The sequence below is a fragment of the Neisseria zalophi genome, from assembly GCF_008807015.1.
In the GTDB taxonomy this organism is placed as follows: Bacteria; Pseudomonadota; Gammaproteobacteria; order Burkholderiales; family Neisseriaceae; genus Neisseria; species Neisseria zalophi.
In genome coordinates, this window is record NZ_CP031700.1 from 1,787,031 (window position 1) to 1,844,701 (window position 57,671).

A 57,671-nucleotide genomic window follows, 5' to 3' on the forward strand; every position below is an offset into this window, starting at 1 on the left:
GTGTCAAGCCGATTTCAGTCCTTGCAACAGATTAAAAAATTAAGGCATTGAATTTCATTTAAATTCATTTTTAGATTTTCAAATGTCAAAATTGAATACAAATAGAATCAGCATCGCCTTCTATCTAATCGTATTTATTTTTTATACTCTTGCTATTTAATTTTTCAGACGGCCTGAAACGTTTTTCTATATACCATTTGCCTACAAAAAAACCGTGCATTCCGCACGGTTTTTTAAATCATAGAATAATAATGATTACATACGCTCAATCATGGCTTTACCGAAGGCAGAGCATGATACTTCGTTAGCGCCTTCCATCAGACGGGCAAAGTCATAAGTGACTTGTTTGTCACCAATGGCTTTTTCCATAGACTTAATCACCAAATCAGCAGCTTCTTTCCAGCCTAAGTGACGCAACATCATTTCGGCAGACAAAATCAATGAGCCAGGGTTCACTTTATCTTGGCCGGCATATTTCGGCGCAGTACCGTGGGTAGCTTCGAAAATAGCATATTGATCAGAAATATTGGCACCCGGAGCAATACCGATACCGCCCACTTGAGCTGCCAATGCATCAGAAATATAGTCACCGTTCAAGTTCAAGGTAGCGATAACGTCGTATTCGGCCGGACGCAATACAATTTGCTGCAAGAAGGCATCGGCAATCGCATCTTTCACAATGATTTCTTTGCCGGTTTTCGGGTTTTTAAATTTGCACCAAGGGCCGCCGTCAATCAATTCGGCGCCGAATTCTTTTTGTGCCAACTCATAACCCCAATCGCGGAAACCACCTTCGGTAAACTTCATAATGTTACCTTTGTGTACCAAGGTTACGCTGTCGCGGTCATTGTCAATCGCATATTGGATAGCGGCGCGTACCAAGCGGGTGGTACCTTCTTTAGAAACGGGTTTGATGCCGATGCCCGAAGTGCCCGGGAAGCGGATTTTTTTCACGCCCATTTCATTTTGTAGGAAATCGATAATTTTTTTAGCGCTGTCGCTTTCAGCTTCCCACTCGATACCGGCATAAATATCTTCGGTATTTTCACGGAAAATCACCATATTGGTTTTGCTCGGATCTTTCAAAGGCGAAGGTACACCTTCAAAATAACGAACCGGACGTACACATTGGTATAAATCAAGCTCTTGGCGCAATGCCACGTTCAAGGAACGGATACCACCACCCACAGGAGTAGTCATCGGGCCTTTGATAGATACAGAATATTCTTTTAAAGCTTCCAAAGTGTCTTCAGGCAGCCATACATTGTCACCGTAAACACGGGTTGCTTTTTCACCGGCATAAACTTCCATCCAATGAATTTTTTTCTCTCCTCCGTAAGCCTTTTCAACAGCGGCATCAATCACTGCTTTCATCACGGGTGTGATATCTACACCGATACCGTCACCTTCAATGAAAGGAATAATAGGATTATTGGGAATAGCCTGACCCGGAACAATTTTTTGACCTTCTGCCGGTACTTTAATATGACTCATGGTGTCTCCTGTTTAATAAACTTTTTTCTTGACGGATAACTTCAGAATAGATTGCCAAGGTATCAATGTGCAACTTCAAAAAAGATAAGTACAACATAGGTTAAACAAACTATTCTTCATTTATTTACAAATGCATCGATACAGCCGGATACGTTTATCATCCCACTATAAAGACGTACATCGTATCTATCGATTATGCTTGATTTTTGCCTCTTACGCCAGCATTAAACATGTGTAAATTTATTTGAACAATATAAATAATAAAAATAAAAAACCTTCTGCTTCAAAATAAATTTCTGAAGCAAAAGGCTTTTCAACAACATAATCAATGAATGATCCAATTCAATTGTTAAATTTCAAAAATTAGAATTTCATTTCTAATGATAAGGCCACGTTTCTACCCGGCGCAGCATAACGCGCATAGCTGCCGACATCTGTTTGCCGGTTAACCGCACCGATAGCAGATTGGCGCACAGACTCCCATTGGCTATAACGGCGGTTTGCTAAATTGTAAATACCGGCGCGTAGTGTAAACTTATCTTTCAAGGTCACATAGCCGCTCAGATCAAAAGTGTACCAAGATTTGGTTGCCTTATCGGTCGCACTTTCATCATAAGTACGGTAGCCTAAAATATAAAAACCTTTCAACTCATTGGGATTTTTGGCTTTTGAGTAGGTCATGGTTGAATTAACCCCCCATTTTCCGCTCGGATGATCATATCCCAAACCCAATATATAACGTGACGGCTGAATTGCATCTAACAATGGACTGTAAATCGTTCTGAAATAGTCATGGGTCAATTCTGCTTTTTTCAGTTTGATACGATTATAAGCTACTGTACTGTAAAATCCCTCCGGAACCTTGTCATACACACCATTCCAGTCGATTTTACCGATAATATTAATACCATCCAAACTAATATTATGAATATTACGATATCCTATTCCGCGTTCACGGCGGGCAAATCCGGGGGCATGAATACTGATGGTGCTTTGACCAATTAAATTTTTATAACGGTTTCTGAAGTAGCTGGCTTCCAGAGTGCCCCAGTCGCCTCTTAAATGAACACCCCATTCGTTATTCAATGCTTTTTCAGGTTCAAATTTACCGACATAATGCGCATCATCATCTCTACCTTTTTGAAAACCATCTACACGGATACCAAATAGCTCTTGAAAACTCGGTACACGGAAACCGTTTGAAATACGGTGTGAAAAACTTAAAGAACGGGTTGGCTTAAATACCAGGCCACTATTCCATGAAAAGTTTTTAAAGGTTCCTTGTGCCGTCCAAGAGTCATCCGTCGTCATTTTATGATAGTCATAGCGTGCGCCTAAGCCCCAATCGAAGTATTGACCCAAAGACATATTGTCACGCAATGAAACATAGTAGTTGTGACCTTTAATCTCACGGGGATCACATCCGATCACACCTACCGCTATACCGTCATACCGACACAATTGACTCCGATAAATTTTAACAGGAGGAAGCCGATAACGATAAGGATTCGTCCTGGTTCCATTACCATCAATAAATTCAGGAATGCTCTGAGCATTCTCGATAAAAAAGTCTTTACGCTGTAAAGTCGATTTAAACCTATCGAAACCCAATCCCAATTGCACATCATGTTGTGTATTGGAGAAATCGAATTTCTTCGCCGCACTTAATTGGAACACATTATGTTTTTCGTCATAAACACTGCGTTCAGACTCATACAGCGACCAAGGCTTATCAAGGCTGGCACGGCAATTTGGATCAACTGTCGGATAAACCGAACAATGACGACGTTGGCGATGGCTATCCAGTGAAATATCCTGACGGTCAAAGCTTAAACGAAGTCTGTCTACTACCCCGTCTCTATCGGGATTCTGATAACGATATTCTAACCCTTTACGTGTTCTACGGTGCCGCTCATCAAAATAACGTAACCGCGAATATTGCATACCGGATGCGAGAAACTCACCTTCCGGCACGGCAAAAGCGCTAAATATACTATCACCTTGAAGATAAACACCTTTAGTAAACCGAGACGGGCTAATATTTTTATTTTCCTTGAAATAAGAAGCAGGCCAGTATTTTTCCAACGTCATATCACGAATATCATAACGTTGCTTACTGGTTTCAAACACACCGCCTATATAATGACGGTCAGATAAATTATATCCGCCTTTTAATAACCAAGAACGGCTCTTATAGTCCATCGGATCATGTAATACCCGCTGGTTACCTGTATATTCATCCGCCGAAACCGTTTCTTTCACTGTATCTGCTAAATTGCTGCTTGCCAAAGGGCGGACAGCACTACAATTAGCCGGATCCGGACACTCTCCCTCCAATACAAACCATGAATGATTGCCGGGAGTAACATTGCCGCTTTGGCGTTCTATTTCGGTATTATGATTAATCGCATCCCGATGTACTTTGGTTTCAGAGCCATCTCGGTGGGTAAAGATAGCTAGCCCCTCCCAACCGTTCAGACGGCCTGCTGCTGCAATAGAATGAAGCCACTGACGGTTTTTACTACTATATGTATTTTTAGTATCCAACCCCCAGTTTTGCCCTTCTTTAATCACATCATTAGGCTCTTTAGTTCTGAAGCTCACCGAACCACCCAAAGAACCGTTACCCTGCTCGGCAGAGTTCGCACCCTTATTAATTTCAATCGACTGAATATTTTCATATTCGATTTCGTTTCTCGCACCACTACTTGCGGAGGTACGGTCAACGGTATAAGACTGTATCTGAGGCAAACCATCCACATTTAAGCCGACACGGTTTTTATCCACACCACGGATAGAATAGCCGCTACTCGCACCACGTCCTTGTTCTACCACGGCAATACCCGGATCATAACGGGTCAGGTCACGGATATTTAATACCTGCTCTTTATCTAAAGTATCGCTGTTTTTAACAACTTTACCGAGCCCGGTAACTTCATTGTCTCTACGCCCTGCTCTTTTTTTGGCCTTAACTACAACATCTTCCAGCTGCGCCTGAGTATTATCGACATTTGCCCCATCAGCTTGGTCTGCCGCCAATACAGGGGCAGATAACAACATACCGGATAACACTGCCACACAAACGGCTTTAGGCTTAAAAGGAAATACATTTTTACATTGATTTGTCATTTACGATCATCCAATAATTAGGTAATAGATTTATTTTTAAATATTAGGAACTTGTTTTTTTGCACCGAAACTTCCGACAACACCATCTTCCCCGGGCTTGTTGCTATGAATAATACCGCCGAGTTCAGAAGCGTTCGGTCCATAAAAACCACCTCTTACCTCTGCATTACTAATATTGGCACGTACCTCATTTGCTGAACTTTGCGGGTCGAAAATAAATCCATTCGGTTCTGTTTTTGCTATACCGGCAAACCCATTACCATTAATTTGACCGTTGATAGTAAAAGTAGGCGAAACACGGTTATCTGCTGTTAATGTGCCATTAATTGCTTTTTTAGCGAAATCAACATCAAATACGGCTCTACTCCCACCTGATTGATTACTGGGTGATTCGCTCCAAATATAACCGGTCTTACTGATAATCCGTGCCTGCCATGTACCTTGATAACGGACATTACCGTCAACCGGCATCTGAGCTAACGGCGTTCTGTCGCCTTGCAAGAAAAACATCAGAGAATCTTTGGCATCATCCGTGCCAACTTGATAAGAACCGAATTTGAGATAATCCAAATTACTGCAACATGCCAAGATTGATAATGTTTTACCGTCAGCCAAATTGTATTTTAACGACTCGGTAAATGGCCTATCTTGCGACGGCACGGTAGCGGCAGGCAGTAATGAGAAAACTTGCCCGTTCACAACCAATTGGCGCGCATCACCAAAATTATCTGCTTTTGATAATGTCAAATCTTTAGTATTCATTACAAAAGCATCCAAGATGGTTTCTGTTTCCTCCTTATCTTTCTTTTCACGTTGTGCACCAAACACACCGAACAAAGAATTGTCTTTGGCTAAAAACTTACCCGCGAGCTCTTCCGCATTTGGGCCGAAAAAACCACCTTCCAAATCAGCATCTTTACCAAAATACAAATCAGAGTGATTTTCTGCCAATGCCTCACCACGGAAACGATTGCCGGCAAGATTGGCTTTAATGCTATATCGCTTGGTCTGCTCCTGCTCTTCGTCTCTTTTTAAACGGTGGTTTTTATATAAAGAACCGGAAAGGGTTTTATTAGCGAAGTCCACTTCAAACTCACTGGAGTGGCCTACTTTAACGGGCTTGCCGGCATGAAGCTGCCCCTCAGCCAAGTCATTATTAATCGGATCATCTGCAGAAGTTGCACCAAAATAATCGCCCGGACCTGAGTTATTATCTACAGTAAAATCACCACGTTCCCGACCTTTTTTCGCATTGGTCACAAAATCCCATGTACCTTTATAAGTTGCTTTGCCGCTAACCGGAAAAGCTTGCGAAGGCTGGATACCTTTATAAAAAACATATCCGTAGGGGCCTGTGATAAATTTCAGCGGGCCTTTGCTGGCATCAAAATTCCTATCCGTAATACTCAATACCATCGCATATCCGGTACGGATATATTTTAGGTGATCACGTTTATGCGACTCACCAAAGTTATTATGAGATTCAGATAAAAAACTGTAATTATCAGCAGCAAGTTTCTTAAGTTCCTGTTCATGAGGAATACTTAAATCCCCACCAATAGCAATGATTTTCCCTTCATCCAACAAAACTTCATCTTGCAAATTTTTAGGGTGTCTGTTTCGCCGAGGAATCGCAACTTCAGCACCCAAGCCCGGCTGCATAAAAGCAGAAAGCTCCTCCGCCGAACGAGGCGGTGTGGCTTCGTCTTTCAATTCCGGCTTAGGTGCTTCATGTTGGCGCTTTTCAATATCATTAAAACCAAAATCTCCCTTATTGGTTGCACATGCTGCCAAAGTTGCAGGAATAAAAATCATCATAATGCTTTTTTTAAGAATAGACATTTAATACCCAATATTAATAGTTAATAATAATTATTATATTTTATCAAAAGCAAGGTGTTTGTAAATACAACGCTGTTGAATAAATTTAATTATCTATCTTATATTGATTGATTTTGCTAAAAAAACGGCAATAGAAAAATATAATTTCATAAACCAGGCAATTATTATTTTTATTGCAAAAAAATTTAAACCCTTACATCGGAAATTATAAAGTTACTTTAATTACAATAAATTAATACTGTATTAGCTGCTATACTAAATAGATTTGGAATAATTTATATTTAAAAAAAGTCTAAATATTTTTTAAATACCCCATAGTAAAATGACAATGTTTTATTTCAAATAATCAAATAATTTATCAAAAAGCCAATATAAATGAAGGTGAAAAAATGAACTTAAAAGATAACAACACCGCTTTAATACTCATTGATATCCAAAAAGGATTTGATAACGAAGCATTTTGGGGTGGTAACAGAAACAACCGTCATGCAGAAGAAAATTGCGCCCGTATATTGGCAAAATGGCGAGAGCTCAAATTGCCTGTTTTTCATATTACCCACAGCTCACAAAACCCGGATTCTTTACTACACAAATCACATCCCGGTTTTGAAATTAAAGATTTAGTCAAACCATTGTCAGGCGAACCGGTTATTACCAAAGAAGTGAATAGTGCTTTTATCGGCACAGACCTCAAAGCTCAATTAGATAAACAAGGGATTACTCATCTTGTTATCGTCGGGCTTACCACCAACCATTGCGTATCTACCACCACAAGAATGGCCGGCAATTATGGCTATCACACTTATTTAATATCAGATGCGACGGCAACCTTCGACATTACCGGCATCAATGGCGAACATTTTGATGCCGAAACCGTTCACCAAGTAACATTGGCAAACCTGAATAAAGAATTTGCGACCATTATCGACACGGAAAAACTCTTGGAAATGGTATAATCCATACCAAATTAGCAGATAAATATTGAGGCCGTCTGAAAACGTTTCAGACGGCCTCAATATTTATCTGCTTTTATCATACACTCAAAAGTTAATCGCTCTTTTTATTCAATAGCGGTATGTTACAATTTTAAAAAATTTCTCTCCTCTCTATATTAGAATTGCATAAAATCAGTTATTTCCCGAACAAAATGTAATTCTTAACATCCTAGTCAACCAAAGGTATTCTTTATGGCAAATATTGCACCGGATATTTTTAAAGCTTATGACATTAGAGGTATCGTCGGCAAAACCCTCACTAATGAAGCGGCTTATCTTATTGGTAAAGCCATTGCTGCCAAAGCTGTTCAACAAGGCATTACTAAAATCGCAGTCGGCAGAGACGGTCGTTTAAGCGGGCCTGAATTAATGGCTGAGCTTTGCCGTGGTTTAACCGAAAGCGGTATCAATGTATTGAATATCGGCATGGTAGCCACACCGATGCTTTATTTTGCTGCGGTACAAGAATGTGACGGTAGCGGTGTGATGATTACCGGCAGCCACAATCCGCCTGACTATAACGGCTTTAAAATGATGCTTGGCGGCAGCACGTTGGCAGGAGAAGCCATTCAGGAATTATTGGCCATTATCCAACAAGACCAGTTTGTTTCAGACGGCCAGAAAGGCGCGGTTACCGAACAAAATATTGCCGAACAATATCAAAATTATATTACCGGCCATATCAAACTGAAACGCCCGATGAATATCGTTATTGATGCGGGCAACGGTGTGGCCGGAGCTTTTGCCGGCAATCTCTACCGCGCACTCGGTTGCAGCGTAACCGAACTATTCTGCGACGTAGACGGTCACTTCCCCAATCATCACCCCGATCCGGCCAAGCCTGAAAATCTACAAGATGTCATTCGTGAATTAAAAAACAGCGATGCCGAAATCGGCCTTGCTTTCGATGGCGATGGCGACCGTTTGGGCGTAGTCACCAAAGAAGGCAATATTATCTACCCCGACCGCCAATTAATGCTGTTTGCTCAAGATGTTCTCAGCCGTAATGCCGGTGCCAAAGTAATTTTCGATGTGAAATCTACCCGCCTGCTGGCGCCTTGGATTAAGCAACACGGCGGCCAGCCGATTATGGAAAAAACCGGCCACAGCTTTATCAAATCTTCGATGAAAAAAAATCAGGCTTTGCTGGCCGGAGAAATGAGCGGTCATACATTCTTTAAAGAGCGTTGGTTAGGTTTCGACGACGGCCTTTATGCCGGCTGCCGACTATTGGAAATCTTATCCGCTAGCGACAATCCTTCCGCCATACTTAATGCACTGCCACAAAACATTTCCACTCCCGAAATCAATATCAAACTGCCCGAAGGCAGCAATGGTCATCAGATTATTGAATCGCTATCCCAAACGGCACAATTCGAAGGCGTTTCCGAAATCATCACTATCGACGGCATGCGGGTAGAGTTTTCAGATGGCTTCGGGCTAATGCGTGCTTCCAATACCACGCCGGTTTTGGTGTTGCGTTTCGAAGCAGACAGCGAAGAAGCCATTAAACGGATTCAAAACCAATTCAAAACCGTGATTGAAAGCCATCCTGCCCTACATTGGCCGTTGTAATCCGATATATTTATTACACTATTCGCAGGTAAGACAAAAGGCCGTCTGAAAACATTTTTCAGACGGCCTTTTTTATAAAGAACAATCATTGGATAAATGTGCTTATTTATTTCTTCATTTTCCAAAGTAAATAAGCTGCACCGGCCAATAAACGGTTTTTCCAACCCAGCGGCAACAACAGGCTTTTTCTTAAAAGGTGATGGGTCGGAATAATATCAGTTAGTCCTAAAATAGTATCCAAGCTACTGTGCTGTTCGTTGGCTTTTTTCATTTTTAAATGTTGTGCGGTAATTTTCAAACGCATTAAGTCGGCTTCTAATTCCAACAATTGACGTTGTTCGGATTTATTCGCCATCTTTTTCTCCTATTTGTTGCTGTATTTTTTGCTCTTTTGTTTTGCCGGATAAATAAGCCAAATCTTCCTGAATATCGCGTAATGTGGCGACAACTTGGGCATTTCTCTTTTTCCATGATGAAACAGCCCAAAAAACCATACAGATAATCATCAGTAAACATGCTGCGGCAATACCGAAAAACGTCCAAATTTTAACCTGATCGTCTAATACATAATTCAGGCCAAGCAATAGGCTGATCATGCTTAAAACAAATAATGCACCCATTAACACGACTGCCGCAAAAATTTTAACGATGCTGGCGGCCTGTTCGCTTAAATCAATTTGCAGCATTCGCAAGCGTAAAACCAATAAATCGGCGCCTTGGTTAAGTAGTATTTGCATGTGGCTGAATTTTTGTTTCAAGCTCATGATTATCCTTTGTTTAAGGTATAAAGGCCGTCTGAAAATAACGGCGGCTATACGGCATAGTTATATATGCCTAAAAATTATAATCTATTTTTACCGGCGTGACTTCAATTCGGATATGGGCATGACCAAATATAGCATGACATTTATGCCGGCATAGATATCAAATTATCTTAAATAGGTATTGATTGCTTGTAGGGTACAAGACAATATTTAAAGGCCGTCTGAAAGGCTTTTTCAGACGGCCTTTATTGCTAAGATTAACGGCGGTTCAACAATACACCGACAACCAAGCCGGCTAATGCGGCAAAACCCATTGCATAATAAGGTTTGTCTTGAATCAATTCATCAGCTTGTTTGGCTGTATGTTTTACTTTTCTTGCAGCTTGATCTTCAAAATCAGATAATTTTGATTTAGCAGAGCTTAATTTGTCTTGTAATTTGGCTTTCAATGCTTTGGCTTCTTCAGTACCGTTATCTACGCCACTTTTATAAAGCTCTTCAACATCATTTAATACTGAACGAACTTCTTTCATCAATGCATCTTTTTGGCTTTCAAAATCTTGTTTCATAGTTACTCCTAAGTGAACTGAATGGTATGGAGGTGGGATTGCAGCACTACTGCTTTTATTATTATAGGTCCAAAATGATAATACTCAATATGATTCAATTGTTTAAATAAGATAAATTATGTTAAAGGTTTCGTTTCTTATCTATCAAAGCTAAAACCCTTCGAATATAGCTTCGAAGGGTTTATTTATAAGTTTATATTATTTAATCATTATTTAACTCTCATATCACCGGTTTCTACGAAGCGTTGGTGCCATGAAAGCGCTTCGTTGAGCATATGCGGCGTATGCAGGCCGCCGGCTTTTTCGGCGCGGTCGAGATAGTCTCTCAACATATCGCGATAGTCCGGATGTGCACAGTTTTCAATAATCAGTTTGGCACGTTGGCGCGGTGCTTTACCGCGTAAGTCGGCCATACCCTGCTCGGTTACGATAAACATAACATCGTGTTCGGTGTGGTCGTGGTGGGAAACCATCGGTACGATACATGAAATCTTACCGTCTTTGGCTACAGACGGACTCACGAAGAACGACCAGAACGCATTACGGGTAAAGTCGCCGGAGCCGCCGATACCGTTCATCATGCGCGTACCCATCACATGGGTAGAGTTTACGTTACCGAAAATATCGGCTTCGATCATGGCGTTCATGCCGATCACGCCCAAGCGGCGGATTAATTCGGGATGGTTGGTGACTTCTTGCGGACGCAGAATGATTTTGCTGCGTAAGCTTTCGATATTGTCATTAAAACGTTGCAGAGCTTCCGGGCTGAATGACAATGCGGTTGCCGAAGCGGAAACCATTTTGCCGTTCAAAATCAAATCAAGCATACCGTCTTGCAATACTTCGGTATAGCCGTAAAGGTTTTCAAACGGGCTGTCTTGCAGGCCGGCCAATACGGCGTTGGCGACGTTACCGACACCTGATTGCAGCGGCAACAGGTTGGCAGGCAGGCGGCCTGCTTTTACTTCGTGCGAGAAGAAGTCGATAATTTGCGAAGCAATGCGTTTGGAGTTTTCGTCGGGATCGGCAAATTTGCTGTTACGATCGGGCAAATCGGTAACCACAACGGCCACAACTTTGCTTAAATCGATATCAAAATAAGGGCTACCGATACGGCCGTCGGGTTTTTCCAACGGAATCGGCTTACGGTTTGGCGGGGTGCCGATATCAGGGTGGATATCGTGCATGCCTTCCAGCAGAATGTGTTGGCGGCTGTTTACTTCGAGAATGATTTTATCGGCGGCTTTCATCCATTCGTTGTTGGTGCCGACACCCATAGAAGGAATAATGCGGCCATCGGGCAGAATACCGGTGATTTCAATCAGGGCAACATCCATTTTGCCGTAAAAACCAAAGCGAACTTGTTGTTCTACATGCGATAAATGCATATCGACATAATTTACTTCGCCGGCATTAATGCTGTTGCGCAAGGTGGGATCTGATTGGAAAGGGGTACGGAAATGAACGCCTTTGGCTTGTGCCAAAACGCCGTCGCAATCGGCTGCGGTAGAGGCACCGGTTAACATACCGATGGTAAATTGTTCGCCACGCTCGTGGGCTTCTTCCATTTGTTTGGCTAAAGCGGCCGGAACGGCTTTCGGGTAGCCGGCACCGGTAAAGCCACTGATGCCGACATTCATGCCGTCTTTAATAAAGCTTGCCGCCTGTTCGGCCGACATAATTTTGGCACGCAAGCCTTCGTGTTGTACGCGTTCTGCTGCATTGGCAGTCATATAAGTGTCTCCTCTTGAAACATCCGGCAACCGCTTGTGCGGCTTCCGTTTGGATTGATATTCGGGTTAACGGCTCCAGTGTAGTATTGCTTAGCCGATTCTTAAGCAATATATAATAAAGGTTTTATGCTGTAAAGAAGGTAGATAGCGGGAAGCCGTGTAATACAGCTCGAATTGATTGAAATTACATAAGAAACCATTTAGCACCGCATAATATTGCTAAAAAGCCGTCTGAAGACACATGATTTCAGACGGCCTGTAAATATCGAACCAATATCATTCGGCTTTATTTAAATGGCAGCCAAGCTTTAGCCAAGAAATACATCAATGCCCCGCCAACCGAAAGAATGGCAAAAATAATGCCTTTTTTCCGCGCATTCGGGCAAAACCAATAAACCGCTAAACTAAAGCTGAAAAACAAGGCCGTTACCACCCACATCAACTGCCTGTCTTTAAAACGGTTGAGGGTATAGGTTTCCGTCATCATCACATACATTTGCCACAAACCGGCCATACTCATACTGATTACGCCGGCAGGCAGAAAAATAATCCCGAGTAATTCTTTATTCATAAAAGAGGCCGTCTGAAAAACAAAAGTAAACAAAATGATATGGTTTCAAACCGAATCATTCAATCCTATACGCCGTATTATTGATACCGGAAAATAAACACAAGACTCAGTTTAGCTTTCGCTCAAATTCAAATAATGGCGGCTGCCCTGCATATCGCTCATGGCGCGCAACAGCATTTCAAAATGATCATCGTTGTTGATAAAGTCCAATTCGTCGGCATTGGCAATCAGCAAGGGCGCATTTTGATAGAGATGGAAAAAGCGGCGGTATTCATCTTGAATCTGCCCCAAATAGCCGGACGGGAATAAATTGAGCATACCGCTGCCGTTTTTTTGCAAACGCTTTTGGGCGTTTTCATCGGAGGTTTGCAAATAAATCACCAAATCAGGCACGGGATATTCGGGCATCACTTTGCGCTTCATCTGCCAAAACAGGGTTTGCTCGTTGGCCGGATCGCTGCCGTTAAGCACCACCGGCACAAAAATCTGATCTTTTTCCAATAGGAAATCGGCAATAATACGCTCGTTTTTTTCTTCTTCGGCATTAATCAAATCAACGGCTTCGGCACGGCGCATTAAAAAATAAAGCTCGGTTGCCAAGCCGTGGTTGGCCGCATTCAGATAAAACTGTTCCAAAAAAGGATTGCGTTCGGGGCTTTCGGTGAGATGTAAGGCGTCAAAATATTCTGCCAAGCGGCGGCTGAGTGCCGATTTACCGCTGCCGATAGACCCTTCCACTACAATATAACGATGATGCATATTTAATGCTCTTTCCTATAACTGCCTGTTTAACAATATTCAGACGGCCTGTTAGCCGCTTGAAATTAAAAATTTTATCTTAACTGCCAAAGCCATCGGTTTAAGCGCATATTTGGCGGCATGCTTTTCGACCGTTTTGCCTATGGGTTTGGTTCCATGATGCGGATGCCGTCGTCGCCCAATGCGGCCGACAATTCGGCAGCCGTGCCATGCGCGCCCAATATAAAATCCGGAGCAATCTCGGCCAAAGGGCGCATCACAAAACTGCGCTCGTGTGCGCGCGGGTGCGGCAAAGTCAGATTCGGATCATCGCTGCTTTCGCCGTCGTAATCAATCATATCCAAATCCAGCGTGCGCGGGGCATTGCGAAAACTACGCACCCTGCCGAAATCGTGTTCGATACCGTTTAACACCGCCAGCAATGCATGACTGCCCAAATCGGTTGCTATTATACAAACGGCATTTACAAAATCAGGCTGCCCGGTATAGCCCACCGGCGCCGTGATATACAGTGAAGACACCCGCTGGATTTCAATATGCGGATGGGCGCCGATAACCGCCAATGCCGAACGTACCTGCTCCGCAGGGTCTTCCAGATTACTGCCCAATGCAATCACGGCAGTATGGCGAAAAGGTTTTGCCATAATTCAGACGGCCTTAAAACGGTTTATTTAATGCTAAATAAACAATGGAAAACACGCACACCATCGACAACACATAACCCAGCCATGATCTTGTACTGCGCGGTATAGCGCGGAAAGTCATTCCACCTAAAAAGATATAAGCCAGCAAAATCAATAGCTTCACACCCAGCCAATTGGCATTTGCAAACGGGGTGAAGTGGGTGATTTTCATCAGCCAAAGGCCGGTAAACAACAGCAGCGTATCATTGATATGCGGAATTACTTTTAAAATTTTCGGCAATGGTTTTTCCGGACGGATAAAACGTAACCAGAAACGCAAATTGAATAGGAAAATAGTAAGCACTACAAAAGTAATGTGGCTGTGTTTAACGATTAAATATTGCATAAAATATTTCTTATATTGGTTGTGGTATCCCACCAAGCGCGCTATCTGCAAAGGCGGAATCATAGCAAATAAAAAGCTAGCTGCATAAAATATATTTCATCACTATGTTTTATTTCAGCTTTTCAGCAGCCAGCAGATAAGGCGGCTGATTGCGGCGGTTAATAAAACCATATTTTAATACGCTATACTGCTGTTGTGGCAATAAAGCCGCCCACTGCTCCACTGCTGCGGCCTCCCTATTCCCTGCTTCATGCCCCGGATACAATACCGCCGCCAACAATCCGCCGCTTTTCAATAAATGCAAAGCCGATTCCAGTGCGCGGATACTGGTATCGGCCTGTGTCGTTAATGTTTTATCCCCGCCCGGCAACCAGCCGAAATTGAAAATGGCAGCAGTAATCGGTTCGGCAACATAATCTGCCAGCCGTTCATGGCCTGCCTGAATGTAGGCCACCTGCGCCCGCGCCCCAGCCTGATCCAAACGGGCGGCAGTTTGCGCCAAAGCCTGCGCCTGTATATCAAATGCCCAAACCTTGCCGTTAGCCCCCACCATTTGCGCCAAGGCCAGCGTATCATGGCCGTTGCCTGCGGTGCCGTCGATAACCGTATCACCCGGCTTCACGGCATTCGACAACAAATAATGGGCAAAAGGCAGAATATTGGTTAAATACATAACAAGGCCGTCTGAAAAAAAACGATAAAAAATACCTTACCGATAAAAGGTAAGGTATTTTCCGTACCCGCTGTTAGGCGGTAGGTTGGCCTGTTTCGACCTGTACAGGTGCAGCACCCTGCTGTTTGTTTTCATGCTGCAAACTCACTGCGCGGGCAGGAACAATGGTGGAAATCGCATGTTTGTAGACCATTTGTGTTACGGATGTGTTACGCAACAAAACAACATATTGGTCGAACGATTCAACTTGCCCCTGCAATTTAATGCCGTTTACCAAATAAATGGAAACCGGCACATGCTCTCTTCTTAAAGCATTTAAAAAAGGATCTTGTAACATTTGTCCTTTAGCGGTCATTTTTTCAACTCCGTTATTATGGTTTTAAAATTTTTCGGGAAAAATACGTGCCGATTTTAGCTTTTAATGCATCTTTTTACCAACCTTTTTCAGTAATAATATGCAAACATTGGCAGCATGGTCTGATAAAGCATTCACTCTAAGATAAGCATAAAAGGTTAAAGTTCAAATATGTTTTGACATATTTATTTAAAATAAATACCTTTGTATTCAGTAAGCATATAAAAGTTTTTTAAATATTGATTTATCTTAAACCGCCGCCACTTATTTCCCATCTTAGCCAACCGTTGCAAAAATGCATTAAATCTTACCAAACAGCCTGCCCGCAATACTCAGGCCGTCTGAAAACCGTCAATACCCATCCCACTATTTCACCGTCCGCAGAGAATACGCACACAATCCCATCCTTGCCATAATTTGCAATACTTTACCGGCCGGCCATCTTTCCCGCTCCCCATCCGCCAACGCCCTAGAATCATCAGCTTGCTTGGCGATATAATCTAAAGTTTCCGCCATCACATCAAAGCGCGCTATGCAAGTTATCCAATACGAAAACTCCCCGTTTAAACTACACCAGCCGTTCCCGCCCGCCGGCGACCAGCCCACCGCCATTGCCGGCCTACTCGAAGGGCTTTCAGACGGCCTCGCCTACCAAACCCTGCTCGGCGTAACCGGTTCGGGCAAAACCTACACCATGGCCAATGTAATTGCCCAAAGCGGCCGCCCCGCCATTATTATGGCGCACAACAAAACCCTTGCCGCCCAGCTTTACGCCGAAATGCGCGAATTTTTCCCCGAAAACGCGGTGGAATATTTCGTTTCATACTACGACTATTATCAGCCCGAAGCCTATGTACCCAGCCGCGATCTGTTTATTGAAAAAGACTCCGCCATTAATGAGCACATCGAACAGATGCGCCTTTCCGCCACCAAAAACCTCATGACCCGCGACGATGTAATTATCGTCGCCACCGTTTCCGCCATCTACGGTATCGGCGACCCCACCGAATACCAACAAATGGTTTTATCCGTTAAAGAAGGCGATACCATCGAACAGCGCGACATTATTTCCACCCTCGTTTCCATGCAATACGAACGCGGCGAAACAGATTTCAAGCGCGGTTCGTTCCGCGTGCGCGGCGACGTTATCGACGTGTACCCCGCCGAAAGCTCCGACAACGCCCTGCGCATCAGCCTGTTTGACGACGAAATCGACCGCCTCGACCTTTTCGACCCGCTCACCGGCGGCAGCCTGCAACGTGTCGGCCGCTACACCGTTTTCCCCTCCAGCCATTATGTAACCCCGCGCGAAACCGTATTACGCGCCTGCGAAAGCATCAAACAAGAATTGCGCGAGCGCATCGACTTCTACACCAAAGAAAACCGCCCCGTCGAAACCCAACGCATCGAACAACGCACCCGCTTCGACCTCGAAATGCTCTACGAAATGGGCTTTTGCAAAGGCATCGAAAACTATTCCCGCCACTTTTCCGGCAAAAAAGAAGGCGAACCGCCCCCCACCCTGATGGACTATCTGCCCGATAACGCCATTATGTTTATCGACGAAAGCCACGTTACCGTCACCCAAATCGGCGGCATGTATAAAGGCGACGCCAGCCGCAAACAAAACCTGGTCGACTATGGCTTCCGCCTGCCCTCCGCCCGCGACAACCGCCCGCTCAAATTCCATGAATTTGAAAAAATCATGCCGCAAACCATATTCGTATCCGCCACCCCCGCCAAATACGAAGCCGAACACGCCGGCCAAGTGGTCGAACAAGTCGTCCGCCCCACCGGATTGGTCGACCCCCAAATCGAAATTCGCCCCGTCGGCACTCAAGTGGACGACCTGCTCAGCGAAATCCACCTGCGCATCGAAAAAGGCGAACGCGTACTCGTGACCACCCTCACCAAACGCATGGCCGAACAGCTCACCGACTATTACAGCGAACTCGGCATCAAAGTGCGCTATCTGCATAGCGATATCGACACCGTAGAGCGCGTAGAAATCATCCGTGATTTACGCTTAGGGCTGTTCGACGTTTTAGTCGGCATCAACCTATTGCGCGAAGGCTTGGATATTCCCGAAGTTTCCCTGGTCGCCATTTTAGATGCCGACAAAGAAGGCTTCCTACGCAGCCACCGCAGCCTGATTCAAACCATCGGCCGTGCCGCCCGCAACGTCAACGGCCTCGCCATCCTCTATGCCGACAAAATCACCGATTCTATGAAAGCCGCCATAGACGAAACCGAACGCCGCCGCGAAAAACAAATTAAATTCAACGAAGAACACGGCATCGTACCGAAACAGATTAACAAACAGGTAAAAGACATTATCGACGGCGTATATCACGACGAAGCCGGCAGAAAAGGCAAAGGCAGGGGCAAAAAAGACAAAGTAAAAATCGGCGAAATCCACAATGAAGAAGACGCCTTAAAAGAAATCGCCAAACTCGAAAAAGCCATGCAACAAGCGGCACGAGATTTACAGTTTGAAGAAGCGGCGGTTTTAAGGGATAAGATTCGGGGGATTAAAGAAGGGTTGTTGTTTGGGAGTGAGTGATTAAATTTTAATTTTTATAAATCAATGGAAATAACATGAACGCACCAAATTTTAATTTTGATCTATTTATAAAAAATTCAAATTTTTCAGATTATACTTCTTTCAATATCATTAAAGATGCATTAAAAACACCTGATGAAGTAGGATCGACATTACGTATGCATCTATTTTTTGAACGGATACTAGAATCTTGGATTTACGCAAATTGTAATAGAGAAGATTTTTTTGAAAATACACAAGTAGGATTTTGGACTAAATTACAAATTGCAAGTAATTTAGGACTTCCACAAGAAGTTTTTGATATTGCAAAGAAATTAAATAGAATCAGAAATAAAATTGCACATCATTTAATTAATGAATCATCTAATGGAATAGATAACTCATTGTTGGATAGTTTAAAAGATATTTTTAAAAATAAAATAATCAAAAACCATCCTCAATGGCAAGGTAACGATATAGGAATGTTTTTTTATGATGACGATGGAAATCCAGAAATATCTGTCAATATAAATGACAAAAATTTAAAGCAGCATGTTTTACTCACAGTTATTTGCACTCTAACCCTGACATATTTAGTTATAAAATCTAAAGAAAATTAATTTTAATTTCCTTTAGATTTTATGCAGAACAATTAAAAACTATAAAATAATAAGCAAACTTATTTTAAAAAGCTAACTCACTCTCACTTAGCAAGCGTAGGATGTGTGCCATCGGCACGCACGCGTTGCCCGAATCCCGATAATCCGCGTGCGTGGCTTGCGCCTCACACCCTACAAAGGTTTTATCCCGCAAGCACCAATTCAAAATAATCCCCCCCTTTATCAAAAATAAGGCCCTGAAAAACAATCTTCAGACGGCCTTGAATATTAACAATACAAATACGGCAACCATTCTCCACCATCTATATGAAAATAAACATTTAAATTATATTATCTATCATAACTATTCATTTCTATCCAATCTGCAGCCGAAATATCTCCCCCTTTACTCCAGCCATAAATATCTGTGGCAATATCTTCAATATTTAAATTAGATTTTTCACTAGATATAATATCCACCTCACTATTATCGGCATTTTCTATTGTAGGAGTATTTGAAATTTGTTTAGAAGCTGCACAAACCTTACAAGGAAGAAATCCTAGCTCCTCAAGAATAGAACTATCTTTGATTGATAAATTTGAATTCATAGCGGTTTCATAGTAATAAATGAGTAATAAATCCTGCATAGGATATTTGAATTTTTCTTTAAACTCCCCTGCTAAGTCTTTAAACTCCTCTGCTAAGCCTTTACTTTCACAATAATTATTTTTTATAGAATCAATTATATTTTTTTCATTTGTAGTTAAACTTTTATACCATGAATCAAATTTGCGCAATAATTCATCAATCTTCTTTTTCAACTTAGATAAGTTATGATTATCCAATGCTATTGGACCACTATTTGTATAAATCTCTTTACTAAAGCGAGTCCAATCAACCCTACCCCATTTTAATTCTACTTGAGCTAAAAATTTAGATTGCATTCCATTTTCAAGCCACTCTTTCGGGCTCTGATAATAATTTTCCTCATTAACCTTCGTTTTAAACCAATCTCGAAATTTTCTTACTCCTTCCTTACCATATTTACCTAAAAAATCAACAGGAAGGTTATAATTTATATAATCTTTCTGAAGCCATTCACAATGATTATTCTCATGAAATCTTGGTTTTTTTGGTTCTAAAGCTGTTTTGTAAAAATCTTCTGTTTTGATTTTTAACCATTTATGAGTTTTTATCTCTTTATTCAATGGATGATCAGAATCAGTTAATAATATTTTACACAAGTACAACCTAGCTTTTTCTAAATTAGTAAACCAATCAATTACTTTATCTTCATAAACATCTTTATGCTGAATATCTTCTATTTTCAAACCAAAATTACCAAAGACAGTCTCTGGATCAGCAATTAATCTACTAAAATTATATTGAGATATATAAGCCATTTTATTCCTTTGTAATTGCAATAAAAACTATAATTATTATTATAATTTTATAAAAAATAAAAACAAGTAAATATAACAATTGCTACAAAGATTTTATACCACAAGCAAGCGTAGCAACTGTGTTACCCGTGCCGATTACTTTATATGGTTTTAATTATTTAAGGCCGTCTGAAACATGAACTGCACCCCAAAAGTTGGACACTCCTCCAACCCATTAAGGTGCAGTTTTCTTATGAGCAAATATACATTAGACTTTAAATACCAAGCCGTACAATATTATCAGCGCGTACGCAGCCAACAGCGTACTGCCGATCACTTTAATATTTCCCGTACCCATTTACGCCGTTGGATAGCCGCATACAACCAAGGCGGCATCCGCGCACTTGAGCATCCGCAGGCCATTATGATCATCAAACGCAAAAACCCCTTTATCGTCGATAAACCCGACCACGAAAAAACACAGGCGGAACTAATCGAAGAGTTGCGCTATATGCGGGCGGAGAACGACTATCTAAAGGAATTAAAAGCCCTCAGGCAGAAAGAAGCGGTCGCCAAAAAAGCGAAGCCGTCCAAGCACTGAGGGCAAAACATCCGCTTAAATACCTGCTGCACAGTGCTGCACTGCCCAAAAGCAGCTTTTATTACCACCACGGCCGACCCGATCCGGACGAACAGGACAAAGCTACCGTTGCCGAAGTTTATGCCCGCCATCAAGGGCGTTACGGATACAGGCGGATTGCCGCCACTTTGTCATGGAATAAGAAAAAGGTTGCCCGTTTGATGAAACTGCTGCAATTGAAAGCCAAAGTGCGTCCGAAAAAAGCCTACCGCCATCCGGCAATGGGAGAACCGTCGGATAATATTCTGAACCGCCGCTTTGAGGCGCAAAAACCCAATGAGAAATGGCTGACAGATGCCACCGAATTCAAGTGCAGCAATGGTAAACTGTATCTGTCACCGATATTGGATGTATTTAACCGCGAAATCGTCGCTTATGCGATGAGCCGTCGCCCGAACAGCGAGATGGTGGAAAGAATGCTGAATGATGCGGTCTGCAAACTGACAAAGGCAGATAAAGTGCTGCTGCATTCCGATCAAGGTGTGCTATACCGTACGGAAGCTTACCGCCGCACGTTGGCGGAACACGGCATAGTGAAGAGTATGTCGCGTAAAGGCAATTGTTGGGACAATGCACCGATGGAAAGCTTCTTTGCGATACTGAAGACGGAATGCTTTTATCAAGAAGGCAAACTTTCGACAACAGAGCTGATGCAGACAATAGATGACTATATACGATACTACAATCATGACAGATGTAGTTTGAAATTGAAAAAGCTGAGTCCTGTGGCATACAGAACCCAGCTCGAAAAGGCAGCCTGAAAAGGCTTTTATGTTTGTCCAAGATTTGGGGGTCAGATCAACATTATCTTTCAGACGGCCTTATATGGTGTTTAAACCATTAATCCAATCTTCAATATTTAGCGTACTTTACTAATCAAATCGCCATAACCTTCGGCTTCCATTTGTTCCAGCGGGATAAAGCGCAGCAAGCGTAGGGTGTGTGCCATCGGCACGCACGCGTTGCCTGAATCCCAACAAGCCGCGTGCGTGGCTTGCGCCTCACACCCTACAAAGGTTTTATCCCGCAAGCACCCATTCAAAATAATCCAATCACACCCACCCTTTATCAATCATCAAGGCCGTCTGAAAACAATCTTCAGACGGCATTAAATATTTTGGCAATACCAATCCGGCAACCATTCACCGCCCTTTGTAGGGGCGGATTATATATCCGCCCGTGTCGGCAGTGCCCACTATAAAACAAACAACAAACCGCTTGAGCTAAAACCCTATCAACACATCCCAACACTTGCCTATTCATAAACAGCGGGCGGATATGCAATCCGCCCCTACATATTCAATCATCAAGCCGTCTGAAACTTTTTCAGACGGCCTTTTATCAAACAAAACCATATCATATATAAACATCACTATTTTGAGACAGTTCACTTCAATCATGCTATTCTAAAAATGTTTCACTCCATTGAATTATTATTATTTATTAAGGAGTTGTAAAATGAATATTCGATTGCTATTTTCAGCAACTATCGCCTTATCGGCAGCAGTGGTTTTGGCGGATGATTTACCTGCTTTGGAAACGGTTGCCGAAGTTGATTTGGCAAAATATTCCGGAAAGTGGTATGAAATTGCCCGCCTGCCCATGCCCTATCAAAAACAATGTGCTGCTAATGTTTCTGCAACTTATATTCCCAATGCCAACGGTACTATTCGCGTGATTAACCGTTGTTTGGCGGATAACGGCAGTTGGTCGGAAGCAGAGGGATTAGCAAAGCCGCAAAATGAAGCCAATAGTAAATTAAGCGTAACGTTTATGCCTAAAGCATTGCGTTGGCTGCCTATCGGTAAAGCACCTTATTGGGTTATGGCTTTAGATGAAAACTATGAAACGGCAATGGTAGGCCAGCCGGATAGAAAATATTTATGGATACTCTCGCGCAAACCGCAAATGGATGAGGCGGTTTATCAGGCTTATTTAAAGCAGGCTCAAGAACAGGGTTATGATTTATCCACTTTAATACATACCAAACAGTTTTAAACCGCTATCTTCCATACTAATTAGCAGCAGGCCGTCTGAAACTTTTTCAGACGGCCTAATTCAATAAACACCACCAATCAATAAAACCCTAACTTCTCACCTGCCCGTTCCCCAATACAACCCATTTCTGAGAAGTCAAACCATTCAAACCCACCGGACCGCGTACATGGATTTTATCGGTTGAAATGCCGATTTCCGCGCCTAATCCGTATTCAAAGCCGTCGGCAAAACGGGTACTGGCGTTCACCATTACGCTGGCACTATCAACCATGCGTAGGAATATTTGGGCATCGGTATAAGATTCGGTCACAATACTGTCGGTATGATGGCTGCCGTGCAGGTTAATATGTGCCATTGCGTCGTTTAGGCTGTCGACCACTTTAACCGCTAAAACAGGGGCTAAATATTCGGTGTCCCAATCTTCGGGGGAAGCGGCTTTAATATTATTTAATATGGTAAGTGTTCTATCGCAACCGCGCAGCTCAACCCCTTTTTCACGGTATTTTTCGGCCAATAAGGGCAATATCTCGGCCGCCCTATCCTGATGTACCAATAAGGTTTCCATGGTGTTGCAGGTGCCGTAGCGCGAGGTTTTGGCATTGAATGCGATATCAACGGCTTTTTGGGTGTCGGCGGCTTTATCGATATAAACATGACAGATGCCGTCGAGGTGCTTAATCACGGGCACCCGTGCTTCGCTGCTGATGCGGGCAACCAATGACTTTCCGCCGCGCGGGATAATCACATCAATCAAATCGGGCGATTGCAGCATGGCGCCGACGCTTTCGCGGCTGGTATTTTCTATCAGGCTCACTGCGCCCGCAGGCAGGCCGTTTTCTAGCAATGCCTGAGTAATCAGTTTGGCAATCGCCATATTGCTGTTAAAGGCTTCGCTACCGCCGCGCAAAATGCAGGCATTGCCGGATTTCAAACACAAAGCGGCTGCATCAACGGTTACATTCGGGCGCGATTCGTAAATAATGCCGATTACGCCGAGCGGCACGCGCATTTTGCCGATTTGCAAGCCGTTGGGACGCAAACGGAATTCATCCATTTCTCCCACGGGATCAGGCAGGGCGACAATCTGCCGCAAGCCTTCGCTCATGCCGGCAATGGTTTTTTCGGTGAGTTTCAAGCGGTCGAGCAAGGCGGCATCCAAGCCTTTGGCTTCCGCGTTTTCCAAATCCAGTGCGTTTGCCTCTAAAATCTCGTTTTGATGTTGCTCGATTAATTCTGCCAACAATAACAATGTGGCGTTTTTTTGGGCGGTAGATGCTCCGGCCAGCGTATAGAATGCTTGTTTGGCAGCGGTGGCGGTTTGGCGTACATATTCTTGAATATTCTGCATAAGGAAATCCGGCAAATCGTAAAGAAAAAGAGGTTTTTGATAATAAGGCCGTCTTAATAAGATTGCAAGCAGGCTTAAATTATCTGAATTTTATCTAACGGCTAATACAATAAAACCATGAATATCCAGAATAATGGGGAAATATATACACAAGTAGATTTCAAATAAATTAACCAAAGTTATAATAGCAATGATTATAAATGGTTTTGCCTTTTAGATTTTATATATAATAGGCCGTCTGAAATTTTTCAGACGGCCTATTATAATCATACTTACACCCTATGAATCAGCAAGGTATTTCATATAAAATCAGCAAAATACTTATTTTATAAAAACGAATAATTTAAAAACGCTCAAATCAGGCAATATACAATACACTGAGCAGGCCGTCTGAAACGGCCGGCAATCATTTCATAGTAGAAGGAACATGTTTTGGATACTTTTTTAAGCATGAAAGTTTTCCGCCAAGTGGTAGAAAACGGTAGTTTTACCAAAGCCGCCGACCGAATGGATTTATCTGCCGCGATGGTCAGCAAACATGTACGCCATTTGGAAGAAAGCATTGGTGCCAAATTATTATTGCGCAATACCCGCAGCCTAAGCCTCACCGAAGCAGGAAACGAATATTTCCGCCAATGTGCCTACGCACTGGATACTTTAGAACAAGCGGCGCAAAAAGCCGCTTCCGGCGTTGCCCATGCACAAGGCTTATTGCGCATCACTGCACCGGTATGGTTTGCCTCGCCAATGTTTTCCCAATGGCTCACCGAATACGCAGAACTATACCCCGATATTACTTTAGAAGTAGAGCTGGATAACCGCCACAGCGATCTCGTCGGCGAGGGATTCGATTTGGCTTTGCGGGCATCTGATTTTCCCGCATCTTCATTGATTGTCCGCCGTCTCGGTACGATACATATGCTATTGTGTGCTTCAGCCGATTTTATTGCCCGCCACGGCCTGCCCCGAAACATCAGCGAAGCGGAAAACTGCCCTGCAGTATTGCCTAGCTATGCCGATATGCGCATCAAAACGCTTTATCCCAACCAAGATACTCAGAAAAGCAAAGGCGAGGATATACACCTTAAGCCGGTTTTCAGCAGTAATAACAGCACAATGGTGCACCAAATGATTATGGCCGGACTTGGCATCGGATATGTACCCGATTGCTTGGTTTACAACGACATTGATACCGGCAAACTGGTTAGGCTGCTGCCTGCTTATGAAATGCCTTCCCACCCGCTTTATGCCGCCTACGCCGATCGCCAATACCTGAGTGCCAAAGTACGCAGCTTTATTGACTTTATTAGTGAAAAACTGATGCAGCCCTATAGCCAGCGCAGTTATGAAGGAGAAAGTAAGTCTTAATACAGACCATAACAAAATCATACAAAAAATAATTATTATAGCTATTGGATTTACCATAAGATTGACTAAAATATTTTTTTGCTCATCACAAAAAAAGAAAAGAGGAGAAACAAATGAAAAAAATCTTATCTGTGCTTATTGTTTCCGTTTTATCTTCAACGGCTTTAGCGGCCACTTATCAAATAGATCCTGATCATACCAACGCCCGATTCAGTATTGATCACTTCAAGACCAGCACAAATGTTGGCGGTTTTTACGGATTAACCGGCCAATTGGAATTTGATCAAAACAAACATACCGGCTCCATCGATATTTCTATTCCCGCAAATTCTATTCATACCGGAAGCCCCCAACTGACCCGTCATTTACAAGGGGCGGATTTCTTTAATACAGCCCAACATCCCCAGATCCGTTTTGTTTCCAGAAAATTCAACTTTAAGGGAGATAAATTGGCTTCGGTAGACGGCAATCTGACCATGAGAGGGCAAACCCACCCTGTCAGACTCACTGCTCAGAAATTCAACTGTTATGATAATCCTATTTTAAAAACCCTAACATGCGGCGGTGATTTTACTACCAACATAGACCGTACCCTTTGGGGTATGGATTATTTGGTTGATATCGGCATAACCAAAACAGTCTTATTAACTATTCAAGTTGAAGCAGGTAGAAAATAATACCTGGCATATTCCGGCAGTCGGTAAATGCTACGACCCAAAAACAAAGCCCTTGAGCATAAACTGCTCAAGGGCTTTGTTTTATCAAAAAATTATTTACAGCTTACACCTTGGATTTTCGGTGTATCACCACTACCGACTTTAAAAGTACATTTGGTATCGCTGCTACCGGAAACGCTCAAATTACCACCACTCAAACTCAAGCTCACCGGCTCTTTTACGCCCATGCTTACCGCAGTAGAAGCAAGCTTTTGTACGTTTTCTTCTGTGTAAGGTGTGTTATTGGAAGCTACTTTAATCTCTTTAGCCGCATAAGCATTTACGCCTACTGCAAGTGCTGCAAGTGCAGCCAAAGCTAAGAATTTATTTTTCATTTAAAAATTTCCTTTAAGGATAACGTAAACAATACGTCGTTAAACACAGGATATGGGCAAAACAGACAAACTGCAAGCCCACACCTGCTTTTTACGCCTATTTGTGGTAATTCCCGCATAATAATTTCATGCCGAAATCACACTAATGCTTTTATAAATCAAACCAATAAAGGCAAGAATCAAACGCTGCCCCGTTCTTATTTCCTTTTTTCAGACGGCCTTAAGGCTTCAAATGATAACCCGCCTATTCACCCATCAGCCTTTACCGCTCTGCCCACCAAAATGAATACGCGGATCAACCCAGGAATAAGAAATATCCGACAATAGCTTGGCCAACAAACCCATCAGCGTAAACACATATAAAGTACCCATCACCAACGGATAATCACGTTTCACCACGGCCTCATAAGACAATAAACCCAATCCGTCTAAAGAAAACAACGTTTCAATCAGCAAACTACCGGTAAAAAACGCCCCGATAAATGCTGCCGGAAACCCGGTAATCAGCGGAATCATGGCATTGCGAAACACATGCTTCATTAAAATCTGACGCTCGGGTAGACCTTTGGCACGGGCGGTATAAACATATTGACGACGGATTTCTTCCAAAAATACATTTTTAGTCAACACCGTCATCACCGCCAAATTACCCGCCACCGAAGCGGTTACCGGCAAAGCGATATGCCACAAATAATCAGCAATTTTTCCGCCGAAACTCAAACTTTCCCAATCATCACTCACCAATCCGCCCTGCGGAAACCAAGCAAAGAAACTGCCGCCGCCAAACAATACCAACAGCACCAAGCCCAAAACAAAAGGCGGAATGGCATAGCCGACCAAAATCACCATACCCGACACCGCATCAAATCGGGAACCGTCGCGTACCGCTTTCATAATCCCCAACGGAATACAGATAAGATACGTCAGCAGAAACGTCCATAAGCCCAAACTCATCGATACCGGCATTTTTTCTTTTACCAACTCAAATACGGTTTGATGATGAAAAAAACTCTCACCCAAATCAAAACGGGCAAACCGACCGACCATTTCGACAAAACGGGTCAACGGCGGTTTATCAAAGCCATAGAGTGCATTGAGCGCGGCCATTTCATCCGCCCCCAAGCCGCCGCTGCGTTTTAACATACCGCCGCCGGCGTTGGCAGCTACTTCACCCCCGCCCCCGCCTTGTGTCAGCTGTTGAACCATCTGCTCCACAGGGCCACCGGGCACAAACTGGATAACGGCAAATGTTACTGCCAAAATTCCCAATAAAGTGGGAATCAACAATAACAAACGTTGCAGGATATACCGCCCCATCATAGCTCTCTTTTCATGTTATGCGCTGATTGCTTAAAGCAGGCATCTTATCAAGATTAAGGCCGTCTGAAAATCACGGTTTTTTCAGACGGCCCCAATAAATAACAAATCTTACAATACCGCTAATGCTGCTTCATAATTAGGTTCTTGAGCAATTTCACTCACCAATTCGCTATGCAGCACTTGGTTGTTTTCATCCAATACCACAACTGAACGGGCAGTCAATCCTTTCAATGGGCTGTCTGCCAGCAAAACACCGTAATCTTGAGCAAATGCACTGCGGAAAGTCGATAACATCACCACATTTTCAATACCTTCCGCACCACAAAAGCGGGCTTGCGCAAAAGGCAGATCGGCTGAAATACACAATACCACGGCATTATTCAAGGTAGCCGCTTTTTCATTAAATGTACGCACGGATTGTGCGCAAACACCGGTATCCACACTCGGGAAAATATTCAGAACTTTACGTTTGCCCGCAAAATCAGCCAAACCTTTATCCGATAAATCACCGGCGGTTAATTTAAATTCCGGTGCCGTTTGGCCTTTTTCCAAAAAAGTACCGCTTACTTCAACAGGATTACCCTGTAAAGTGACTTGAGACATACCATTTCCTTTTCAAAGTTAACATCAAGCCGCCTTGCATGGTGGCAACGCGGCAGGATAAACAGACACATTGGTTTGTGTCAGCGCAAATAGGGTTTCAAGCTGTTGCTGAGCCTGAATTTGTGCATGAGAGAGAATATCGGCTTTGCAAGCACTTGCCAATACTTGTTTTTTGGCCTGTTCCTGCACGGTTTGAAACACGCCCTTATCAATCGGATGCAATCCGAGCGAGCCCGTTTTAATATCATACACATCAATATTGTCGAGATTCACACTGAGTATTTCAACCGGCGGCAAGCTGATAATCACCTTATTGCCAACCACATTCACATTCTCAGCCGTCAATTTATTCAGATCCAACCCAGCCAATACCCGCCCTTGGGCAATAAACAAACCGGTTTGCGAATCCTGCCATAACGCATACCAGTTACCCTTCTTTTCGGTTTTAATAATGGTATCAATATAAAAGGCTGTACTTTCCAGCCGGTTAATATTTTGAATTTGGGTTAATACACCTTCCCGCGTCAGCACTTGCGTAGCAGGCTGTTGCTTATTTTGCCAAACATACCAAGCAGCAACAGCCAGCACGGCCAACAAAACAATGGTTAGAATACGGAATAAAACTTTCATATCAGCAATACACTTTATGTTTGAAGTAGCAGCAATATAATGTTTTTTATGAAAATTTCAATACCAATAGCTAAAAAATACCCATTCAGGCCGAATGTATTCGGTCATTCTAAGCTTGATTAAGAATGTCCAAAGGCCGTCTGAAAACTTTTCAGATGGCCTTAAACAACCCATTTTTATATTTACCAAATAGTAAATAGTATATCAACAAAACCTATTTGCTTTTTGGTAAACACAAACCTATAATGCCATTCCAACAACCTTACCCAATCAGCAATATGGATACTGTAGCACGACGGCGGCACAATCTGCGCCAATGGATTACCAAGCATTACGGTGGGCAACAGGCACAATTTGCCGCAGCAGCGGCCATTAATGCCGGTGAATTATCCGCCCTGCTGAAAAACAAATCCTTCGGCGAAAAAAAAGCCCGCAAAATCGAACATTCGGCAGGCATGCCGGCCATGTGGCTCGATACCGACCATGGCGACAAGCCTGTCAATCAGACATCCCCATCCCATATCAATACAGAATCGAACCGGAATATGAGTAAAATTTCCCCCATCCCCGAAATCCTTGCCGACATTAAAGCCGGCAAAATGGTTATTATCACCGACGCGGAAGACCGAGAAAACGAAGGCGATTTGATTATGGCCGCCCAATTCGTTACTCCACAGGCCATTAACTTTATGATCAAACACGCCCGCGGTTTGGTATGCCTGCCGATGAATGACGAATTGGTCGACCGCCTCAACCTGCCGCAAATGACTCAGAAAAACGGTGCCCAATACGGCACCAACTTTACCGTATCAATCGAAGCCGCACACGGTATTTCAACCGGCATTTCCGCCGCCGACCGCGCCTTAACCATTCAAACCGCCGTATCGCCTGCCGTGAAACCTGAAGATATTGTCCAACCCGGCCATATTTTCCCACTGCGTTCACAAAAAGGCGGCGTCCTCGTGCGTGCCGGACACACCGAAGCAGCCGTCGACTTGGCGCAAATGAGCGGATTGATTCCCGCCGGTGTAATTTGTGAAATCCTCAATGACGACGGCACTATGGCACGCATGCCCGAATTGATGAAATTTGCCGAAGAGCACCAAATCAAAATTGGTACGATTGCCGACTTAATCGAATACCGCAGCCGTACCGAAAGCTTGTTGGAAGAAATGGGCGATACCACAATCAATACACCTTGGGGCACATTCCAACAACACGTTTATGTCGATAAACTTTCCGGAGAAACCCATCTGGCTTTGGTAAAAGGCACCATCAATCCCGATAAAGAAACACTCGTTCGCGTACACGAACCTTTCAGTGCCATGGATTTTCTACAAGTCGATCCCAATCATTCATGGTCACTACCCGATGCTTTAACCCATATCCATCAAGCGGAAAGTGGCGTAGTAATTCTTCTTCACAGAACGGAAGACGGTAGCGCGCTGCTTGACCGCACACTTCCGAAAAGCAGTTTCCAAGTCAAAAAGTGGGATAGAAAAACCTATGGTATCGGCGCACAAATTCTCGCCGGTCTAAACGTACAAAAAATGCGCGTTATGGGTCAACCTTCTTCCATGAACGGCTTAACAGGCTTCGGCTTGGAAGTAACCGGATTTGAAGAAGCACAAGCATAAAACGTTAACCATACGGAAAGCAGAATAAAGGCTGTCCACCGCACCCTATCGGCAGACAGCCTGTTCTATTTTAAGCGTTCAATCAGATTTCCCATTGAAACCGATTAAGTTTACAATAATCTGTTTTTCTTTTACACACAGGCAATAATCTTATGAAAATCTGGTTCGGTTTGGGCAGCCGCCCCGACTTTCCGCAGGGAGCTGCCGTCACCATCGGCAATTTTGACGGCGTGCACCTTGGCCACCGTCACATCCTGCAGCGACTCAAGCAAGAAGCCGACAGTCGCAACCTACCGGTTATAGTTATTATTTTCGAACCGCAACCACAAGAATTTTTTGCCCGCAAATCAAACCGCAAACAGCCCCACCGTCTAAGCCCGCTTCGTACAAAATTACGGCTCTTGCGTGATACAGGTTGTGTCGATGCCGTATGGGTATTACGTTTTAATCAGGCTTTTGCCAATATTAGTGCACAAGATTTTATCGACCGACTGCTTGGTGAAACACTTCATACCAAATATATGCTGATTGGCGATGACTTTCGCTTTGGCGCAGGAAGAGAAGGCAACTTCCAACTGTTGCAAAACCAGCCCGGTATGGTTGTCGAAAGCACACCCTCCGTTTTGGTTGAAAATATCCGTGCCAGCAGCACTGCTATCCGACAAGCTCTTTCAGACGGCCTTTTATCCTATGCCCGTAAACTGCTCGGCCATGACTACGCTCTCAGCGGGCGTGTAAAACACGGTGCCAAACTCGGGCGAACCATTGGCTGCCCCACAGCCAATATACAATTGCCACAACACCACTACCCGCTTAGCGGCGTTTTTGTGGTTGAAGCCGAAGGTGAATTCGGTATACGGCGCGGTGTAGCCAGTTTTGGCTTTAACCCCACCGTATCCCAAAACCGCCGTCAAAAATTAGAAGTTCACCTTTTTGATTTCAATGGCAATCTATATGGCCAACGCCTGCGGGTACGTTTTCTACACAAATTGCGCGATGAGGCCAAATTTGACAATATAGACGATTTGAAAAAACAAATTTGGGCAGATATGGATGCTGCCAAAAATTGGGTAGAATCCTAAATATTACGAAACTTTATATGGTTCTATAAAATAGAAAACATTTAAAGTAAGTAATGTCATTATGATTCGCCGTCTGAAATGCTTTTTATTGTGAACCCATGGTTCCGGCAATAGCCGACTTTCAGTCCGTATATATACTTTTATACAAGGAGATTTCAATGAGTAAAACCATTATTCATACCGACAACGCCCCTGCCGCTATCGGCGCATACAGCCAAGCCGTTCGTGCAGGTAATACTGTCTATATGAGCGGCCAGATTCCACTTGATCCTGCAACCATGACCGTTGTCGGCGACGGAGATTTTCGCGCAGAAGCCCATCAGGTTTTTAAAAACCTGAGAGCAGTTGCCCAAGCTGCCGGTGCTTCACTTGACGACATTGTGAAAGTAAATGCTTATCTGATCGACTTAGGCAATTTCGCGATTTTTAACGAAGTGATGGCTGAATATTTCACCCAACCCTATCCTGCCCGTGCCGCAGTCGGCGTTGCCGCTTTACCCAAAGGGGTACAAGTAGAAGCCGAAGCCGTATTGATTGTAAAAGACTAAATTAAAGTAATGGCCGTCTGAAACTTATTTGCCATTATGTATTATATAGATAAAACGAATGTCATTATTTTCAGACGGCCTTTAACCTTACCAATCAATCATCAGACCATACCTACGGATTCACACACAATGGCACACTACGCGATCGGCGATGTACAAGGCTGCTTTCAAGAATTGACCGCACTGTTAAATAAAATCGACTTTAACCACGGCAAAGATACACTCTGGCTTACAGGTGATATTGTCAACCGCGGCCCTCAATCACTGGAAACGCTGCAATTTGTTATGCAACACGAAAGCAGTATCCGTACCATCCTCGGCAACCATGACCTTCATCTTTTAGCTGTTTCTTATGGCTATGGCGAAATTAAACGTGGCGATACTATTTTACCGATTCTCGAACATCCCAAAAGCAAAAAAATGCTGGACTGGCTACAATCCCAACCCTTATTAATACATGGGGAAAATCATGTATTAGTCCACGCCGGCTTATTGCCGCAATGGGATATTTCTCAAGCCGAAAGTCTGGCACGGGAAGTTGAAACGGTATTACAAGGCAATGATAAAAAGGCTAAAAATTATTTTTCCCATATGTACGGCAACAAACCACGCACATGGAAATCCGATTTAAGCGGCTACGACAGGCTGCGCATGATTACCAATGTTTTCACCCGTATGCGCGCCATCACTATCGACAAAAACAAACTGGATTATGATTTCAAAGCAGGCTTAGATAAAATGCCCAAAGACCTTTGCGCATGGTTTGAAGCACCCAACCGCCAACATTTAAGCCATACCATTGTTTTCGGCCATTGGTCGGCATTGGGTTATTTAAACCAATATCAAGTCATTTCACTCGACACCGGCGCATTATGGGGCGGGAAGCTTACTGCTATTAATCTTGAAACAAACGAGATTACACAAGTGCCATCACAAAGCGGCCTACACTGGAAAACAGCTTTATAATATTATTCAAGGCCGTCTGAAAACCTTCTTCAGACGGCCTTGAATTTTAACAGTCACTCCTTATCTACAATAAATACAATAGACAATAACAACACATATAATAAAACAACACGAAAAAATTTAAATTATTTTCTTGATTTCCTCTAAAATAGAATAGCAATCATTTTTTCCAACAACTAAGTAAAGGACTTCCTCATGATTAAACTGCATACAAATTTCGGCATCATCGGCATCGAGCTTGATCACGAAAAAGCCCCAATCACCTCAGCTAACTTTGAACAATATGTCAAAGACGGTTTTTATGATGGTTTGATTTTCCATCGTGTTATCAAAGGCTTTATGATCCAAGGTGGCGGTATGGATGAAAACATGAATGAAAAAGAAAATCGTGAGCCGATTCAAAATGAAGCCCAAAACGGCTTGAAAAATGATAAATATACTATTGCCATGGCACGTACACAGGCTCCCCACTCAGCCTCTTCACAATTTTTTATTAATACAAAAGACAATACTTTCCTAAACCATACCGAACCAAGCCTACATGGTTGGGGATATGCGGTATTTGGTAAAGTAGTGGAAGGCCAAGACGTTGTAGATGCTATTGAAAACGTTAAAACCAAAAATCATGGTTATCATGCTGATGTACCGGTTGATCCAGTAGTGATTACCAAAGCAGAAATCGTATAAAAATAACTCCTTAATAAACAACTTTTCCTTTTTGCCCGCTTCAAGGTAAAACGAAGCCCCATTATCTTGATGGGGCTATTGTCTTATCTTTATCCACCGACAACCGGAGTCTGCCAAGGCGGCTGTATTTACTTTTTCAGGGCGGGTTTGGCTTTTTTATTGGCATTGGCGGCATTGTCGGCGGTAACGGCCTCTTCGCGCACCTTCGCTAAAATACCGTCGCCAATCCCCTTCACATTCTTCAACTCTGCCACCGACTTAAAGGCACCATTCTCATCACGGTAGGCCACAATCGCCGCCGCCTTCGAGGGCCCGATACCCGGCAGCTCGGCCAACTCCTCCGCCCCCGCCGTATTGATATTCACCGCTGCCGCAGCCATCGTCACCGATAGCGCCGCCCAGATGCCCAACAAATAACGCTTCATCACTGCTCCTTTGTCGTTGTGTATAAGATACCGTCTTCTTCCCAGACAGCAGCCCCATCATAAAGCAGCATACAAGTATTAACAATTATTATCACTGCATTTATCATATCTGTTGTCATGACGTCACAATAAGTATTTGTAATATATCTCTGTAAAAAGCAAAAACCCCTGATAGTATTCTATCAGGGGTTCGGTATAAGTGTCTGGCAGTGACCTACTTTCACATGGGTATCCACACTATCATCGGCGCTGAGTCGTTTCACGGTCCTGTTCGGGATGGGAAGGCGTGGGACCAACTCGCTATGGCCGCCAGACTAAACTGTCAAATCGGTAAAGCCGTTTTTATTTCAATCAACTGTTTCGGTAATGTTTGTATCGTATCCTTTTGAAGGATACAGTAAGCTTTCATCTGAAGTTCTTCAAATGATAGAGTCAAGCCTCACGAGCAATTAGTACAGGTTAGCTCCACGTGTTACCACGCTTCCACACCCTGCCTATCAACGTCCTGGTCTCGAACGACTCTTTAGTGCGGTTAAACCGCAAGGGAAGTCTCATCTTCAGGCGAGTTTCGCGCTTAGATGCCTTCAGCGCTTATCTCTTCCGAACTTAGCTACCCGGCAATGCGACTGGCGTCACAACCGGTACACCAGAGGTTCGTCCACTCCGGTCCTCTCGTACTAGGAGCAGCCCCCGTCAAACTTCCAACGCCCACTGCAGATAGGGACCAAACTGTCTCACGACGTTTTAAACCCAGCTCACGTACCACTTTAAATGGCGAACAGCCATACCCTTGGGACCGACTACAGCCCCAGGATGTGATGAGCCGACATCGAGGTGCCAAACTCCGCCGTCGATATGAACTCTTGGGCGGAATCAGCCTGTTATCCCCGGAGTACCTTTTATCCGTTGAGCGATGGCCCTTCCATACAGAACCACCGGATCACTATGTCCTGCTTTCGCACCTGCTCGACTTGTCGGTCTCGCAGTTAAGCTACCTTTTGCCATTGCACTATCAGTCCGATTTCCGACCGGACCTAGGTAACCTTCGAACTCCTCCGTTACTCTTTGGGAGGAGACCGCCCCAGTCAAACTGCCTACCATGCACGGTCCCCGACCCGGATTACGGGCCTGGGTTAGAACCTCAAAGACACCAGGGTGGTATTTCAAGGACGGCTCCACAGAAACTAGCGTCTCTGCTTCAAAGCCTCCCACCTATCCTACACAAGTGACTTCAAAGTCCAATGCAAAGCTACAGTAAAGGTTCACGGGGTCTTTCCGTCTAGCAGCGGGGAGATTGCATCTTCACAACCATTTCAACTTCGCTGAGTCTCGGGAGGAGACAGTGTGGCCATCGTTACGCCATTCGTGCGGGTCGGAACTTACCCGACAAGGAATTTCGCTACCTTAGGACCGTTATAGTTACGGCCGCCGTTTACTGGGGCTTCGATCCGATGCTCTCACATCTTCAATTAACCTTCCAGCACCGGGCAGGCGTCACACCCTATACGTCCACTTTCGTGTTAGCAGAGTGCTGTGTTTTTAATAAACAGTCGCAGCCACCGATTCTCTGCGACCCTCCAATGCTTACAGAGCAAGTCTTTCACATCGAAGGGCATACCTTCTCCCGAAGTTACGGTATCAATTTGCCGAGTTCCTTCTCCCGAGTTCTCTCAAGCGCCTTAGAATTCTCATCCTGCCCACCTGTGTCGGTTTGCGGTACGGTTCAATTCAAACTGAAGCTTAGTGGCTTTTCCTGGAAGCGTGGTATCGGTTACTTCTTGTCCGTAGACAATCGTTATCGCTTCTCGGTGTTATGAAAGTCCGGATTTGCCTAAACTTTCCACCTACCGGCTTGAACAAGCTATTCCAACAGCTTGCTAACCTAACCTTCTCCGTCCCCACATCGCATTTGAATCAAGTACGGGAATATTAACCCGTTTCCCATCGACTACGCATTTCTGCCTCGCCTTAGGGGCCGACTCACCCTACGCCGATGAACGTTGCGTAGGAAACCTTGGGCTTTCGGCGAGCGGGCTTTTCACCCGCTTTATCGCTACTCATGTCAACATTCGCACTTCTGATACCTCCAGCAACCTTCTCAAGTCACCTTCTTCGGCCTACAGAACGCTCCCCTACCATGCATGCAAGCATGCATCCGCAGCTTCGGTTACAGATTTGAGCCCCGTTACATCTTCCGCGCAGGACGACTCGACCAGTGAGCTATTACGCTTTCTTTAAATGATGGCTGCTTCTAAGCCAACATCCTGGCTGTCTGGGCCTTCCCACTTCGTTTACCACTTAATCTGTCATTTGGGACCTTAGCTGGCGGTCTGGGTTGTTTCCCTTTCGACAACGGACGTTAGCACCCGCTGTCTGTCTCCCATGATTGCACTTTCCGGTATTCTTAGTTTGCCATGGGTTGGTAAGTCGCAATGACCCCCTAGCCATAACAGTGCTTTACCCCCGGAAGTGATACATGAGGCACTACCTAAATAGTTTTCGGGGAGAACCAGCTATCTCCGAGTTTGTTTAGCCTTTCACCCCTATCCACAGCTCATCCCCGCATTTTGCAACATGCGTGGGTTCGGACCTCCAGTGCGTGTTACCGCACCTTCATCCTGGCCATGGATAGATCACTCGGTTTCGGGTCTACACCCAGCAACTAGACGCCCTATTAAGACTCGGTTTCCCTACGCCTCCCCTATCCGGTTAAGCTCGCTACTGAATGTAAGTCGTTGACCCATTATACAAAAGGTACGCAGTCACACCTAAAGGTGCTCCCACTGTTTGTATGCATCAGGTTTCAGGTTCTATTTCACTCCCCTCCCGGGGTTCTTTTCGCCTTTCCCTCACGGTACTGGTTCACTATCGGTCGATGATGAGTATTTAGCCTTGGAGGATGGTCCCCCCATATTCAGACAGGATTTCACGTGTCCCGCCCTACTTGTCGTATATTTAGTACCACCAATGAAATTTCGAATACGGGGCTGTCACCCACTATGGCCAAGCTTCCCAGCTTGTTCTTCTATCTCAATGGCTATCGTATACAGGCTCCTCCGCGTTCGCTCGCCACTACTTGCGGAATCTCGGTTGATTTCTTTTCCTCCGGGTACTTAGATGGTTCAGTTCTCCGGGTTCGCTTCTCACTCCCTATGTATTCAGGAGCGGATACTGCACAGAATGCAGTGGGTTTCCCCATTCGGACATCACCGGATCATAGCTTTATTGCCAGCTCCCCGATGCTTTTCGCAGGCTTACACGTCCTTCTTCGCCTATCATCGCCAAGGCATCCACCTGATGCACTTATTCACTTGACTCTATCATTTCAAGAACCTCTTTGACTTCATCTAAATTACCGTTGACGAGTAATCAGATTAGATGTTCATACTTTGATAAAGCTTACTGCTTTTGTTGTGTGTAACTTATGCCTTTTGTCTTTCATAAGTTACTCGATACAATCATCACCCAAATACTGTACAACTTACCTTTCGGTAAATCGACATTGTCTTTGTTTGTTGATTTCGGCTTTCCAATTTGTTAAAGAGCGATGCATGCCTACTAAACAACGACTGTTGCTTAGTCACTTTGCAAATTAAAAACAGCTTTTAAAGCTGGCTTTAATTTAAAAAGTAGCAATATGTTTTAACCTAGCGGCTTTTGGTGGAGGCAAACGGGATCGAACCGATGACCCCCTGCTTGCAAAGCAGGTGCTCTACCAACTGAGCTATGCCCCCTTATCCGTCCGGACAGCTTCTACAACCTGCCCGAAGAATCTCTGGTGGGTCTGGGAGGACTTGAACCTCCGACCCCACGCTTATCAAGCGTGTGCTCTAACCAGCTGAGCTACAAACCCAAGGTCTCTATTGTCTTAACAACAGACAGCTTATAGCTTGCGCATAAGCATTCTTAAAACTTCTCATGCATCTTTTACACAGCTTACCGATAAGTGTGAGTACCCAACAACCTCTTCTTTTCTCTAGAAAGGAGGTGATCCAGCCGCAGGTTCCCCTACGGCTACCTTGTTACGACTTCACCCCAGTCATGAAGCATACCGTGGTAAGCGGGCTCCTTGCGGTTACCCTACCTACTTCTGGTATCCCCCACTCCCATGGTGTGACGGGCGGTGTGTACAAGACCCGGGAACGTATTCACCGCAGTATGCTGACCTGCGATTACTAGCGATTCCGACTTCATGCACTCGAGTTGCAGAGTGCAATCCGGACTACGATCGGTTTTATGAGATTGGCTCCACCTCGCGGCTTGGCTACCCTCTGTACCGACCATTGTATGACGTGTGAAGCCCTGGTCATAAGGGCCATGAGGACTTGACGTCATCCCCACCTTCCTCCGGCTTGTCACCGGCAGTCTCATTAGAGTGCCCAACTTAATGATGGCAACTAATGACAAGGGTTGCGCTCGTTGCGGGACTTAACCCAACATCTCACGACACGAGCTGACGACAGCCATGCAGCACCTGTGTTACGGCTCCCGAAGGCACTCCTCCGTCTCTGGAGGATTCCGTACATGTCAAGACCAGGTAAGGTTCTTCGCGTTGCATCGAATTAATCCACATCATCCACCGCTTGTGCGGGTCCCCGTCAATTCCTTTGAGTTTTAATCTTGCGACCGTACTCCCCAGGCGGTCAATTTCACGCGTTAGCTACGCTACTAAGGCATCAAGTGCCCCAACAGCTAATTGACATCGTTTAGGGCGTGGACTACCAGGGTATCTAATCCTGTTTGCTACCCACGCTTTCGGGCATGAACGTCAGTATTATCCCAGGGGGCTGCCTTCGCCATCGGTATTCCTCCACATCTCTACGCATTTCACTGCTACACGTGGAATTCTACCCCCCTCTGACATACTCTAGCTACCCAGTTTCAAACGCAGTTCCCAGGTTGAGCCCGGGGATTTCACATCTGACTTAAGTAACCGTCTGCGCCCGCTTTACGCCCAGTAATTCCGATTAACGCTCGCACCCTACGTATTACCGCGGCTGCTGGCACGTAGTTAGCCGGTGCTTATTCTTCAGGTACCGTCATATGTTCGTGGTATTAGCACAAACCCTTTCTTCCCTGACAAAAGTCCTTTACAACCCGAAGGCCTTCTTCAGACACGCGGCATGGCTGGATCAGGGTTGCCCCCATTGTCCAAAATTCCCCACTGCTGCCTCCCGTAGGAGTCTGGGCCGTGTCTCAGTCCCAGTGTGGCGGATCATCCTCTCAGACCCGCTACTGATCGTCGCCTTGGTAGGCTCTTACCCCACCAACTAGCTAATCAGACATCGGCCGCTCGAATAGCGCGAGGTCCTAAGAGCCCCCGCTTTCCTTCTCAAAGCGTATGCGGTATTAGCCATCCTTTCGGACAGTTATCCCCCACTACTCGGTACGTTCCGATGCATTACTCACCCGTTCGCCACTCGCCACCAAAAGAGCAAGCTCTTCCGTGCTGCCGTTCGACTTGCATGTGTAAAGCATGCCGCCAGCGTTCAATCTGAGCCAGGATCAAACTCTTATGTTCAATCTCTAACTTATAACTTCTGGTCTGCTTCAAAGAAACCGACAAGATTTTATTCCTGTCTGTTTTTGTCGCAGTGTGAGGCCGTCAGGCACTCACACTTATCGGTATTCTGTGTTGTTAAAGAGCATTCCCGCCACTGCGTCAGCAGCGAAGAAACCGAACTATACCGACTCAAAACTACCCAGTCAATACCCATAAACTGAAAAAATATACACCCCACCACCACTACATTGTTTATCTTGAGAATTTTTTGGCTTTTAGGCCAAAAAAATACAACAAAACGGCTTCACTGAACAATCAATCAATGAAGCCGTTTTGTTGTTAAGTTTATTTTATTTACCAACCCGATTAATTCGGTGTAATCACTTTCGCACCGTCTTTCGTACCTAACACCAACACATCTGCGGCATTGTGTCCGAATAAGCCGTTTTCTACGACGCCGGGAATTTTATTGATTTCATCTTCCAAACTAATTGGCTGGGTTATATTCAAACCATGTATATCTACAATTTGATGGCCATTGAAAGTAACAAAATCCATTCTTAACTCAGGCTGCCCGCCCAAAACCATCAATTTGCGCGATACCATAGAACGCGCCATTGGAATTACTTCTACTGGCAAAGGAAATCTGCCCAAACGCGACACGTATTTACTTTCATCGGCAATACAGATGAATTTATCGGCAATATTGGCTACAATTTTTTCATTTAAATGTGCGCCGCCGCCACCTTTAATCATTTGTAGAGAATGATTGACTTCATCCGCACCATCCACATACACCGCGAGATGGGAAACCTCATTCATCTGCACTTCGGGAATTTCATATTTTTCTAGCAGTTTGGATGTTTCGTGAGATGTAGAAACCACTCCTTTAATTTTTTTACCGCTATTAGCCAATGCTTCAATAAAAAAATTAACAGTTGTTCCCGTACCAATACCGATATATTCGTTTTCAGGTACAAATTCTACTGCTTTCTCTGCTGCAACACGTTTCAATTCATCTTGTGATGCCATGCTCTTTCTCCATAGAAAAATAAACTATCTCAGGTGGGGTCTATTTAATAGTAACAGTTTTTCATTATATGCGCAGTATTCAGACGGCCTTCCGTAATAAAACGACTGCTTGGGCTTCAATACCCTCCTGCCGACCCAAATAGCCTAATTTTTCGTTGGTTTTACCTTTAATATTGACGGCATTTTCAGGTAGCTTCAAGTCTTCGGCAATATGATGGCGCATCGCCGGAATATGGGGTGCCAATTTAGGTTTCTGAGCGATAATCGTTGTATCCACATTTACTACTTGCCAGCCTTCTGCCTGTACGCTTTGATAGGCTTTGCGCAGCAATACGCGGCTGTCTGCATTTTTAAACTCTGCCGCTGTATCGGGAAAATGTGAACCTATATCACCCAATCCGGCCGCACCCAACAATGCATCTGTTAGGGCATGTAGCAATGCATCGGCATCCGAATGGCCTAATAATCCTTTTTCAAAAGGAATGGTGACACCACCCAAAATCAACGGACGGCCTTCTATTAATTGGTGAACATCATACCCCTGTCCGACACGGATATTCATTAGTTTGTTTCCCTTAATACTTAAATTTAATAAACACGGATAAAAACATCCGGCACCTTTTTCAGACGGCCTGTTTATCCTACACATTCAAATATCGGAACCATTCTACACAAAAAACCGCATGAATCTATTCCGATTTAATTTACCGTTAAAAATAAAATTATTTCCAACTAAGTTTTATCAAAATGTTCCCACACCGGTTATTAACAAAAAAGCCATAATTTTTACATACTTCATCTTGTTTTTCCTATAGGTTTAACTTAAATTTGGACACTTGTCCAATACAAAATAAGATCGATGAAACCCTCGGCCCGTACTCAGTTTATCGAAGCCGGCTTGCGGCTTTATCCGCAATATGGATACCGTAAACTTTCAGTTCGTTTATTGGCAGCCGAAAGCGGATTGAGTGCGGGTATGTTTCACCATCTTTTTACCGGCAAAGATGCTTTTATCGCCAAACTTTGGCAACAACACTATGAAACAACATTCGGCTCGATAGATTTTATTTCAGACGGCCACACTCTACCTTTAGAACAATTGCGCCATACCATACGTTTGTTAGCCCATGCATTGCGCGATAACTTGGATTGGGTGAACCGGTTGTTTGCCGATAGTAGCGACGGCGTGGCAGCGGCGGATATATTTTTGCACCACCATGCGGCACAATATTCCGACAGGCTTTATGATTTATTGGGCAAATGTTTTCCTAATATGGCATTTTCCGATTTGGTCAGCCGTATGTCGTATATTTTATCGTCGGTTATTACGCCGATGTTTTTAGCCGTGCGTTTCGACAATATGGGCATATTGCCTGAGAAAGTACGTACTTTCACACCGGATTTATTAACCGACGAAGCCATCGAACAACGTATCACTTGGGCTTTTTCGACCCTATCTGCTTAATAACACGCCCATGGGAACCGACATGAAAAAAACCTTTCCTCTATTCATATTACTAATGGTAGCGGCTGTCGGCAGCTATATCTATATGCAGCAGGATTCAAATACATTGCCAGAAGGTTTTGCCCAATCCAACGGTCGTTTGGAGCTTAACCGTTTCGATATTGCCAGCCTATATCCCGGACGGGTGCAAGCGGTTTTGGTAGAAGAAGGCAGTGATGTCGAGGAAGGCGACATACTGGCCGAATTATCCTCGACCACCAGCAGCAGCCAGTTAGCCGCCGCTAACGCGCAGAAACAACGGGCCAACGAAGCCGTAGCGCGGGCGGATGCGGAAATCAAGGCATATCAACAACAGCAAAAAGTTGCGCAAATGGAATTGGATAATGCGCAAATGCTAAAGCGTGATAATTTGATTTCAACGGCCGAGGTCAATAAACGGCTGGCGGCACGCAACGGCGCAACCGCTTCCGTCCGCGCCGCACAAGCGGCCAGAGCGGAAGCCGTAGCGGCCGTAGCAGCTGCCCAAGCGCAAATTGATCAGGCCTCTTCAGCTAATGACGACATGACCATCCGCACACCGAAAGCAGGCCGTGTCGAATATAAAATTGCCGAAACAGGCAGCGTGATTGCAGCTGGAAGCAAAGTGGTCAGCCTGTTGGATCCTGCCGATGTGTATATGAATATATTTCTGCCCAATACACAAATCAGCCGTCTGAAAGTGGGGGACGACGCCCGTATCATATTAGATGGTCTATCTGCCGTTTTCCCGGCCAAAATCAGCTTTATCGCAACTGATGCACAATTCACCCCCAAATCGGTAGAAACCCAAAACGAAAGGGAAAAGTTGATTTTTAAAGTGAAACTTAAAATTCCGCCCGAAACCGCCCTCCGATACCGCGGCCTGCTTAAAGGCGGCATGACAGGTAATGGTTATGTTCGGATGGACAATAGCCAGCAATGGCCGTCTGAATTAGCTGTTCGGCTGCCACAATAGTATTCCCTCAAGCCGTCTGAACACAAGGATACATACATCAATGATTACCCTCTATGCACTCAAACAATCACGTGCCTACCGTATCGCATGGCTGTTGGAACTCCTAGGCGTAGACTACGATATTGAAATAAGCGAGCGGAATGTTGAAACCCACTTCGCCCCCGAATCTTTGAAAAAAATTCACCCTCTCGGCAAATCTCCCATGATAAAAGACGGCAATTTAGTCTTGGCAGAAAGCGGGGCGATTGTCGAATATCTTATCAACAAATACGGGCAGCATACCGCACTAAAACCTCGGCATGATGCTGCAAACTATACCGACTATTTATTCTGGCTTCATTATGCCGAAGGATCTCTTATGCCACTCTTGGTTATGTCTTTGGTATTTCGAAAAATAGATGCACAAAAAATGCCTTTTTATGCCAAACCAATAGCCCGGAAAATTACCGACGGTGTACGCAACTCATTTATTAATCCGCAATTGAAACTACATCTTGCATTTATCGAACAATCATTACACAACAAAACATGGCTCTTAGGCGAAACACTGACCGGGGCGGATATTATGATGGGTTTCCCTTTGCAGGCCGCCCTTTCCCGAACAGATATGACTTTGCCTGCAATAACAGCCTATGTAGAGCGGATTGAGTCTGAGCCAGCTTATGTTCGTGCAGAACAACGTATCGGCCAACTAACCTTATTATAATAATTGTTATACTGAATAAATTAAGGAATTTGAATGAATCCTAAATATGCCCCGCTTTTCGACCCCTATAAACTCAATAACGGTATCACCATTAAAAACCGCTTCGTTGTCGCCCCGTTAACTCACCGGGCATCCAATCCCGACGGCAGCATCAGCGCCGGAGAACGCTTATTTTTAAACGACCGTTTCAAAGGTTTCGGTATGTTTATTTCCGCCGCCACACTGGTATCATCGGAGGGTAAAGCATTTGAAGGGCAACCTGAAGCTGTGGGTGAAAAAGACTTACCGAGCTTAAAAGAAGTGGTTGAAATTTCCCGCCGGCAGGGTGCGAAAGCCATTTTACAGATTCACCACGGCGGTGATAAAGCGCAAACCGCATTGATAAACGGCTTGGATAAAGTCGCCCCGTCAGACAGCCCCGAAGGCGATTGGCGTGCGCTCACAAGCGAAGAGCTTCATCAATTGGTTGACGCTTTCGCCCGCGCCGCCGACTTGGCTTTACAGGCCGGATTCGACGGTGTCGAAATCCATGGTGCCAACGGCTATCTGATTCAGCAACTTGTTTCCGCCCAAACCAACCGCCGCACCGACGAATGGGGCGGCAGCATGGCCAACCGTATGCGCTTTTCGCTTGCCGTCATTGATGCAATAGATGCCGTACGCCAAAAACACCAACGCCCCGATTTCATTATCGGCTACCGCTTTTCGCCTGAAGAGCCGGGTGAAGACGGCCTGACCATGCAAGACACATTCGTGTTGATTGATGCCTTGGTTGAGAAACCGCTGCAATACCTACATGTTTCCCTACACGAATTCTATAAAAAAACCCGCCGCGGTGCCGACACCTCCCAAACCAGAATACAACAGATACACGAACGCATAGGCGGCAAGCTGCCTTTAATCGGTATCGGTGCTTTGTTTACCGCCGATCAGATTTTGGAAGCCTATCAAACCGGTTGGGCGGAATTTATCGCAGTGGGTAAAAGCATATTGCTGAACCCGAATCTGGCCGAATTAATCGAGAATGGCCGTGAAGCAGAAATGATCCGCGAACTTGATCCGAACAAAGCCGACCATTACCGCATCCCCGATGCTTTATGGCAGCAATGTTTAGCAGGCTTGGCCTATCTGCCGCCACTCAAAGGGAACAAAGACTGGAAACCGGTCGATATTTAAAGCCGTCTGAACAAACCGTTTTATCTTTCAGACGGCCTCCTATACGGTATGGGATATATCGGATAAGGCCGTCTGAAAACATAATCAGCAGGCATTATGGAACAACATATTCATTTTATTACGCTCGGCGTAGCCGATATCGCCGTTTCCCGCCGTTTTTATCAGGATATTTTCGGCTGGCAGCCTCAAGAAAACCGCCATAACAATATTGCCTTTTTCCAGGCAGGCGGTGCGCTGATGTTTGCCCTATATCCGAAAGAGTCCTTAGCACAAGATGCCGGAGTGGAAAATCAAAGCAGCGGAGGCTTTTCGCGTGTCGCACTGGCGCATAATGTCCGCAGCCGCGAAGAAGTGGATACTTTATTTAAACAATTCGCCAAACATGGTGTTACCATCACCCAACCGCCGCAAGATGTTTTTTGGGGCGGGTATTGCGGCTATATTGCCGACCCCGACGGTTTTTTATGGGAAATCTGCTACAACCCTTTTTTAGAAAAATCTGCCGACACAACCAGAACAAAACCCGTTGAAAGGCCGTCTGAATAATAACCCCCATCAGGATAGCGAAAACCATGAACAGCCCTGCCGTTTCCCTACAATCCGTTTCGCACCGTTACGGCAAGAAGATATCGGCGCTGGATAATATATCGCTTACCATTCCCAAAGGGGTGACGGTCGGTTTAATCGGCCCCGACGGCGTCGGTAAATCAACACTGCTCTCACTCATTGCCGGTGTCAAAATCATTCAAACCGGTTCGGTGAACGTTTTCGAACACGATATGGCGCAAAAATCATCGCGTCAGGATTTATCGCACCGCATCGCTTTTATGCCGCAAGGACTAGGCCGTAATCTTTACCCCACTTTAAGCGTTTATGAAAATATTGATTTTCATGCCCGTTTATTCGGCTTGGATGCCGAACGCCGCAAAGCGCGCATCACCCGCCTACTCAAAGCCACCAGATTAGACCCTTTCCCCGACCGCCCTGCCGGCAAACTTTCCGGCGGCATGAAGCAAAAACTCAGCCTTTGTTGCGCCTTGGTACACGAACCCGACCTGCTGATTCTCGATGAACCAACCACCGGAGTCGACCCTTTATCCCGCCGCCAATTTTGGGCTTTGGTACGCGATTTGCGTGCCGAACATGAAGGCATGACGATTATTGTCGCTACCGCCTATATTGAAGAAGCCGAACAGTTCGAACACCTGATTGCTATGGACGACGGCAAGCTGCTTGCCAACCGACCTACCCGCGAAGTGATGGTGGAATACGATACCGACAAACTGGAAACAGCTTATATCCGTATGTTGCCGTCTGAAAAACAGCAAAGTTCGGGGCTACCTGATAACACACCATTCACCTCCGACCCCGATTCTCCGCCAGCCATCGAAGCGCACGGGCTAACCAAACGTTTCGGCAATTTTACCGCCGTCGACCATGTGAGCTTTCGGATTGAAAAAGGGGAAATATTCGGTTTTCTCGGCTCCAATGGTTGCGGCAAATCCACCACCATGAAAATGCTGACCGGCCTATTGCAAGCCAGCGAAGGTTCGGCCGAATTGCTCGGACGCCCCATTGAAGCGGGCAATATCCGTACCCGTATGCGCGTGGGTTATATGTCGCAGGCGTTTTCACTGTATGAAGAGCTAAGTGTCCGCCAGAATTTAAAGCTTCATGCACAACTGTATCATCTCAAAGGCTCGGACGGACTGAATGCCGTTGAAAATGCACTGGCAAAATTCGAACTGACCACCGTCGCCGACCAAAAGCCCGGCTCACTTTCTCTCGGCATACGCCAGCGGCTGCAATTGGCCGCAGCCTGCCTGCACAAACCCGAAGTATTAATTCTTGACGAACCGACTTCCGGCGTCGATCCGGCTGCCCGCGATATGTTTTGGCGACATCTGCTCAAGTTGTCGCGGCAAGATAAAATCACCATTTTCGTTTCCACCCATTTTATGAACGAAGCCGAACGCTGCGACCGCATTTCCCTAATGCACAAAGGGCGTGTGCTGACGGTCGGCCAACCGCAAGAGCTGATTCGGCAACAACAGACCGCGAATTTGGAAGAGGCTTTTATCCAATATTTATTGGATGATGAAAGCAAACAGACAGAGGGGCCGTCTGAAAACCCATATTCGGTAATAGAGCTACCTGAACAGCCCCGAAAAGAAGCAGACCGAATGGCCTCCGACACAACAACCGACAGGCCGTCTGAAACCCTACCTGATTCAGAAAGCGATTCAGCCCAAACCCACCACTCCCAACCCAACCGTACCGACACCCTGCGCTACTGGTTCACCACCGTATGGACTTTTGCCCTGCGTGAAAGCAAAGAATTACTACGCGACAAAATCCGCCTGTTTTTCGCCATTATGGGGCCCGTGATTCTGATGACTGCGTTGTCGTGGAGTATTTCTTTTAATGTCCAAGATTTGACTTATACCGTTATCGACCACGACCAAACCGTAGAAAGCCGCCGTTTAACTGAATATTTTTCAGGTTCGCCTTATTTCACGGAAAAACCGCTACCGACCGACGCCGACACGGAAGCCCTCTTAAAATCTTCATATGTGCGACTGGTAATGGATATACCCGAAGGCTTCGGTCGTGAGCTGATAGCAGGCAACCGCCCCGAAGCAGCATTTTATATTGATGGCGCCATGCCGTTTAATGCCAGCAATATTCAAGGCTATATCGGCAGTATTTTAGGGGACTACGGACAAGATATGGTGCGCCGTTACGGCCTCACGCTGCCGCCGCCCGCAGTAAATATCGAAACACGCTTTATGTACAATCAGGATTTTGAAAGTATTTTTGCCATTGCTCCGGGGGTGTTGATGCTAGTATTGATGCTGATTCCGGCCATGATGTCGGTTGTGGGCGTAGTGCGCGAACGCGAAATCGGCTCGATTTCCAACTTCTATACCTCGCCCGCCACCGTGCCACAATTCCTACTCGGCAAACAACTGCCTTATATCGCAATCGGCATGGCCAATTATGTGGTATTGCTGGGCATGATGATATTTTGGTTCGGCGTACCGGTGAAAGGCTCGTTTACTGCACTGACGGTCGGCACGCTCATTCTGCTGTTTGTTTCTACCGCCTTAGGTTTATTGGCTTCCACATTTGCCCGCTCGCAAGTGGCCGCTATCAGTATGACTGCCATTGTGATTATGATTCCGACCTTCAACAATTCGGGCTTTCTGAATCCGCTCTCAGCCATGGAAGGTGGTGCCTACCTGATGGGTAAACTGATGCCGGCTTCTTGGTATTTGTCGGTGAGTATCGGCACGTTTACCAAAGGTTTGGGATGGCATGCGTTATTGCCCGATATGGGCATATTAGTCGTGTTTTACACCGTCTATTTTACTTTATCCTGCTTCAGGTTGAAAAAACAGGAAAAATAGGCCGTCTGAAAAGAGAAGGCGATTATTGATGAGACCGCTTCAAAATATTTTTTATTTGGCATTAAAAGAACTCCGCAGTCTGTTCAGCGACCCGGTGCTGATGGTGCTGATTGTGTTTATGTTTACGGTAACGATTTTCTCCAGTGCCGAAATCGATACCGATGTTCACAATGCACCTGTTGCCGTAGTAGACAGTGACCGTTCCGCATTATCCTACCGCTTACGCGATGCGATAAGACTACCTCGTTTCCAGCCACCTCGCGAAGTCGGCCTTGAGGAAGTGAACCGTGACATGGATAAAGGCGAATATATTTTTGCTTTGGATATTCCAGCCGATTTTGAAAAAGATGTATTAATGGGCCGCTCACCCGATATACAATTAGCAGTTGATGCAACCGCCATGTCGCAAGCAGGTTTGGGCGCGGGCTATCTAATGCAGATTTTCCACCAAGAAACTGCCCTGTTCTTACAACAACCTGCCGCTGAAAAACTGCTGCCGGTCGAACCCGTTGTGCGTACTTATTTCAACCCCAACGGCGAAGGGTATTTTTACGGCCCACCGATGGAATTGGGCAATATGGTATTGGTGTTGTCTTTGATTCTGGTTGGTGCTGCGGTAATACGCGAGCGGGAACACGGCACGATTGAACATTTATTGGTAATGCCGGTCAGTGCCACAGAAATTATGCTGGCCAAAGTTACCGCCAACAGTTTAGTCGTACTGATTGCCGCCATGCTTTCCATGTGGTTTGTCGTACACAAGGCCATAGGCGTGCCGATTAACGGCTCGCTGGCACTGTATGCTTTCGGTGTGTGTATCTATCTTTTTTCACTTTCCGCCTTAGCCATTATGCTGGCCACCATTGCCCCCAGTATGGCGCAGTTCGGGCTATTGATGATTCCGCTTTATATGGTGATGCTGTTGTTTTCCGGCGTAGCCTCTCCGCGTAACAATATGCCCATAGCCGCCCAATGGATCAGCGAATATTGGCCGAGCACACAATTTATCCAATTTGCCCAAAGCGTATTATTCCGCGATGCGGATTTTAATATTGTTTGGCCACAACTTTTATCAATGGCTCTAATCGGTACCTTATGCCTCGGCTTGGCTTTATTGCGTTTTAGAAAAATGCTGGAGCAGCAAGGATAAATGATTGACGACCGTAATTAGGGAAATATGATGGAACGTGAAAAAATTTACTATACGGTAGTTGTGCTCGTTGCAGCCGTATCCGTTTTACTCAGCCCATTTTTCTATATACGTAGCGGGCAACGGAATAAATTAAAAAACCAGCCGCGCAACTGGCGTAAAATCATGGCAGCGAATATACTAACGGCATTGATTTTATTGGCCGTATGGTGGTTCGGATGGCGAAACCTATTCTAACCGACCCTGCCCGTGCAGTAATAAACAGTTCTATTGAACTCTGGTAAACAAACGGCAGTGCCCTTATATCAAAAAGCCTGCAGTATTTTTAAATAGCCGTGCCTGATAAAGCAAATAGATAAGCCATCCCTAGCACCTTCGGCATAACCCATCATTACGGAAAACCATGAACTCTATTCGATTTTTTATTACCACAAGCGTTTTAAGCTTATTTTTATCCTTACCCGTCCAAGCCGCTGTTTACGAATGCACAGACAGCAGCGGGCGGCGTATCTATACGCAACAGGCATCCAACCGCTGTCAACCCGCCGATATCGGCAGGGTCGGCATTTATTCTTCCACACCGGCGGAATACCATCCCGAGCAAGCCACACAAACAACGGAGCCACAAGCCGAACCTTCCACACAAAATACCCCTGCCGATACAGCCAAACGTAGAGAAGCCCAACGCAAATTAAACGAAGCCAAAAAAGCTTTGGAAGAAGGAAAAAAAGTCCGCTATGGCAATGAACGCAATTTTGTCCGTTACCAACAACGTATACAGGCATTAGAAGCAGCCGTTGAAGAAGCACAAAAAAACTTCGATACCATCAATCAACCTCAAGCCTATTAAAAATATAATAAATCAAATAAGAAGGCAGGCCGTCTGAAAGATTTCAGACGGCCTGCCTTCTTATCATTACTATCTCATTAAAATTCTACATTTAAACCCACACTAAAATTACGCCCGATTTGCGGCACATAAGAATGATAGGATGAATGAATATAAATTTTTTGATTTAGTAAGTTGTTTGCATTAAATGTTGCCTTATAGTTAGATTTGCCTAACTTATTGCGATAGCTTAAACCAAAATCTAGCAGATGATACCCATGAGTCGGGCTTTCCAATTTGCTAACTTTATTTTGAGTAAAAGCACGGGTATAAGCCAGCGAGCTAGACCAACGCTCACTAAAATCACTATTTATCCGTAAGCCCAAGCGTGCAGGCGGTACACGCGGTGCATTACGCTCTTTATCGGTTTCCACTCGAATATAATCATAATCAGGCAATCCTGTATAGACATTAGTCCGCCCGTTAGGTACTTTTTGATATTCTTTCGGTAAATCAAACAATTTACCTCGAACATAATCGCCCCATAAAGTAATTTTATGATTCGGCGTAAGTTTGTAGCCAAGCTGACCCTCAATACCGTAAAACTTAGCTTGAGACTGAGTGAAGCGGCGCATAAATAAATTATTGCGGCGAAAAATAGTCTCATTATGAATATAATTCTTAAACCGATTGTAATACGTGGTTATCTGTGCATCCCAACGGTCGTTTTTATGGGTCAAGCCCAATTCGATATTATTAGAACGTTCTTTTTTCAAGTTTTTATTACCAAACTGAAAAGTATTTGTCGCCAAATGTTTGCCATGAAAATAAAGTTCCATGGGTGCAGGAGTGCGCTCATTATGCGATAAGCTTAGCGATAAACGGTAGTCAGGGTGAAAATCCCACAATACCGAGCCTGCATAAGAATAAGCCCGACTCTTAAAAGTAGATAAATCAGGCTCTACATACGGCACTTCCGGCGGGCACCCGAAGAAACCACAATGGTTTTGCGGATTACGATAGCGATCCATATAGGTATACAAAATCTGATCATCATAGTGAACCGGTGTTTTTTGTTTTTCCGCACGTGCACCTACTTCGAAAGTTAAATTTTTATGGCGGTATTGCTCAAGTGCAAATAAACTGAACTGCTTATTAGTGTGCGAGACCAAAGGCGGTGTTTCCTTAGCTGTATAAGTATCATTATAAAAAGGAATAGCCGCGTCTGCTTTTTGGCTTTGATACTGCGCACCCCATACCCCATTCAGATTACCGACGGGGGTATGAAAAAATTCCAACCGTGTATTAAATCCAATATTATCAAATGTACCAGCCAAACGGCCGCGACGCTTTAATGCGCGTGTATGGCTTCTGATATCTCGCTCATCTTCAAAAGACTTACCTGCATCTTTTTCATCATGATAATACTCGGCATAAGTCATTTTCAAACGGACTTTATCCAATCCAGGAAAAGGTTGCTTCAGCTCACCACTTACATCCGTACGTTTGGAAACCAAATCTACCCAAGGTCCTTTTTCAGAATGATCATGCTTATGTCCATAAGGATGTTCGTGGCTGTGCCCAGGATCACTGGCATGACTACTATCGCAATGAAAATGGGGAGCGCTTAATATATCGCCATCTTCCATCAAGTGAGGATAAGGAATCAAATAAGGGCGGGTTGAAAATGATTGTCTATCCGGATCGATAATATGTGCCGAACACTCATCATATTTATGGTTATGCCCGGGTAATCCATAATTATCGCGGCGAAGACTATACGAAGCCCCCAAATACCCTCTGCTTCCAATAAATGAGAGACCAAATGTATTCACATGAGATTTATTATAAGTATCAGGCACATAATTAATTGTTTCACCCAAATTGATACCAGGAACTTTATAATTATGTGCATTACGGGTTAAACCTTCTGCACGAATAGCAACATGATCGCCCAAACCGATAGTAATATTACCGGCGGCCACTTTTTCATTACCGTTTGTGTTATATCTAACACCAAGCTCCCCTTTATAACCCTTTTCCGGCATCCGCGTCGGAATCCGCTCATCAACCACATTGACCACACCGGCAGGTGATGCTGTGGCATAAAGCAAAGTAGACGAACCACGAACAAGCTCTACCTGTTGCGCCAGTAAAGTATCGGTAACAACAGCATGGTCGGGCGACAAATGGGACATATCGATTACATCCGTACCATTTTGCAGAATTTTAACCCGCAACCCCTCCTGGCCACGGATAATAGGTGCGCTTGCACCACCGCCAAATGGATTACTGTGCACACCAAGCTCATCAGCCAACGCATTACCTAAAGTAGCAGAACGGGTTTTCAGTTTTTCGCCACTGACCACCACATCGCTGGACTTTCTACCTGCTGGAAAAGGAGAGGCTTGGATATTATCACGCTTCTCTTTTACTAAAATTTCTTCTAACTCCTGTTGTGTTTCTACAGGATTCGCAAAAAGACTACCGTTAACCACCATTAAAGACAGCACAATGATTTTTCTGGAAAACATAATTAACCTATAATTATATTGTTATAACATAACATAAAATTTTAAGTTAAATTAAGTTAACAAGTCAAGAATGATCACTAAGATGTTTTATGCACTGACAAATAAAATATTTAATAAAAAATAAATTTTAAAAAATTTATTTTAAATCAAATGCTTAATTTAAATATTTTTAAAATATTTAAAAATGTTTTGTTAAATTATATTAAAAATCAATGCAATATACAAAAAAATACAACATTATCATATTGATTAATATTTAAATAAAGATGCCGTCTGAAAAATTTCAGACGGCATCTTTTATAAAGTAATACTTAATCAATACTCAGCCTTAAATACCGGTGGGGTTCACATTCTGAGCACCCTGCTTCTGCTTGATAATAGAGCCCAAATAACCTAATAAAGCACTATAACTACTATTTCCTTGCCCTTCCCTCATGGCTTGTTTAACAGCAGGCAGTTGTTGAGAAATATCTTCGGGCATTTTCACCGATTGAACTTCAACCAAAACCGGAGCGGGCAAATTCGACAACAATACATAAGCCGGTTTATTTTGAGCTGGGCGTGCTTTAACCAAACGGGAATAGTCTTCAGGCGGCATTGACTGACGTGCTGTTTCCGCTGTCATTTGAGTAACAGCAGACCAGTTCAAACCTTCCAACTTACCTTTTTGTGCATCAGCTAAAGCGTTTTGTGCTTTTTTCTCAGCAAGTTTGACCGCCTCGCTATTTACATAATCTGTTTTCACAAAATCTTTAGCTTGTTCGAAAGATTGAGTTGATTGCTCGCGCACATCTTTCACGCGAACCACCCAAACCACATTCTCGCCCACATCTACTGGCTCAGAGTTATGTTTTTGTTTTAGAACATCATCACTGAATATCACATCAATCAAATTATCCGGCATACCGGCTGCTTTACCGTTTTCTTTGGTGAGCCAATCTTCAGGTGCTTCGATTTTCAAACCCATCGTTTTGGCAACATCGTTCAGGCTGTCCGGATGATTAAATGCTTCATCAGCCAATTGTTCTTTAGCTGCTTTAAAAGCGGCCGTTGCATTTTTTTGTTTTAATTCACTTTCTAGCTGTGCCCGCATTTCTTCAAGAGAAGGCTTCTCACGGATATTCAATATTTTAATAATATGATAACCTGCCTCGGTTTCAACCAATTCGCTGATTTCATCCTTAGGCAATGCAAAAGCACGATCTTCAAATGCTTTCAACAAACCGCCGTCTTGAGGCAGATAGCCTAAATTACCACCATTCCCGGCCGAGCCTTCATCATCGGAATATTGTTTGGCTAAATCGGCAAATTTATTCGGATTCGCTTTCAATTGCGCCAATACTTTTTCTGCTTCAGCTTTGACAGACGCACGTACATTGTCAGGCGCACCCTGTTGAACACTAAATAAAATATGGGCTATTTCACGAGCCGGTTTTACTGCTGCACTGGCTTGCTCATAAGCTTTTTTCAAATCCTCTTCAGTCACAGTTTGTTTTTCAGCCATATCCTGCAAACTCAAAGCAACAAATTCTATTTTTGCTGCTTGTGGAATAATGTAATTCTTCTTATTGGCATCATAATATTTCCGAAGTGCGGCATCATCTGATTTTACTTGGGAAAAGAACTGTTCGGGACTAAAAGAAACTGTACGTATAGTACGCTCGGCCTGAGTAGCTTCCAGCAATTGTTTAGCCTGTGCATCACTGATTAAAGCTCCGCTACCAATTAAATTAACCAAGTTTTGAACGGCAAACTCGCTGCTGATATTATCAATCAATTGATCTTCGGAAAGATTGTTTTGACTCAGATATTGATTAAATAAATCCTGACTAAACTTACCGTCTTGGCCATGGAACGTCGGATCATCAACAATCACTTTTTTTAATTGCTCTTGAGAAACAGCAAAACCCATTTTTTTAGCACCAGCTACCAATAAAGCGCGTTGGAGCAAAGCCTGAAAAGCGGAATTACGTGCATCCTGCCCTTCAGCTGCCTGTGCATTTTGTAAAGCCACATCAACATCATAATTACTGATTTTTTGATCGCCGACTTCGACAATATAATCCGAGCCGGGTGCTGCCACAGTGCTCACCCCGAAACCCACAAAAGTAATGGCAATCAGCCCCAATAAAATTTTAGCGGGCGTTTTATATTTTTCTACTGTAACAAACATAATAGGCTGTAATGAATTAATGAAAATAAAGAATGAATTGTATCAGTGTTTGGCTATGCTGTGCAGAGTTCTGCTATACAAAGGCTACTAAAAAAGATGATGGCTGTTTATTCTCATACTGGATTACTTTTTCATACACTACAGCATACAGTTTCCTATATATTTAAACATTACTGCTCAAAACGAACAGTTGAAATCTGAAAATTATGGCGGCCGTCTGAATGCATTCTAAAAAATAAATATTAAAAATAACTAGCGAAAAAAAGAAAAAGCAGCTTTTATAAAGCTGCTTTTCACAAAATCAATCAGAAAGTTGAATTTATAAAGCGTCTTTCAGTGCTTTACCGGCACGGAATTTTGGTGTTTTCGCAGCAGCGATGGTTAACGGCTCACCGGTTTTAGGATTGCGACCTTTGCGTTCGGCACGTTCACCAACGTAGAAAGTACCAAAACCTACCAAAGTCACGGTATCGCCTGCTTTCAATGCTTTAGTTACTGCATTGGTCATACCGTCTAAGGCTTTGGCAGCAGCAGCTTTAGAAATTTCGGCCTCTTGGGCAATAGCTTCAATCAATTCAGACTTGTTCACAATAAAGTCCCTTTCTATCGTTTGAAATAATGAAAACCCCGAATATCGGGCTTTGGAGTACTAAATTTTTACACCTGTTGACTTTATAACAAGCCTAAAATCAGCGTGTCAAGAAAAAAGATGCGGTATTTAAGCCTTTTAGGAGCTTTCTTTACAACAACCGCATCTTTTACAACACATTAAAACAAATTTAATGCTTGGTTGCTTTCACGCTTGACTTACGCCCTGGTTTTGCTAAAGCAGGCTCAGTGGCTACAGTTTCATCTTTCCAAGGCTCTGGCTGTCTTTCCAAGCCAAATGCCAAAACTTCTTCAATCCATTTAACAGGGTGAATTGTCAGGCCCTCTTTCACATTATCCGGAATTTCTTCCAAATCTTTCACGTTGTCGTGAGGGATTAAAACATGCTTAATACCTCCGCGCAGTGCGGCCAACAGCTTCTCTTTCAATCCGCCGATCGGCAATACTTCGCCGCGCAACGTGATTTCACCGGTCATCGCCACATCGGCACGGACGGGAATTTGCGTGAAAGCGGATACCATAGCCAAAGTCATGGCAATACCGGCACTCGGTCCGTCTTTCGGTGTTGCACCTTCCGGCACATGCACGTGAATGTCTTTTTTCTCGTAGAAATCAGGTGACAAACCAACGGTTTCCGCACGAGAACGAACCACACTCCACGCGGCAGATACCGATTCTTTCATCACATCGCCCAGTTGTCCGGTACGGATAATATTGCCTTTACCGGGCAGCGCCACTGCTTCAATAGTGAGCAATTCACCACCGACTTCAGTCCATGCCAAACCGGTAACCTGACCGATACGGTTTTCATCTTCCGCCACACCGTAATCGAAACGGCGTACGCCTAAATAATCATGGAGGTTTTTCTCATCCACTTTTACCGTTTTCGGTTTCAGACGGCCTTTAGCCGCGGTAGTCTTCGTTTTCTTATCCGCTTCCAAAGTAATGTTCATCACCACTTTACGGCAGATTTTAGCGATTTCCCGATCCAACGCACGAACACCGGCTTCACGGGTGTAGTAGCGGATAATATCACGCACGGCGGTTTCATCAATATCCAACTCGCCCTCTTTCACGCCGTTGCGTTTCATTTCTTTCGGAACGAGATACTGCATGGCAATATTGATTTTTTCATCTTCCGTATAGCCGGATAAGCGGATAATTTCCATACGGTCGAGCAGTGCCGGCGGAATATTGAGGCTGTTTGAAGTTGCAATAAACATCACATCGCTCAAATCATAATCCACTTCTGCATAATGGTCGGCAAATGTATTGTTTTGTTCCGGATCAAGCACTTCCAATAAGGCACTGGAAGGATCACCACGGAAATCGCTGCCCAATTTATCAATCTCATCCAATAGGAACAGCGGATTTTTTACACCGGCTTTGGCCATGTTTTGCAGGATTTTACCCGGCATAGAGCCGATATAAGTCCGTCTGTGGCCTCTGATTTCGCTCTCGTCGCGCACACCGCCCAAAGCCATACGCACATATTTACGGCCTGTTGCTTTGGCAATCGATTCACCCAAAGAGGTTTTACCCACCCCCGGCGGGCCGACCAAGCATAAAATCGGGCCTTTGATTTTGTCCATACGTTTTTGTACGGCCAAATATTCCAAAATGCGTTCTTTCACTTTTTCCAAACCATAGTGATCAGCATTCAGCACCAAATCTGCTTTAGCCAAATCTTTGCTGACACGTGATTTTTTCTTCCACGGCAATTCCAGCAGCGTATCAATATAATTGCGAACCACGGTTGATTCTGCCGACATCGG

Annotated in this window: 50 protein-coding genes, 2 tRNA genes and 3 rRNA genes (1 of these 55 only partly in view); 23 read left to right on the forward strand and 32 right to left on the reverse strand. The window is 44.4% G+C overall.

Annotated elements, in window-relative coordinates:
• Positions 1-255: 255 nt before the first annotated feature.
• From icd to D0T92_RS08295, 3 genes are all read right to left on the reverse strand, one after another.
• Positions 256-1,494, reverse strand: a complete 1,239-nt coding sequence (gene icd, locus D0T92_RS08285) for an NADP-dependent isocitrate dehydrogenase (protein ID WP_151051903.1) — start codon at positions 1,492-1,494, stop codon at positions 256-258.
• Positions 1,495-1,857: 363 nt separating this feature from the next.
• Positions 1,858-4,572: a lactoferrin/transferrin family TonB-dependent receptor gene (locus D0T92_RS08290; RefSeq protein ID WP_191963625.1), complete on the reverse strand. Its 2,715-nt coding sequence runs from the start codon at positions 4,570-4,572 to the stop codon at positions 1,858-1,860.
• Between the two features lie 87 nt (positions 4,573-4,659).
• On the reverse strand, positions 4,660-6,441 hold the full coding sequence (locus D0T92_RS08295; RefSeq protein WP_191963626.1) for a transferrin-binding protein-like solute binding protein: 1,782 nt from the start codon (positions 6,439-6,441) through the stop codon (positions 4,660-4,662).
• A 413-nt stretch (positions 6,442-6,854) separates the two neighbouring features.
• Here D0T92_RS08295 and D0T92_RS08300 point away from each other — a divergent pair, with 413 nt between their 5' ends.
• The gene (locus D0T92_RS08300; RefSeq protein ID WP_151051909.1) at positions 6,855-7,421 is read left to right on the forward strand and encodes a cysteine hydrolase family protein; all 567 of its coding nucleotides are present in this window, start codon (positions 6,855-6,857) and stop codon (positions 7,419-7,421) included.
• A gap of 231 nt (positions 7,422-7,652) precedes the next feature.
• Positions 7,653-9,035: a phosphomannomutase/phosphoglucomutase gene (locus D0T92_RS08305; RefSeq protein ID WP_151051911.1), complete on the forward strand. Its 1,383-nt coding sequence runs from the start codon at positions 7,653-7,655 to the stop codon at positions 9,033-9,035.
• Between the two features lie 106 nt (positions 9,036-9,141).
• Here D0T92_RS08305 and D0T92_RS08310 read toward each other — a convergent pair whose 3' ends face one another.
• The 10 genes from D0T92_RS08310 to hfq all read right to left on the reverse strand — a co-directional run bounded on the left by D0T92_RS08310 (position 9,142) and on the right by hfq (position 15,488).
• Positions 9,142-9,390 (reverse strand): hypothetical protein, encoded by a 249-nt coding sequence (locus tag D0T92_RS08310; RefSeq protein WP_151051914.1) that lies wholly within the window; start codon positions 9,388-9,390, stop codon positions 9,142-9,144.
• On the reverse strand, positions 9,380-9,799 hold the full coding sequence (locus tag D0T92_RS08315; protein ID WP_151051916.1) for a phage holin family protein: 420 nt from the start codon (positions 9,797-9,799) through the stop codon (positions 9,380-9,382). The genes D0T92_RS08310 and D0T92_RS08315 overlap by 11 nt, the downstream gene beginning before the upstream one ends.
• Before the next feature lie 257 nt (positions 9,800-10,056).
• A complete protein-coding gene (locus D0T92_RS08320; protein WP_151051918.1) occupies positions 10,057-10,368 on the reverse strand; it encodes a DUF883 family protein in 312 nt (103 codons plus the stop codon).
• Positions 10,369-10,577: 209 nt separating this feature from the next.
• Positions 10,578-12,101, reverse strand: a complete 1,524-nt coding sequence (locus D0T92_RS08325) for an acetyl-CoA hydrolase/transferase family protein (RefSeq protein WP_151051920.1) — start codon at positions 12,099-12,101, stop codon at positions 10,578-10,580.
• 286 nt (positions 12,102-12,387) lie between these two features.
• Positions 12,388-12,672 carry a hypothetical protein gene (locus D0T92_RS08330; protein ID WP_151051922.1) on the reverse strand — a complete coding sequence of 95 codons (285 nt, stop codon included), beginning with the start codon at positions 12,670-12,672 and terminating at the stop codon, positions 12,388-12,390.
• Between the two features lie 111 nt (positions 12,673-12,783).
• The gene (locus tag D0T92_RS08335; protein ID WP_151051924.1) at positions 12,784-13,431 is read right to left on the reverse strand and encodes a deoxynucleoside kinase; all 648 of its coding nucleotides are present in this window, start codon (positions 13,429-13,431) and stop codon (positions 12,784-12,786) included.
• A gap of 140 nt (positions 13,432-13,571) precedes the next feature.
• Positions 13,572-14,075, reverse strand: coding sequence for a 2-amino-4-hydroxy-6-hydroxymethyldihydropteridine diphosphokinase (folK, locus tag D0T92_RS08340; RefSeq protein WP_151051926.1), 504 nt, complete (start codon positions 14,073-14,075; stop codon positions 13,572-13,574).
• Between the two features lie 13 nt (positions 14,076-14,088).
• Positions 14,089-14,460, reverse strand: coding sequence for a SirB2 family protein (locus D0T92_RS08345; protein ID WP_151051928.1), 372 nt, complete (start codon positions 14,458-14,460; stop codon positions 14,089-14,091).
• A gap of 109 nt (positions 14,461-14,569) precedes the next feature.
• A complete protein-coding gene (locus D0T92_RS08350; RefSeq protein WP_151051930.1) occupies positions 14,570-15,133 on the reverse strand; it encodes a tRNA (mnm(5)s(2)U34)-methyltransferase in 564 nt (187 codons plus the stop codon).
• 73 nt (positions 15,134-15,206) lie between these two features.
• Positions 15,207-15,488: an RNA chaperone Hfq gene (gene hfq / locus D0T92_RS08355; RefSeq protein WP_151051932.1), complete on the reverse strand. Its 282-nt coding sequence runs from the start codon at positions 15,486-15,488 to the stop codon at positions 15,207-15,209.
• Between the two features lie 532 nt (positions 15,489-16,020).
• Between hfq and uvrB the strand changes: the two genes are divergently transcribed.
• Both uvrB and D0T92_RS11410 read left to right on the forward strand, forming a co-directional pair.
• Positions 16,021-18,051, forward strand: coding sequence for an excinuclease ABC subunit UvrB (gene uvrB, locus D0T92_RS08360; RefSeq protein ID WP_151051934.1), 2,031 nt, complete (start codon positions 16,021-16,023; stop codon positions 18,049-18,051).
• A gap of 35 nt (positions 18,052-18,086) precedes the next feature.
• Positions 18,087-18,650 carry a hypothetical protein gene (locus D0T92_RS11410; protein WP_191963627.1) on the forward strand — a complete coding sequence of 188 codons (564 nt, stop codon included), beginning with the start codon at positions 18,087-18,089 and terminating at the stop codon, positions 18,648-18,650.
• A gap of 330 nt (positions 18,651-18,980) precedes the next feature.
• Here the strand turns inward: D0T92_RS11410 and D0T92_RS08370 are convergent, their stop codons facing one another.
• The gene (locus D0T92_RS08370; RefSeq protein ID WP_151051936.1) at positions 18,981-20,033 is read right to left on the reverse strand and encodes a hypothetical protein; all 1,053 of its coding nucleotides are present in this window, start codon (positions 20,031-20,033) and stop codon (positions 18,981-18,983) included.
• A 232-nt stretch (positions 20,034-20,265) separates the two neighbouring features.
• On the opposite strand from D0T92_RS08370, the gene D0T92_RS08375 reads away from it, so the two are divergent.
• Positions 20,266-20,613, forward strand: a complete 348-nt coding sequence (locus tag D0T92_RS08375; RefSeq protein WP_151049971.1) for a helix-turn-helix domain-containing protein — start codon at positions 20,266-20,268, stop codon at positions 20,611-20,613.
• 26 nt (positions 20,614-20,639) lie between these two features.
• Positions 20,640-21,413 carry an IS3 family transposase gene (locus tag D0T92_RS08380; protein WP_263641704.1) on the forward strand — a complete coding sequence of 258 codons (774 nt, stop codon included), beginning with the start codon at positions 20,640-20,642 and terminating at the stop codon, positions 21,411-21,413.
• A gap of 98 nt (positions 21,414-21,511) precedes the next feature.
• Here the strand turns inward: D0T92_RS08380 and D0T92_RS11415 are convergent, their stop codons facing one another.
• A complete protein-coding gene (locus D0T92_RS11415) occupies positions 21,512-21,682 on the reverse strand; it encodes a hypothetical protein (RefSeq protein WP_191963628.1) in 171 nt (56 codons plus the stop codon).
• 428 nt (positions 21,683-22,110) lie between these two features.
• On the opposite strand from D0T92_RS11415, the gene D0T92_RS08385 reads away from it, so the two are divergent.
• Complete coding sequence (locus tag D0T92_RS08385) at positions 22,111-22,650, forward strand: lipocalin family protein (RefSeq protein ID WP_151051938.1); 540 nt, start codon at positions 22,111-22,113, stop codon at positions 22,648-22,650.
• An 88-nt stretch (positions 22,651-22,738) separates the two neighbouring features.
• On the opposite strand, the gene D0T92_RS08390 is transcribed toward D0T92_RS08385, so the two are convergent.
• Positions 22,739-23,998 (reverse strand): glutamate-5-semialdehyde dehydrogenase, encoded by a 1,260-nt coding sequence (locus tag D0T92_RS08390; protein WP_151051940.1) that lies wholly within the window; start codon positions 23,996-23,998, stop codon positions 22,739-22,741.
• A 432-nt stretch (positions 23,999-24,430) separates the two neighbouring features.
• On the opposite strand from D0T92_RS08390, the gene D0T92_RS08395 reads away from it, so the two are divergent.
• Positions 24,431-25,366 (forward strand): LysR family transcriptional regulator, encoded by a 936-nt coding sequence (locus tag D0T92_RS08395; protein ID WP_191963629.1) that lies wholly within the window; start codon positions 24,431-24,433, stop codon positions 25,364-25,366.
• Between the two features lie 113 nt (positions 25,367-25,479).
• A complete protein-coding gene (locus D0T92_RS08400) occupies positions 25,480-26,043 on the forward strand; it encodes a YceI family protein (RefSeq protein ID WP_151051942.1) in 564 nt (187 codons plus the stop codon).
• A 92-nt stretch (positions 26,044-26,135) separates the two neighbouring features.
• Here the strand turns inward: D0T92_RS08400 and D0T92_RS08405 are convergent, their stop codons facing one another.
• The 4 genes from D0T92_RS08405 to D0T92_RS08420 all read right to left on the reverse strand — a co-directional run bounded on the left by D0T92_RS08405 (position 26,136) and on the right by D0T92_RS08420 (position 28,970).
• Positions 26,136-26,417 carry a hypothetical protein gene (locus D0T92_RS08405; protein WP_151051944.1) on the reverse strand — a complete coding sequence of 94 codons (282 nt, stop codon included), beginning with the start codon at positions 26,415-26,417 and terminating at the stop codon, positions 26,136-26,138.
• Between the two features lie 255 nt (positions 26,418-26,672).
• The gene (locus D0T92_RS08410) at positions 26,673-27,734 is read right to left on the reverse strand and encodes an ABC transporter permease subunit (protein WP_151053035.1); all 1,062 of its coding nucleotides are present in this window, start codon (positions 27,732-27,734) and stop codon (positions 26,673-26,675) included.
• 111 nt (positions 27,735-27,845) lie between these two features.
• Positions 27,846-28,340, reverse strand: a complete 495-nt coding sequence (gene tpx / locus D0T92_RS08415; protein WP_151051946.1) for a thiol peroxidase — start codon at positions 28,338-28,340, stop codon at positions 27,846-27,848.
• Between the two features lie 24 nt (positions 28,341-28,364).
• Positions 28,365-28,970: a DUF4230 domain-containing protein gene (locus tag D0T92_RS08420; protein ID WP_151051948.1), complete on the reverse strand. Its 606-nt coding sequence runs from the start codon at positions 28,968-28,970 to the stop codon at positions 28,365-28,367.
• 278 nt (positions 28,971-29,248) lie between these two features.
• Here D0T92_RS08420 and ribBA point away from each other — a divergent pair, with 278 nt between their 5' ends.
• The 5 genes from ribBA (at position 29,249) to D0T92_RS08445 (ending at position 33,890) form a co-directional block, all read left to right on the forward strand.
• Positions 29,249-30,607 (forward strand): bifunctional 3,4-dihydroxy-2-butanone-4-phosphate synthase/GTP cyclohydrolase II, encoded by a 1,359-nt coding sequence (ribBA, locus tag D0T92_RS08425; protein WP_151053036.1) that lies wholly within the window; start codon positions 29,249-29,251, stop codon positions 30,605-30,607.
• A 152-nt stretch (positions 30,608-30,759) separates the two neighbouring features.
• The gene (gene ribF, locus D0T92_RS08430) at positions 30,760-31,689 is read left to right on the forward strand and encodes a bifunctional riboflavin kinase/FAD synthetase (protein ID WP_151051950.1); all 930 of its coding nucleotides are present in this window, start codon (positions 30,760-30,762) and stop codon (positions 31,687-31,689) included.
• A 158-nt stretch (positions 31,690-31,847) separates the two neighbouring features.
• Positions 31,848-32,237 (forward strand): RidA family protein, encoded by a 390-nt coding sequence (locus D0T92_RS08435; protein WP_151051952.1) that lies wholly within the window; start codon positions 31,848-31,850, stop codon positions 32,235-32,237.
• Positions 32,238-32,366: 129 nt separating this feature from the next.
• The gene (locus D0T92_RS08440; RefSeq protein ID WP_151051954.1) at positions 32,367-33,203 is read left to right on the forward strand and encodes a symmetrical bis(5'-nucleosyl)-tetraphosphatase; all 837 of its coding nucleotides are present in this window, start codon (positions 32,367-32,369) and stop codon (positions 33,201-33,203) included.
• 195 nt (positions 33,204-33,398) lie between these two features.
• On the forward strand, positions 33,399-33,890 hold the full coding sequence (locus D0T92_RS08445; protein WP_151051956.1) for a peptidylprolyl isomerase: 492 nt from the start codon (positions 33,399-33,401) through the stop codon (positions 33,888-33,890).
• A gap of 128 nt (positions 33,891-34,018) precedes the next feature.
• On the opposite strand, the gene D0T92_RS08450 is transcribed toward D0T92_RS08445, so the two are convergent.
• The 8 genes from D0T92_RS08450 to ispF form a co-directional block, all read right to left on the reverse strand.
• A complete protein-coding gene (locus D0T92_RS08450; RefSeq protein ID WP_151051958.1) occupies positions 34,019-34,315 on the reverse strand; it encodes a ComEA family DNA-binding protein in 297 nt (98 codons plus the stop codon).
• Between the two features lie 201 nt (positions 34,316-34,516).
• Positions 34,517-34,629 (reverse strand): 5S ribosomal RNA (gene rrf, locus D0T92_RS08455).
• 114 nt (positions 34,630-34,743) lie between these two features.
• Positions 34,744-37,632, reverse strand: a 23S ribosomal RNA gene (locus D0T92_RS08460).
• Positions 37,633-37,973: 341 nt separating this feature from the next.
• Positions 37,974-38,049 (reverse strand) — tRNA-Ala (locus tag D0T92_RS08465).
• 42 nt (positions 38,050-38,091) lie between these two features.
• Positions 38,092-38,168 (reverse strand) — tRNA-Ile (locus tag D0T92_RS08470).
• A 127-nt stretch (positions 38,169-38,295) separates the two neighbouring features.
• Positions 38,296-39,836, reverse strand: a 16S ribosomal RNA gene (locus D0T92_RS08475).
• Together the 16S, 23S and 5S rRNA genes with 2 tRNA genes alongside form the textbook arrangement of a ribosomal RNA operon.
• A 348-nt stretch (positions 39,837-40,184) precedes the next feature.
• On the reverse strand, positions 40,185-40,850 hold the full coding sequence (gene rpiA, locus D0T92_RS08480) for a ribose-5-phosphate isomerase RpiA (protein WP_151051960.1): 666 nt from the start codon (positions 40,848-40,850) through the stop codon (positions 40,185-40,187).
• 79 nt (positions 40,851-40,929) lie between these two features.
• Positions 40,930-41,412 (reverse strand): 2-C-methyl-D-erythritol 2,4-cyclodiphosphate synthase, encoded by a 483-nt coding sequence (ispF, locus tag D0T92_RS08485; RefSeq protein WP_151051962.1) that lies wholly within the window; start codon positions 41,410-41,412, stop codon positions 40,930-40,932.
• A 297-nt stretch (positions 41,413-41,709) separates the two neighbouring features.
• On the opposite strand from ispF, the gene D0T92_RS08490 reads away from it, so the two are divergent.
• The 9 genes from D0T92_RS08490 (at position 41,710) to D0T92_RS08530 (ending at position 50,601) form a co-directional block, all read left to right on the forward strand.
• Complete coding sequence (locus tag D0T92_RS08490) at positions 41,710-42,315, forward strand: TetR/AcrR family transcriptional regulator (protein ID WP_151051964.1); 606 nt, start codon at positions 41,710-41,712, stop codon at positions 42,313-42,315.
• Between the two features lie 22 nt (positions 42,316-42,337).
• Complete coding sequence (locus tag D0T92_RS08495; protein WP_151051966.1) at positions 42,338-43,309, forward strand: HlyD family secretion protein; 972 nt, start codon at positions 42,338-42,340, stop codon at positions 43,307-43,309.
• Positions 43,310-43,349: 40 nt separating this feature from the next.
• Complete coding sequence (locus tag D0T92_RS08500; protein ID WP_151051968.1) at positions 43,350-44,015, forward strand: glutathione S-transferase; 666 nt, start codon at positions 43,350-43,352, stop codon at positions 44,013-44,015.
• Between the two features lie 33 nt (positions 44,016-44,048).
• Positions 44,049-45,191: an NADH-dependent flavin oxidoreductase gene (locus D0T92_RS08505; protein WP_151051970.1), complete on the forward strand. Its 1,143-nt coding sequence runs from the start codon at positions 44,049-44,051 to the stop codon at positions 45,189-45,191.
• A gap of 96 nt (positions 45,192-45,287) precedes the next feature.
• Entirely contained in the window at positions 45,288-45,737 is a 450-nt protein-coding gene (locus D0T92_RS08510) for a VOC family protein (RefSeq protein WP_151051972.1), read from the forward strand.
• Between the two features lie 26 nt (positions 45,738-45,763).
• A complete protein-coding gene (rbbA, locus tag D0T92_RS08515; protein WP_151051974.1) occupies positions 45,764-48,601 on the forward strand; it encodes a ribosome-associated ATPase/putative transporter RbbA in 2,838 nt (945 codons plus the stop codon).
• Between the two features lie 28 nt (positions 48,602-48,629).
• A complete protein-coding gene (locus D0T92_RS08520) occupies positions 48,630-49,751 on the forward strand; it encodes an ABC transporter permease (protein WP_151051976.1) in 1,122 nt (373 codons plus the stop codon).
• Between the two features lie 27 nt (positions 49,752-49,778).
• Positions 49,779-49,988 (forward strand): hypothetical protein, encoded by a 210-nt coding sequence (locus D0T92_RS08525; protein WP_318527720.1) that lies wholly within the window; start codon positions 49,779-49,781, stop codon positions 49,986-49,988.
• A gap of 166 nt (positions 49,989-50,154) precedes the next feature.
• Positions 50,155-50,601: a DUF4124 domain-containing protein gene (locus tag D0T92_RS08530; RefSeq protein ID WP_151051978.1), complete on the forward strand. Its 447-nt coding sequence runs from the start codon at positions 50,155-50,157 to the stop codon at positions 50,599-50,601.
• Positions 50,602-50,678: 77 nt separating this feature from the next.
• Here the strand turns inward: D0T92_RS08530 and D0T92_RS08535 are convergent, their stop codons facing one another.
• From D0T92_RS08535 to lon, 4 genes are all read right to left on the reverse strand, one after another.
• Positions 50,679-53,114 (reverse strand): TonB-dependent receptor, encoded by a 2,436-nt coding sequence (locus D0T92_RS08535; RefSeq protein WP_151051980.1) that lies wholly within the window; start codon positions 53,112-53,114, stop codon positions 50,679-50,681.
• 328 nt (positions 53,115-53,442) lie between these two features.
• A complete protein-coding gene (locus D0T92_RS08540) occupies positions 53,443-55,287 on the reverse strand; it encodes a SurA N-terminal domain-containing protein (protein ID WP_151051982.1) in 1,845 nt (614 codons plus the stop codon).
• Positions 55,288-55,606: 319 nt separating this feature from the next.
• Positions 55,607-55,876: an HU family DNA-binding protein gene (locus D0T92_RS08545; protein ID WP_151051984.1), complete on the reverse strand. Its 270-nt coding sequence runs from the start codon at positions 55,874-55,876 to the stop codon at positions 55,607-55,609.
• Positions 55,877-56,066: 190 nt separating this feature from the next.
• Positions 56,067-57,671, reverse strand: partial view of an endopeptidase La gene (lon, locus tag D0T92_RS08550; RefSeq protein ID WP_404821648.1) — the 3' portion only. 849 nt of this gene lie beyond the right edge of the window; only the last 1,605 of its 2,454 coding nucleotides appear in the window; its start codon lies beyond the right edge, outside the window; it ends in the stop codon at positions 56,067-56,069.

Excerpts from the sequence above, each read along its gene's own strand:
- icd (WP_151051903.1), bottom strand. The coding sequence starts at position 1,494 with ATGAGTCATATTAAAGTACCGGCAGAAGGTCAAAAAATTGTTCCGGGT.
- D0T92_RS08295 (WP_191963626.1), bottom strand. The coding sequence starts at position 6,441 with ATGATGATTTTTATTCCTGCAACTTTGGCAGCATGTGCAACCAATAAG.
- D0T92_RS08300 (WP_151051909.1), top strand. The coding sequence starts at position 6,855 with ATGAACTTAAAAGATAACAACACCGCTTTAATACTCATTGATATCCAA.
- D0T92_RS08305 (WP_151051911.1), top strand. The coding sequence starts at position 7,653 with ATGGCAAATATTGCACCGGATATTTTTAAAGCTTATGACATTAGAGGT.
- D0T92_RS08310 (WP_151051914.1), bottom strand. The coding sequence starts at position 9,390 with ATGGCGAATAAATCCGAACAACGTCAATTGTTGGAATTAGAAGCCGAC.
- D0T92_RS08315 (WP_151051916.1), bottom strand. The coding sequence starts at position 9,799 with ATGAGCTTGAAACAAAAATTCAGCCACATGCAAATACTACTTAACCAA.
- D0T92_RS08320 (WP_151051918.1), bottom strand. The coding sequence starts at position 10,368 with ATGAAACAAGATTTTGAAAGCCAAAAAGATGCATTGATGAAAGAAGTT.
- D0T92_RS08325 (WP_151051920.1), bottom strand. The coding sequence starts at position 12,101 with ATGACTGCCAATGCAGCAGAACGCGTACAACACGAAGGCTTGCGTGCC.
- D0T92_RS08330 (WP_151051922.1), bottom strand. The coding sequence starts at position 12,672 with ATGAATAAAGAATTACTCGGGATTATTTTTCTGCCTGCCGGCGTAATC.
- D0T92_RS08335 (WP_151051924.1), bottom strand. The coding sequence starts at position 13,431 with ATGCATCATCGTTATATTGTAGTGGAAGGGTCTATCGGCAGCGGTAAA.
- folK (WP_151051926.1), bottom strand. The coding sequence starts at position 14,075 with ATGGCAAAACCTTTTCGCCATACTGCCGTGATTGCATTGGGCAGTAAT.
- D0T92_RS08345 (WP_151051928.1), bottom strand. The coding sequence starts at position 14,460 with ATGCAATATTTAATCGTTAAACACAGCCACATTACTTTTGTAGTGCTT.
- D0T92_RS08350 (WP_151051930.1), bottom strand. The coding sequence starts at position 15,133 with ATGTATTTAACCAATATTCTGCCTTTTGCCCATTATTTGTTGTCGAAT.
- hfq (WP_151051932.1), bottom strand. The coding sequence starts at position 15,488 with ATGACCGCTAAAGGACAAATGTTACAAGATCCTTTTTTAAATGCTTTA.
- uvrB (WP_151051934.1), top strand. The coding sequence starts at position 16,021 with ATGCAAGTTATCCAATACGAAAACTCCCCGTTTAAACTACACCAGCCG.
- D0T92_RS11410 (WP_191963627.1), top strand. The coding sequence starts at position 18,087 with ATGAACGCACCAAATTTTAATTTTGATCTATTTATAAAAAATTCAAAT.
- D0T92_RS08370 (WP_151051936.1), bottom strand. The coding sequence starts at position 20,033 with ATGGCTTATATATCTCAATATAATTTTAGTAGATTAATTGCTGATCCA.
- D0T92_RS08375 (WP_151049971.1), top strand. The coding sequence starts at position 20,266 with ATGAGCAAATATACATTAGACTTTAAATACCAAGCCGTACAATATTAT.
- D0T92_RS08385 (WP_151051938.1), top strand. The coding sequence starts at position 22,111 with ATGAATATTCGATTGCTATTTTCAGCAACTATCGCCTTATCGGCAGCA.
- D0T92_RS08390 (WP_151051940.1), bottom strand. The coding sequence starts at position 23,998 with ATGCAGAATATTCAAGAATATGTACGCCAAACCGCCACCGCTGCCAAA.
- D0T92_RS08400 (WP_151051942.1), top strand. The coding sequence starts at position 25,480 with ATGAAAAAAATCTTATCTGTGCTTATTGTTTCCGTTTTATCTTCAACG.
- D0T92_RS08405 (WP_151051944.1), bottom strand. The coding sequence starts at position 26,417 with ATGAAAAATAAATTCTTAGCTTTGGCTGCACTTGCAGCACTTGCAGTA.
- D0T92_RS08410 (WP_151053035.1), bottom strand. The coding sequence starts at position 27,734 with ATGGGGCGGTATATCCTGCAACGTTTGTTATTGTTGATTCCCACTTTA.
- tpx (WP_151051946.1), bottom strand. The coding sequence starts at position 28,340 with ATGTCTCAAGTCACTTTACAGGGTAATCCTGTTGAAGTAAGCGGTACT.
- D0T92_RS08420 (WP_151051948.1), bottom strand. The coding sequence starts at position 28,970 with ATGAAAGTTTTATTCCGTATTCTAACCATTGTTTTGTTGGCCGTGCTG.
- ribBA (WP_151053036.1), top strand. The coding sequence starts at position 29,249 with ATGGATACTGTAGCACGACGGCGGCACAATCTGCGCCAATGGATTACC.
- ribF (WP_151051950.1), top strand. The coding sequence starts at position 30,760 with ATGAAAATCTGGTTCGGTTTGGGCAGCCGCCCCGACTTTCCGCAGGGA.
- D0T92_RS08435 (WP_151051952.1), top strand. The coding sequence starts at position 31,848 with ATGAGTAAAACCATTATTCATACCGACAACGCCCCTGCCGCTATCGGC.
- D0T92_RS08440 (WP_151051954.1), top strand. The coding sequence starts at position 32,367 with ATGGCACACTACGCGATCGGCGATGTACAAGGCTGCTTTCAAGAATTG.
- D0T92_RS08445 (WP_151051956.1), top strand. The coding sequence starts at position 33,399 with ATGATTAAACTGCATACAAATTTCGGCATCATCGGCATCGAGCTTGAT.
- D0T92_RS08450 (WP_151051958.1), bottom strand. The coding sequence starts at position 34,315 with ATGAAGCGTTATTTGTTGGGCATCTGGGCGGCGCTATCGGTGACGATG.
- rpiA (WP_151051960.1), bottom strand. The coding sequence starts at position 40,850 with ATGGCATCACAAGATGAATTGAAACGTGTTGCAGCAGAGAAAGCAGTA.
- ispF (WP_151051962.1), bottom strand. The coding sequence starts at position 41,412 with ATGAATATCCGTGTCGGACAGGGGTATGATGTTCACCAATTAATAGAA.
- D0T92_RS08490 (WP_151051964.1), top strand. The coding sequence starts at position 41,710 with ATGAAACCCTCGGCCCGTACTCAGTTTATCGAAGCCGGCTTGCGGCTT.
- D0T92_RS08495 (WP_151051966.1), top strand. The coding sequence starts at position 42,338 with ATGAAAAAAACCTTTCCTCTATTCATATTACTAATGGTAGCGGCTGTC.
- D0T92_RS08500 (WP_151051968.1), top strand. The coding sequence starts at position 43,350 with ATGATTACCCTCTATGCACTCAAACAATCACGTGCCTACCGTATCGCA.
- D0T92_RS08505 (WP_151051970.1), top strand. The coding sequence starts at position 44,049 with ATGAATCCTAAATATGCCCCGCTTTTCGACCCCTATAAACTCAATAAC.
- D0T92_RS08510 (WP_151051972.1), top strand. The coding sequence starts at position 45,288 with ATGGAACAACATATTCATTTTATTACGCTCGGCGTAGCCGATATCGCC.
- rbbA (WP_151051974.1), top strand. The coding sequence starts at position 45,764 with ATGAACAGCCCTGCCGTTTCCCTACAATCCGTTTCGCACCGTTACGGC.
- D0T92_RS08520 (WP_151051976.1), top strand. The coding sequence starts at position 48,630 with ATGAGACCGCTTCAAAATATTTTTTATTTGGCATTAAAAGAACTCCGC.
- D0T92_RS08525 (WP_318527720.1), top strand. The coding sequence starts at position 49,779 with ATGATGGAACGTGAAAAAATTTACTATACGGTAGTTGTGCTCGTTGCA.
- D0T92_RS08530 (WP_151051978.1), top strand. The coding sequence starts at position 50,155 with ATGAACTCTATTCGATTTTTTATTACCACAAGCGTTTTAAGCTTATTT.
- D0T92_RS08535 (WP_151051980.1), bottom strand. The coding sequence starts at position 53,114 with ATGTTTTCCAGAAAAATCATTGTGCTGTCTTTAATGGTGGTTAACGGT.
- D0T92_RS08540 (WP_151051982.1), bottom strand. The coding sequence starts at position 55,287 with ATGTTTGTTACAGTAGAAAAATATAAAACGCCCGCTAAAATTTTATTG.